The 57,671-nt window shown below is 43.8% G+C and carries 48 protein-coding genes, 1 tRNA gene and 1 pseudogene (1 of these 50 only partly in view); 35 read left to right on the top strand and 15 right to left on the bottom strand.

The features are described 5' to 3' along the window. Positions 1–275 precede the first annotated feature (275 nt). Together AC6RV6_RS09800 and AC6RV6_RS09795 are read right to left on the bottom strand one after the other, a co-directional pair. Positions 276–2,504, bottom strand: a complete 2,229-nt coding sequence (locus AC6RV6_RS09800) for an iron uptake porin (protein WP_500240657.1) — start codon at positions 2,502–2,504, stop codon at positions 276–278. Positions 2,505–2,786: 282 nt separating this feature from the next. Further along, entirely contained in the window at positions 2,787–4,214 is a 1,428-nt protein-coding gene (locus AC6RV6_RS09795) for a sensor histidine kinase (protein ID WP_500240656.1), read from the bottom strand. Positions 4,215–4,293: 79 nt separating this feature from the next. Between AC6RV6_RS09795 and AC6RV6_RS09790 the strand changes: the two genes are divergently transcribed. Next, positions 4,294–4,935, top strand: coding sequence for a hypothetical protein (locus tag AC6RV6_RS09790; RefSeq protein WP_500240655.1), 642 nt, complete (start codon positions 4,294–4,296; stop codon positions 4,933–4,935). Between the two features lie 95 nt (positions 4,936–5,030). Then, a complete protein-coding gene (locus AC6RV6_RS09785; RefSeq protein ID WP_500240654.1) occupies positions 5,031–6,956 on the top strand; it encodes a cation:proton antiporter in 1,926 nt (641 codons plus the stop codon). Positions 6,957–6,985: 29 nt separating this feature from the next. Here the strand turns inward: AC6RV6_RS09785 and AC6RV6_RS09780 are convergent. Both AC6RV6_RS09780 and AC6RV6_RS09775 read right to left on the bottom strand, forming a co-directional pair. Continuing rightward, positions 6,986–7,070: transfer RNA gene (locus AC6RV6_RS09780), tRNA-Ser, on the bottom strand. Positions 7,071–7,174: 104 nt separating this feature from the next. Then, positions 7,175–7,324 (bottom strand): hypothetical protein, encoded by a 150-nt coding sequence (locus tag AC6RV6_RS09775; RefSeq protein WP_500240653.1) that lies wholly within the window; start codon positions 7,322–7,324, stop codon positions 7,175–7,177. A 163-nt stretch (positions 7,325–7,487) separates the two neighbouring features. On the opposite strand from AC6RV6_RS09775, the gene AC6RV6_RS09770 reads away from it, so the two are divergent. The 8 genes from AC6RV6_RS09770 (at position 7,488) to AC6RV6_RS09735 (ending at position 16,439) form a co-directional block, all read left to right on the top strand. Next, a complete protein-coding gene (locus AC6RV6_RS09770; RefSeq protein WP_500240652.1) occupies positions 7,488–8,939 on the top strand; it encodes a class I SAM-dependent DNA methyltransferase in 1,452 nt (483 codons plus the stop codon). Next, the gene (locus tag AC6RV6_RS09765) at positions 8,936–9,649 is read left to right on the top strand and encodes a restriction endonuclease subunit S (protein WP_500240651.1); all 714 of its coding nucleotides are present in this window, start codon (positions 8,936–8,938) and stop codon (positions 9,647–9,649) included. Before AC6RV6_RS09770 ends, AC6RV6_RS09765 begins: the two co-directional genes overlap by 4 nt. A 614-nt stretch (positions 9,650–10,263) precedes the next feature. Continuing rightward, a complete protein-coding gene (iscB, locus tag AC6RV6_RS09760; RefSeq protein ID WP_500240650.1) occupies positions 10,264–11,541 on the top strand; it encodes an RNA-guided endonuclease IscB in 1,278 nt (425 codons plus the stop codon). Continuing rightward, positions 11,522–11,704 (top strand): hypothetical protein, encoded by a 183-nt coding sequence (locus tag AC6RV6_RS09755; protein WP_500240649.1) that lies wholly within the window; start codon positions 11,522–11,524, stop codon positions 11,702–11,704. Before iscB ends, AC6RV6_RS09755 begins: the two co-directional genes overlap by 20 nt. Before the next feature lie 16 nt (positions 11,705–11,720). After that, positions 11,721–12,047, top strand: coding sequence for a hypothetical protein (locus tag AC6RV6_RS09750; protein ID WP_500240648.1), 327 nt, complete (start codon positions 11,721–11,723; stop codon positions 12,045–12,047). Then, positions 12,037–12,387: a type II toxin-antitoxin system RelE family toxin gene (locus AC6RV6_RS09745; protein ID WP_500240647.1), complete on the top strand. Its 351-nt coding sequence runs from the start codon at positions 12,037–12,039 to the stop codon at positions 12,385–12,387. The genes AC6RV6_RS09750 and AC6RV6_RS09745 overlap by 11 nt, the downstream gene beginning before the upstream one ends. A gap of 3 nt (positions 12,388–12,390) precedes the next feature. Beyond that, on the top strand, positions 12,391–14,691 hold the full coding sequence (gene hsdR / locus AC6RV6_RS09740) for an EcoAI/FtnUII family type I restriction enzme subunit R (protein WP_500240646.1): 2,301 nt from the start codon (positions 12,391–12,393) through the stop codon (positions 14,689–14,691). Between the two features lie 74 nt (positions 14,692–14,765). Beyond that, on the top strand, positions 14,766–16,439 hold the full coding sequence (locus tag AC6RV6_RS09735; protein WP_500240645.1) for an alpha-glucosidase: 1,674 nt from the start codon (positions 14,766–14,768) through the stop codon (positions 16,437–16,439). A gap of 24 nt (positions 16,440–16,463) precedes the next feature. Here AC6RV6_RS09735 and AC6RV6_RS09730 read toward each other — a convergent pair whose 3' ends face one another. Continuing rightward, positions 16,464–18,092 (bottom strand): glycoside hydrolase family 13 protein, encoded by a 1,629-nt coding sequence (locus AC6RV6_RS09730; RefSeq protein WP_500240644.1) that lies wholly within the window; start codon positions 18,090–18,092, stop codon positions 16,464–16,466. Between the two features lie 137 nt (positions 18,093–18,229). After that, positions 18,230–18,403, bottom strand: coding sequence for a hypothetical protein (locus AC6RV6_RS09725; RefSeq protein WP_500240643.1), 174 nt, complete (start codon positions 18,401–18,403; stop codon positions 18,230–18,232). A gap of 571 nt (positions 18,404–18,974) precedes the next feature. Between AC6RV6_RS09725 and AC6RV6_RS09720 the strand changes: the two genes are divergently transcribed. From AC6RV6_RS09720 to AC6RV6_RS09705, 4 genes are all read left to right on the top strand, one after another. Next, positions 18,975–19,892, top strand: coding sequence for a vWA domain-containing protein (locus AC6RV6_RS09720; protein ID WP_500240642.1), 918 nt, complete (start codon positions 18,975–18,977; stop codon positions 19,890–19,892). Positions 19,893–19,955: 63 nt separating this feature from the next. After that, positions 19,956–20,981, top strand: a complete 1,026-nt coding sequence (locus AC6RV6_RS09715) for a vWA domain-containing protein (RefSeq protein ID WP_500240641.1) — start codon at positions 19,956–19,958, stop codon at positions 20,979–20,981. 130 nt (positions 20,982–21,111) lie between these two features. Continuing rightward, complete coding sequence (locus AC6RV6_RS09710; protein ID WP_500240640.1) at positions 21,112–21,747, top strand: vWA domain-containing protein; 636 nt, start codon at positions 21,112–21,114, stop codon at positions 21,745–21,747. Between the two features lie 274 nt (positions 21,748–22,021). Next, positions 22,022–22,282: a hypothetical protein gene (locus AC6RV6_RS09705; RefSeq protein WP_500240639.1), complete on the top strand. Its 261-nt coding sequence runs from the start codon at positions 22,022–22,024 to the stop codon at positions 22,280–22,282. 288 nt (positions 22,283–22,570) lie between these two features. Here AC6RV6_RS09705 and mfd read toward each other — a convergent pair whose 3' ends face one another. Next, positions 22,571–26,203, bottom strand: a complete 3,633-nt coding sequence (mfd, locus tag AC6RV6_RS09700; RefSeq protein WP_500240638.1) for a transcription-repair coupling factor — start codon at positions 26,201–26,203, stop codon at positions 22,571–22,573. Between the two features lie 437 nt (positions 26,204–26,640). Further along, positions 26,641–26,919 (bottom strand): TRADD-N-associated membrane domain-containing protein, encoded by a 279-nt coding sequence (locus AC6RV6_RS09695; RefSeq protein WP_500240637.1) that lies wholly within the window; start codon positions 26,917–26,919, stop codon positions 26,641–26,643. Between the two features lie 696 nt (positions 26,920–27,615). On the opposite strand from AC6RV6_RS09695, the gene AC6RV6_RS09690 reads away from it, so the two are divergent. From AC6RV6_RS09690 to coaBC, 8 genes and pseudogenes are all read left to right on the top strand, one after another. After that, a complete protein-coding gene (locus AC6RV6_RS09690; protein ID WP_500240636.1) occupies positions 27,616–28,440 on the top strand; it encodes a hypothetical protein in 825 nt (274 codons plus the stop codon). A gap of 62 nt (positions 28,441–28,502) precedes the next feature. Beyond that, positions 28,503–31,934: a CHAT domain-containing protein gene (locus AC6RV6_RS09685; RefSeq protein WP_500240635.1), complete on the top strand. Its 3,432-nt coding sequence runs from the start codon at positions 28,503–28,505 to the stop codon at positions 31,932–31,934. Positions 31,935–32,284: 350 nt separating this feature from the next. Next, positions 32,285–32,680 (top strand): annotated as a pseudogene (folK, locus tag AC6RV6_RS09680) (2-amino-4-hydroxy-6-hydroxymethyldihydropteridine diphosphokinase); the annotation flags it as partial. Between the two features lie 99 nt (positions 32,681–32,779). Beyond that, positions 32,780–33,331, top strand: coding sequence for an NUDIX hydrolase (locus AC6RV6_RS09675; protein WP_500240689.1), 552 nt, complete (start codon positions 32,780–32,782; stop codon positions 33,329–33,331). A 108-nt stretch (positions 33,332–33,439) separates the two neighbouring features. Then, complete coding sequence (locus AC6RV6_RS09670) at positions 33,440–34,843, top strand: WD40 domain-containing protein (protein ID WP_500240634.1); 1,404 nt, start codon at positions 33,440–33,442, stop codon at positions 34,841–34,843. A 73-nt stretch (positions 34,844–34,916) separates the two neighbouring features. Beyond that, complete coding sequence (locus tag AC6RV6_RS09665) at positions 34,917–36,767, top strand: two-component system response regulator (protein ID WP_500240633.1); 1,851 nt, start codon at positions 34,917–34,919, stop codon at positions 36,765–36,767. Positions 36,768–36,873: 106 nt separating this feature from the next. Next, complete coding sequence (isiD, locus tag AC6RV6_RS09660; RefSeq protein ID WP_500240632.1) at positions 36,874–37,107, top strand: protein IsiD; 234 nt, start codon at positions 36,874–36,876, stop codon at positions 37,105–37,107. Positions 37,108–37,110: 3 nt separating this feature from the next. Then, on the top strand, positions 37,111–38,343 hold the full coding sequence (gene coaBC / locus AC6RV6_RS09655) for a bifunctional phosphopantothenoylcysteine decarboxylase/phosphopantothenate--cysteine ligase CoaBC (protein WP_500240631.1): 1,233 nt from the start codon (positions 37,111–37,113) through the stop codon (positions 38,341–38,343). An 11-nt stretch (positions 38,344–38,354) separates the two neighbouring features. On the opposite strand, the gene AC6RV6_RS09650 is transcribed toward coaBC, so the two are convergent. Next, positions 38,355–38,768 carry a hypothetical protein gene (locus tag AC6RV6_RS09650; RefSeq protein ID WP_500240630.1) on the bottom strand — a complete coding sequence of 138 codons (414 nt, stop codon included), beginning with the start codon at positions 38,766–38,768 and terminating at the stop codon, positions 38,355–38,357. Between the two features lie 201 nt (positions 38,769–38,969). On the opposite strand from AC6RV6_RS09650, the gene AC6RV6_RS09645 reads away from it, so the two are divergent. Both AC6RV6_RS09645 and AC6RV6_RS09640 read left to right on the top strand, forming a co-directional pair. Further along, entirely contained in the window at positions 38,970–39,311 is a 342-nt protein-coding gene (locus AC6RV6_RS09645; protein ID WP_500240629.1) for a hypothetical protein, read from the top strand. 56 nt (positions 39,312–39,367) lie between these two features. Beyond that, positions 39,368–40,186 (top strand): Uma2 family endonuclease, encoded by an 819-nt coding sequence (locus tag AC6RV6_RS09640; protein ID WP_500240628.1) that lies wholly within the window; start codon positions 39,368–39,370, stop codon positions 40,184–40,186. 24 nt (positions 40,187–40,210) lie between these two features. Here the strand turns inward: AC6RV6_RS09640 and AC6RV6_RS09635 are convergent, their stop codons facing one another. Next, positions 40,211–41,260, bottom strand: coding sequence for an anthranilate phosphoribosyltransferase family protein (locus AC6RV6_RS09635; protein WP_500240627.1), 1,050 nt, complete (start codon positions 41,258–41,260; stop codon positions 40,211–40,213). Between the two features lie 213 nt (positions 41,261–41,473). On the opposite strand from AC6RV6_RS09635, the gene AC6RV6_RS09630 reads away from it, so the two are divergent. Continuing rightward, positions 41,474–43,495 (top strand): alpha-amylase family protein, encoded by a 2,022-nt coding sequence (locus AC6RV6_RS09630; RefSeq protein WP_500240626.1) that lies wholly within the window; start codon positions 41,474–41,476, stop codon positions 43,493–43,495. A 113-nt stretch (positions 43,496–43,608) separates the two neighbouring features. Here AC6RV6_RS09630 and AC6RV6_RS09625 read toward each other — a convergent pair whose 3' ends face one another. Continuing rightward, a complete protein-coding gene (locus tag AC6RV6_RS09625) occupies positions 43,609–44,391 on the bottom strand; it encodes a LemA family protein (protein WP_500240625.1) in 783 nt (260 codons plus the stop codon). Between the two features lie 116 nt (positions 44,392–44,507). Between AC6RV6_RS09625 and AC6RV6_RS09620 the strand changes: the two genes are divergently transcribed. The 6 genes from AC6RV6_RS09620 to dxs all read left to right on the top strand — a co-directional run bounded on the left by AC6RV6_RS09620 (position 44,508) and on the right by dxs (position 50,973). After that, positions 44,508–46,250, top strand: coding sequence for a TPM domain-containing protein (locus tag AC6RV6_RS09620; RefSeq protein WP_500240624.1), 1,743 nt, complete (start codon positions 44,508–44,510; stop codon positions 46,248–46,250). A 30-nt stretch (positions 46,251–46,280) separates the two neighbouring features. Next, the gene (locus AC6RV6_RS09615; protein ID WP_500240623.1) at positions 46,281–46,967 is read left to right on the top strand and encodes a uracil-DNA glycosylase; all 687 of its coding nucleotides are present in this window, start codon (positions 46,281–46,283) and stop codon (positions 46,965–46,967) included. A 27-nt stretch (positions 46,968–46,994) separates the two neighbouring features. Continuing rightward, complete coding sequence (locus tag AC6RV6_RS09610) at positions 46,995–47,423, top strand: VOC family protein (RefSeq protein ID WP_500240622.1); 429 nt, start codon at positions 46,995–46,997, stop codon at positions 47,421–47,423. A 44-nt stretch (positions 47,424–47,467) separates the two neighbouring features. Next, positions 47,468–48,790, top strand: a complete 1,323-nt coding sequence (locus tag AC6RV6_RS09605; RefSeq protein WP_500240621.1) for a pentapeptide repeat-containing protein — start codon at positions 47,468–47,470, stop codon at positions 48,788–48,790. Next, positions 48,787–48,975 (top strand): element excision factor XisI family protein, encoded by a 189-nt coding sequence (locus AC6RV6_RS09600; RefSeq protein ID WP_500240620.1) that lies wholly within the window; start codon positions 48,787–48,789, stop codon positions 48,973–48,975. The genes AC6RV6_RS09605 and AC6RV6_RS09600 overlap by 4 nt, the downstream gene beginning before the upstream one ends. A gap of 90 nt (positions 48,976–49,065) precedes the next feature. After that, positions 49,066–50,973, top strand: a complete 1,908-nt coding sequence (gene dxs / locus AC6RV6_RS09595; protein ID WP_500240619.1) for a 1-deoxy-D-xylulose-5-phosphate synthase — start codon at positions 49,066–49,068, stop codon at positions 50,971–50,973. 60 nt (positions 50,974–51,033) lie between these two features. Here dxs and pdxR read toward each other — a convergent pair whose 3' ends face one another. Next, positions 51,034–52,488 carry a MocR-like pyridoxine biosynthesis transcription factor PdxR gene (pdxR, locus tag AC6RV6_RS09590; RefSeq protein ID WP_500240618.1) on the bottom strand — a complete coding sequence of 485 codons (1,455 nt, stop codon included), beginning with the start codon at positions 52,486–52,488 and terminating at the stop codon, positions 51,034–51,036. A gap of 102 nt (positions 52,489–52,590) precedes the next feature. Here pdxR and AC6RV6_RS09585 point away from each other — a divergent pair, with 102 nt between their 5' ends. Together AC6RV6_RS09585 and AC6RV6_RS09580 are read left to right on the top strand one after the other, a co-directional pair. After that, positions 52,591–53,085: a GNAT family N-acetyltransferase gene (locus tag AC6RV6_RS09585; RefSeq protein WP_500240617.1), complete on the top strand. Its 495-nt coding sequence runs from the start codon at positions 52,591–52,593 to the stop codon at positions 53,083–53,085. A gap of 10 nt (positions 53,086–53,095) precedes the next feature. Further along, positions 53,096–53,776, top strand: a complete 681-nt coding sequence (locus AC6RV6_RS09580; RefSeq protein ID WP_500240616.1) for a pyridoxamine 5'-phosphate oxidase family protein — start codon at positions 53,096–53,098, stop codon at positions 53,774–53,776. Positions 53,777–53,836: 60 nt separating this feature from the next. On the opposite strand, the gene AC6RV6_RS09575 is transcribed toward AC6RV6_RS09580, so the two are convergent. Continuing rightward, entirely contained in the window at positions 53,837–53,989 is a 153-nt protein-coding gene (locus AC6RV6_RS09575; RefSeq protein WP_500240615.1) for a hypothetical protein, read from the bottom strand. A 386-nt stretch (positions 53,990–54,375) separates the two neighbouring features. Between AC6RV6_RS09575 and AC6RV6_RS09570 the strand changes: the two genes are divergently transcribed. Beyond that, positions 54,376–55,377, top strand: a complete 1,002-nt coding sequence (locus AC6RV6_RS09570) for a hypothetical protein (protein ID WP_500240614.1) — start codon at positions 54,376–54,378, stop codon at positions 55,375–55,377. An 85-nt stretch (positions 55,378–55,462) separates the two neighbouring features. Here AC6RV6_RS09570 and AC6RV6_RS09565 read toward each other — a convergent pair whose 3' ends face one another. After that, positions 55,463–56,515: a T6SS phospholipase effector Tle1-like catalytic domain-containing protein gene (locus tag AC6RV6_RS09565; protein ID WP_500240613.1), complete on the bottom strand. Its 1,053-nt coding sequence runs from the start codon at positions 56,513–56,515 to the stop codon at positions 55,463–55,465. A gap of 50 nt (positions 56,516–56,565) precedes the next feature. After that, entirely contained in the window at positions 56,566–57,192 is a 627-nt protein-coding gene (locus AC6RV6_RS09560) for a hypothetical protein (RefSeq protein WP_500240612.1), read from the bottom strand. A 94-nt stretch (positions 57,193–57,286) separates the two neighbouring features. On the opposite strand from AC6RV6_RS09560, the gene AC6RV6_RS09555 reads away from it, so the two are divergent. After that, a protein-coding gene (locus AC6RV6_RS09555; RefSeq protein ID WP_500240611.1) for a GPW/gp25 family protein crosses the window boundary here: on the top strand, positions 57,287–57,671 show its 5' portion. 47 nt of this gene lie beyond the right edge of the window; 385 of the gene's 432 nt are visible here — the first part of the coding sequence; its start codon is at positions 57,287–57,289; its stop codon lies beyond the right edge, outside the window.

Here is a 57,671-nt window from a genome sequence, read left to right as displayed (position 1 = left end):
AACGTTGATTTTTCGTTGGCTGTGATGGCGGAAATTCGTTGAAATTCCCCAGAGTGACAAAACAAGGATTGGAGGCGGGGTATTACTAACTCAGCATTGTCAAGGCGATCGCTTGGCTTGGGTTGCGGGGTTGCTCTTAATTGGCTTAGGGATTTATGAAGGTATTTAGATCGATCGCTATTCGTCAAGCATAGCGTTAGAAGTTTTAATGGCAATAGTGGTGAGAATCCCTCGCTTGAGGACAAAGTATCAAGCGAGGGAAGTGGCTTTTGCAATTAGAACGTAAACGTCGTCCGGATCGCGCCAATGGTAATCGTATCGTTGGCTGTATTCTGCAACGGATTCATAATCAAAATAACACCGGGAGTGATACTCAAATAATCCGTCACTTTGATACGATAAAACGCTTCGAGATGATAGGTGCGTCCCGGTTGACCGCCTCCGGGAGCCGTGAGGATCTCCCCATTAGAGAAGAAACTGGGAACGTTACGCGCTTGGATATTATTGGCGTTATCGGCTGCCGCCATCGTACTGCTAATAATACGCGGTGGTTGTCCGAAATAGAGTCCCAATAAATTTCCTTCACCCCCCAGATCGTTAAAGTTGAGGAATGCCATCCAATTAATGGTTTCCACAATACCGTCGGCTGGCACATAATCCGATGCCGTGTAACCAAACCAACTGCCAAAAGTGATTTCGGGAATGATGCGCCATTCCATACCGATACCAAGGGCATTGGTCGTGATGGGCGCTCGCAGGTTGACACTGGTACTGGAGTTATTGCCGATAACTTGGCGATCGTCCCCGAGGGAAGTGTTCAAAAAGCCGAAGGGAGAATAAGCGTTGATGTACTGTAGGGTGACATCCATATCATCGGAGGGAGAAACCACCAATTGAAACCCAAAACTCGTCGAAGCCAGATCGCCGCCAAATAAACTCCCATTGGCCCCATCTGCAAGAAAATCCGCCGCATAGACCCCTTGTAAGCTCAAACTATTATTAATTTGCCAGTCAAACCCGATACCGCTATCGCCGTTACCAATAGCGAGAATGGGGTTGCGTTGAGCAAAACGAGAAATCGGACCGCTTCCCGCACTTTCAACGCGGTTGGTTCCCCGGAAAACGTTAACGGGGGACATTCCTTTTGGCCCCACCATTAGGGCGAGATTATCCGTGACAAGATGGCGATAGTTCAGGTCGCTTAAGCGAAAATCGTTATCGTTGTCCCCTTCAAAGGCCAAGCCGACATAATTAAATAGAGATTGGGTGCTTGCAGTAACAGTACTGCCGTCTCCACTCTGAAAACTGAGGAGCAAGAGGCTGCGAGGGCTGAATTGGGTAAAAAGGCTGAGTTGAACGTTATTAATGAGGGTAGTTTCTGTATCTTGATCGATAAAGGTATTACCCGCCAAAGTATAGTTATTGTTGGCGCTGCGTGCCGTTAGCCCGATTACAGCCTGTCCGAAGAGTTTGGTTGTGGTGGAAAAGGCATGATCTTCGAGAAATTGTACCCGCGCTTCCATCGTATCGACTTCGCTGCCGATTTTTGCGAGTTCTTCTTCAAATTCTCGCATGAGGCGCTCTAGCACGGCCAGATCGTCCTTGGTGGCGAGATCGCTGGTGGCTTCGGCTAGAAGTCGCTCGATTTGTTGCAAACAAGCGTTTAAGCCGGCAGCAAATTCATAGCGGGTCAGGGCGCGATCGCCTCTAAAGGTGCCGTTGGGATATCCTGCCAAACAACCGTAGCGTTGGATGAGGTCGCTCAAGGCTTGAAATGCCCAGTCTCCCGGGGAAATATCTCGCAACTCGAAGACATCGTTAATTTGTGCCATCGGATCGACGAGATCGAGGGTTTCCTCGGGAAGGACGGCGAGGGAGGGTACTTTTTCGGGAGGGGTTGCCGCGATCGCGCTGTCTTCTGGGCTATCTGATGCGATCGCGCTAGCATCCGATTCGGTACTGGCTGCAACGGTTAATTCCTGTACTTGCAGTTGAGAATCGATCGGGAGGGAGTCATCGAAACCCGATTCTAATAGGGCAGATCGAGTCAGAGGGTGTAAGGGAATGCCTTGAGACGTTGCGGCTAAGACCGAGCGATCGGGCAAGTTTTCAGCAGATGAGGGAGCATTGGCCAAAACGATTACGTCGGTCTCTTGGGTTTCCTCGGGCAGCATTGCCATTGAGGTAAGACTGGAGACGGGGACGTTAGACCTAAGTAAGGTTTCTTCGGCGCTCACCTCCGGCTTTTTCTCTTCCAAGTGAGGGAGAGCAAAGGGACTTTGAGAATTAAGAGCTAGAAACAAGGAAGAATCTTGACTCGGATCGAAAGTTGCAACGGTTTTATCAATTGTTTCATCAGTCAATAAAATTTGCTGGGGAGCTTCCAAAGTGGAGTTTTCGGAAGAGACGATCGCTAAAGCTACGGTAGAATCAGCTAAAATACTTAAAGTAGTTAGCAATAATGCCGAAGATAGCGTTTTTTCTAAATTACCTTGGGATTTCACGAGATACTGACTCCTCAAAACACCAGTAAATAGCAGAAGGTTTTCAACTCTTCTGCCTTATCATTCTACGCATTTTCAGCGATCGCGATCGGTTAATTCTTGGAAAAGCATTGGGATATTGCCGCAAAACCCCTTGTTTTCTCGGCTTTCATCCTCGATACGAAGGAAAAATAAAGAATTGTATTTTTTCTTTGTTCAAAATAAATAATAATGCTTGTCAACCTCGCTCTTTTCTATCTCAGAAACAAGAAATCCACAATTTCAAGACCATAAACTCAGTATTTAATTGACATTTTCTTGATGGGAAACTTGCAAGGGAATTGCGATCGTAAATTCCGTTCCTTGACCAAGGGTCGAGACACATTCTAAACGTCCCTGATGTTTCTGGACAATAATTTCATAACTAATAGATAATCCCAATCCCGTTCCTTTACCGAGAGGTTTTGTTGTAAAAAATGATGTAAAGATTTTTTCTTGAATCTCGGCAGGAATTCCACTCGCATTATCGCGAATAGAAATGTTAAGCCAATTTCCATCTCTTCTCGTTTGTAACCAAATTTTGGGCGAGATATTTTCACGATCGGATTGCAGGGAAGAGCCTGTATATTTTTCTTCTAGCGCATCAATGGCATTACTGAGTAAATTCATAAAAACTTGGTTGAGAAGACCGCCGTAACAGAAAATGCGATCGGGTAAATTACCATAGTTTTTCTCAATTTCGATGGTTGGCTTATTGGCTTTTGCTTGCAAGCGACTCTTTAAAATTGTCAAGGTAGAATCCAAGCCTTCATGAAGATTAACCCAATTCATGCAATCATCATCAAGATGAGAAAAATTACTCAAAGATTTAACAATTTTATGGATGCGTTCCGTTCCTAATTTCATTGATGATAAAACTTTGGGGAAATCTTCCTTGAGAAAATCCAAATCGATTTCTTCGATAAAGTCTGCGATCGCGTCAACGGGTTCGGGATAATAGTCTTGATAAAGGTGCAGTAAATGCAGTAAGTCGTCAGCATATTGACGTGCAGGAACGATGTTTCCACAGGTGAAACCCACAGGATTCTTGATTTCATGGGCAATTCCGACGACTAACTCTCCTAAACTGGATAATCTTTCTCTTTGCCTTAATTGGTTTTCTGCTGTTGCCAATTTCAAGTTAATTTGTTGCAGTTTTTCTGACTGTTCTCTATATTTTATCTCTAGTTCTTGTCCGGCAATTTCTATTTGTTTTTGCTGGGTAATATCCGTTAAAAATCCTTCATAATATAGGGAATTTTCTTGCTCATCGCGAACAATGTTCCCTGTTTCAGAAATCCAGATTATTTCGCGATCGCATCGATAAATTTTCGCTTCAAAACGTTCGACAATTCCTCGCGTATTAATTAAGTCTTGTAAATGGCGATACTGTTGTCCTGTCACATAAATCTGTTCTTCTCGTTCTGAAAAAGTCTCTAGAAATGCTGCGGGAGAATCGCAACCATAGATCCTTGCAAAAGTTTGATTGACCCAAAGATAACGACCCGCAATTGTCATTCTAAAAATACCAATTGCGGCACGATCCAATAGATCGAGATCGTCTCGTGCGAGGAATGGGGAATTATCGAGAGAGCGGGCTGATTTTTGTTCGGGCTGTTTGCTGTCTTGATGTAATTGTCCTTCCGACGAGGGAGTTCGTCCGAGGAAGCCAGATTCTTCTGGAATCAACATTTTTCTAATTGCATTGCATTTGTATTATCTACTTCTATTGTTGTGTTACCAACAGAATTTGAGAGTGATACCTATCTCGATGGCAGAATATAGCGCTCACTTCATTGATGCGATCGCGATCGCAGGCTCGGAGCGATCGCTCGGCGATTTAACAACGACGAAAGAATTATGCGTTTACGACAAAATGGAAGATTTTTCTCTCGTCCTGTCCCTTAAAATGAACAGAGGAAGTTTTATTGCAGCTTCAGGAGCGATTATGTCCGAATCCAATGCAAACAACGAAGCCCAAAAATCCGCAACGCCAACCGTAGAGGTGAGCGAGGAAACGAAGGCTCTTGTCGAAAAGAAAATGCCCGATGAGTCTGATGATATTAAATATCATACGATGGCTCTCATCGAAGCAATTAAAAAACAGGCAGAGACAAGCCTCGAGTCGGCGGGGGAGATCGGTCGTGAAAATTACACCAATACCCTGCGTCAAGCTCAAACCACATTAAAAAATACAGGGCTTCTCTTTGATGAACAATGGGAATCCCTCGATCAAACCATTCGAGGTTTGGAAGATACGGCCACCAAAAATTGGGAATCATTGCTGAATGATATGAAAAAATGGGGCGATCGCCTCGATCGCGCGGTGAATGAAGCATGGAAAATTCTCACCGAACCCGAAGAAGCCCCGTCAGACCCTCCATCAGATTCTGATACTCCCCCCGAATCTTAAATCTGAAGCCACGGGACAAGAAAAATCTCCCTCTTTCCCGTTGTGCAATGCTCCATTCGTTTGCCCTAATTCTCCGAATCTGTTCGCGATCGCCTATGGTTGTTTTCTTGGTGTTATCGATCCTCGGTTTGAGTGCGATCGCTCCCAAAATCCCTCCCATTCCTTACATGATGGGATTAGTCGCGATGGGTTTGGGACTGGGAATTCTTTCGCAAAACAGCGAGCAATTTGCTTTCGGGGCAACCTTGATGGCACTTCCTTCAAGAACTTCTCTTTTATTTCTGCCTCTACTGGTTGCTTGTCCGGCCTTTCGTCTGGAAAGTCGCTTATTAATGCAATATCTTTCCCCCGTATTGTTGTTGGGGATTTTGGGGGGATTTGTATCTGCCGCGATCGCGGGGGGCGTTTTTGCTATTTTTGCCCCTTTAACACTATCGGGAGCAATATTACTGGGTATCCTGCTGTCGATGGTGGATTTAACCCCCGCGATCGCCCTCTTGCAGAAAAAAGGATGTTCTCAACGACTGCAAATCCTCTGGGGTGGAGAAAGTCTCTTCAACAATGCAATGACGATCGTTTTGTTTGGACTGCTGGGGGAAATTCTCACTTCGGGGGAATACGGACGCGGAATCGGGCAGTTTTTGGGAGCGTGGCCGATAGGTATTATCCTCGGCAGTATTGCCGGGGGACTAGCTTGTTATCTCTTACAACGATGGCGCGAGAATCTTCTCTTACAAGGCACAATTGCGGCGATCGCGTTGTATGGGGCATTTTTTACGGCGGCTGCCCTGTATCCGGGGTCAGAGGCGATCGCGGTCATCGCAATGGCGATGGTATTGCGGTGGACGTTAAGCACTCGCTTAAAACAGAAGCATTTCCAGAAACTGGAAAGAGTCGTGCAGGGCATGGGAAGTCTTGCTCAAAGCTGGCTCTTTCTCCTGCTGGGATTAACCTTAGCCCAGTTGCCACGACAAGTTTACGGGAGTTCCCGAGCTTGGCTGTGGCTGGGGGGTGCGATCGTCCTCGTTGCGATCGCTCGGGCGATCGTGGTTTTTGCTTTGATGCCCGTTGCTAATTTTTTGCGAGATTCTACCCCCTTCTCTTTTTCAGAACAATTGGTGGGGTTATGGGGAGGAATGCGAGGAATTGTCGCCCTAGCACTGGTATTGAGTTGGGACGCACAGGGAGACGATCGCGATCTGGCTATTTTCTTAACCTTTGGAGTCACCTTAGTTCTCGGTTTGGTTTCCGAGGGAACGATGGCACAATTCTGGTATCGTTTGGGCTTAACACCGCCTCCTTTGGCTGCTCAGTTACAAACAGCAACTGCTTCTCTCGCAGCCAAACGTCACACCCTCGAAGGACTTTTCGATCTCGACGATATTGAATCTCTCTCCCGTGCGGCGATCGAGTGTGTCAAGCAAGAATATCGCGAGGAAGTCTATCATGCAGAAGATACTTTGGCGCAGTTGTGGACTCAGACCCGCATCGATCCGGTTCTATTTCAACAAATTCTCTGGTTGCAAGCACTGGCAATGGAGGAGACAGGGTATTGTCAATTTTATGAGGATGGTTTGCTCTCGGAGTTGGCGTTTATTAAATTAAAGTTGCGAATGGACTTAAAACGAGATGCTGTTCTAGCGGGATTTATTCCCCCTCCTTTTTATCTCGTTCGCAATACCGACACTAAAGTTCAGCGCTGGTTTGCGCGTTTTTTGGGGATAATTTCTTTGAATGCTAAATTTGCCTCGCAACAAGGCGATCGCGTCTCGACAGCGAAATACGAAGCCGATGGCGCGATCGCCTATACTTGCAAACAAGTGGCTTTAAATTTTCATCGCCTTGTGGAAGATAGCGGCTTTGGCTTGATGGCGGCGAAAAGTTGTGCCAAAGTTTACGAAGAAGATAGTTTAGTAGCTTGGCAGAGTTTAGAAGCGATCGCCTCGCGCAACCCCGATTTTACTGCCCGCAAGCAACAAGAAGCCATTCGCCGCACCATTCGCTTGTTAGATGAATATTAGTGATAACTGATAACTGATAACTGAAAAAACGGAGAGGGGGGGATTCGAACCCCCGAAGGCTTGCACCTTAACGGTTTTCGAGACCGTCGCATTCAACCACTCTGCCACCTCTCCAAGGGGATCTTTGGGTTTACCAAAAACTGATTAAGTTGTCGATCGCATTACATTATATCGCATGTAGGGACGTAGCATGCTACGTCCCTACATTAATTATCTGATTACAACAGCGATCGCCGTTCTAAAAAGTACATCTGCTCGATTTGGCGCAGATTTTCGGTGCGATCGGGAGCGATCGCGTTGGGGGATTCATCTGCGATCGCAACCCCTAGCCAAGTCTGCACCTTTCGCCAACCCATTAAAAACAACATGACAGCACCTCCAATTTTTTCTCAATACCCGCGCGAATTTCTTTGTGTAGTATGTTTTGTAGTATAACAGGAAAATTGGCAAAAGACCAACCCTCACGAATTAATCATTGAGAATTGAGGGGCGATCGCGTGTAAAATTCTGGAGAGATTTACTTTACTTTGCATGTTCGAGCAGACGTTCAAGAATATTGATGATGCCCTACGGAAAGAGGCGGGCTGTGCGACGGAGTTGGATTATGCAGAGCAGATTTCATGGCTTCTTTTTCTCAAGTATTTGGACGATCTGGAAAGCGATCGCCAAAATCGAGCATTATTGACGGGTAAGGACTATAAGCCGTTATTGGATGAGGCGTATCGCTGGAAAACTTGGGCGTATCCGAGGGATGAGGATGGGAAGTTAATCAAAGAGGCTCCGGTAGGGGACGATCTGATTGAGTTTGTTAATGATGAGCTATTTCCTTATTTGCAGGCGTTTAAGGGCTATGCGGAACGGGATACTTTCGGCGGTAAGATTGGGGAGATATTTGGGGACTTACAGAATAAGTTTCGCAGTGGGTATAATTTGCGGGAAGTGTTACAGAGTATTGATGAGTTACAGTTTCAGACTCAGCAGCAGAAACACGAGCTTTCGGATTTATATGAGACTCGCATCAAGAATATGGGCAATGCGGGGCGCAATGGTGGGGAATATTATACGCCGCGTCCTCTCATTCGGGCGATGATTCGGGTGGTTAAACCTCGGATCGGGGAGCGGATTTATGATGGTGCCTGCGGTTCGGCGGGTTTTTTGTGTGAGGCGTATGAGTATTTGCGGCACTGTAAACCAGATTTGACGACGACGGAGTTGGAAATGCTACAGAAGCGGACTTTCTATGGGAGGGAAAAGAAGAATTTAGCTTATATTATCGGCATTATGAATATGATTTTGCATGGGGTGGAAGCGCCGAATATTGTGCGGGATAATACGTTAACGGAGGATATGGCGGGGATTCAGGAGAAGGATCGCTTTGAGGTGGTTTTGGCTAATCCGCCCTTTGGGGGGAAGGAAAGGAAGGAGATTAAGCAAAATTTTACGATTTCGACGGGGGAAACGGCGTTTTTGTTTTTGCAGCATTTTATCAAGAAGTTGAAGGCGGGGGGACGGGGTGCGATCGTGATTAAAAATACGTTTTTATCGAATATGGATAATGCGTCTCAGGGGTTACGGCGGGAGTTATTAGAGTCTTGCAATCTACATACGGTTTTGGATTGTCCGGGGGGGACGTTCCTTGGGGCGGGGGTGAAAACGGTGGTACTCTTTTTTGAGAAGGGTGCGCCGACGGAAAGGGTTTGGTTTTATCAACTCGATCCGGGACGGAGTTTGGGGAAGACGAATCCCCTTAATGATGAGGATTTACAGGAGTTTGTGGCGTTTCAGGAGGAGTTTAAGGAGTCGGAAAGGTCTTGGTTTGTGGAACGAGAAAAGATTGACCCGGAAACGTTCGATCTGTCGGTTAAGAATCCGAATGCGCCGGAGAATGAGCCGTTACGAGAACCGGAGGAGATTTTAAAGGAAATTGCACGGCTTGATAAGGAGAGTGCTGAGATTTTGGCAAGTATTGGGGGGATGTTGTGAGAGAAGATTGGGTTAGTAAAAGATTAGGTGATGTTTGCACATTACAAAGAGGATTTGATTTACCTAAAAGGAATCGCGTAAAAGGAAAATACCCGCTAATTAGCTCAAGTGGCTTCATTGATAGTCATGTTGAAGCAAAAATCAAAAGTCCGGGCATAGTAACTGGTCGAAGTGGAAGTATTGGATCTCTATTTTTTATAGAAGAAGATTTTTGGCCATTAAATACAACCTTATTTGTCAAAGACTTTCACGAAAATGATCCTAAATTCATCTTCTATTTACTTAAAAACTTTGATTTAAAACGTTTTGCTAGTGGAACAGGAGTACCGACATTAAATCGAAATCATGTTCATGATGAAATTGTTCAAGTAGCAGGCTCGATCGCAGAACAAAAAAGAATCGTAGAGATATTGGATGAAGTGTTTGAGAAGATAGGGCGCATCGAGGCGAATACGCAACGAAATTTAGCTAATCTAGCAGAATTCAAGCAATCAGTTTTGCAGAGAGCTTTTTCAGGAGAAATTGGATCAAAAACAGATTTGCAGTTGTTGTTTAATTCACCTTTACCCAATGAAGCTAAAAAACAAAAAATTGAACTAGATTTACCAATATGGATAATTGAAAAACTCAAAATTCAAGCTGATGTTAATGGAGTCTCTTTACAAGAGCAAATCGAAAATAGTTTACTGAACCAAATACAAAAGAACTAGAAGCCTTGGCAGAACTCAAACAATCCATCCTGCAAAAAGCCTTTACCGGACAACTCACCCGTTAGATATTGCTAAAATTTACCTAATCATGCAAATATACTATATTCGTGCGCTCTTCCTCTGTCCCTTTCTCGTGGGAGTTAAGGCAATAAATTGGTAATTAAATTATTTTTCTGATTGTCGCTCCGCCAGGGATTAAAAATCCCTGTCTCATACAAAAAATCCATTGAAATGGATTGGGGAATGTGCAAATTTATCTCAAATCGATGATTACAGTCCTCTTGAGAGGACTTCTTGTATGAGACGGGGAATCGAATTCCCCGGCGGATCGAAACGGAGAGAGTTATTGTCATTCTAGAGCAGATGTCAGGAACTCACCGCTAAGTCCTTCGGACTCTAGCGGGAGCTTGAGGGAAGCCTAAAGTTCTAACCTGACCAGTCTAAGCGTTAAATCGCTACGTTATTTGAGTCAAGAAACCCGTAAGTGCGTGCCAGCTTTCGGCTCTTTCGTTAACAATTAAACATCTGTAAGGAGTTAAGGAAGTGTTGTTAACCCAGCAAGCTCAAATAACATTGACGAGGCACACTTTACCCTGTTTTCAGGAGTTTTGCCCATGCGGGTATTTGTATTAGATAAAAACAAGACACCGTTAAATCCAACTCATCCAGCTAGAGCAAGAAAATTGCTCAAATTAGGACGAGCTAAAGTGTTTAAGCGGTTTCCATTTACTATTATTCTGCAAGACGTGGAAGGAGGAGAAATCAACGAATGTCAGTTGAAGATTGACCCCGGTTCAAAGACGACGGGACTTGCAATCGTCCAAAGAAATCGAGTGATTTGGGGTGCGGAACTGACCCATCGCGGACAACAAATCCGTGATACTTTGACTTCAAGACGACAATTAAGGCGTTCCCGAAGAAACCGCAAGACCCGATACAGAAAACCTCGCTTTCTCAATCGGAAACGTCCTGAAGGATGGCTTGCTCCTAGTCTGATGTCGCGGGTTCACAACATTATCACTTGGGTGAATCGGCTCTGTCAAATTTGTCCCATATCCGGTATTTCTCAAGAGTTAGTGCGATTCGATACTCAAGCGCTTCAAAATCCCGAAATCTCCGGTGCTGAATACCAGCAAGGAGAATTATTTGGATATGAAGTCAGAGAATATTTGCTCGAAAAATGGAACAGAAAATGTGCTTACTGCGGTGCAGAAAATGTTCCCTTAGAAGTCGAGCATATTCACCCCAAATCCAAAGGTGGAAGCAATCGAGCCAGTAACTTGACTTTAGCCTGTAGACCTTGTAATCAAAATAAGGAAAGCCAAGAAATCGAACAGTTTTTATCCAGTAAGCCTAATATTCTGAAACAAATATTAGGGCAAGCAAAAGCACCATTAAAAGATGCAGCAGCCGTTAATTCCACCCGTTGGAAACTATACGAAGAGTTGAAGAAAACAGGTTTGACTGTTGAGACTGGAACGGGAGGATTAACTAAGTTTAACCGCACTCATCAAAATCTTCCTAAGACTCATTGGTTAGATGCTGCTTGTGTCGGGAAGTCAACACCAGAGCAGTTAATTATTGAGATCAAGAAACCGCTTTTAATTGCTGCAAAGGGTCACGGGAAGAGACAGCGATGCCGTCCCGATAAATACGGTTTTCCCAAAGCACACGCGCCAAAAGCGAAATTCTTTCAAGGCTTTCAAACTGGTGACATCGTTCGTGCATCTGTTCCAAAAGGAAAGTATGCAGGGAATTATGTCGGTCGTATTGCGATTCGATTTCGTCCTTCTTTTCGACTTTCTGCTACAGGGAATAAACCTTTCGATATTCACCCTAAATACCTACAAACTATTCATCATGCCGACGGTTATGAATACACATTCAAATAATGATTCGCTTCGCTCAATTCTCCCTGTTGGCGGCGATTCCTCTCCCGTTAACCCTGTCGGGTCTAACGGGAGTCCCCACGCCGCTTTTTTGGATGGGAGGGTATTGATGTCAATTAACGAAAATGCGATCGCTATTTATTCTCAACCCGAGCAGAAAGACTAAAATGTAAAAAGGTGAAGTGTTCGATCGAACCCGTCTCGATCGCCAAACCACAACGCCCGAGGGATGCGATCGTTTTTGCCCAAAACTAATCTCAAAAAAAGTAAAAACAATGCTAATCCAAAAAATCATCGACGAAATTAAAGAAATTCCCGAAGCGCGACAAGAAGAGCTTTATCAACTCATCCGAAAATTTCGTCACCAAGCCGAAATCGAGCATTTTGAAGAGTCTTACGACACTCCAGACGAAGAAATCATCGCAGGTATTAGAGAAGGAATGCGCCAAGCCCTAGCGGGAGAAGTTATCCCACTGGAGCAGATGTGGGAGGGTATTGATGTCAATTAACGAAAATGCGATCGCTATTAATTTATCCCCTCGTTTCAAAAAAGATCTGAAAACCCTCGCCAAACGCTATCCCTCCATCAAGAAGGATATACAGCCCCTCATCACATCACTGCAAACAGGTGAAACCCCCGGCGATCGAATAAAAGGGCTAAATCATCCAGTTTTCAAAGTTCGCCTGAAAAATAGTGATATTCAGAAAAGGAAAAGCGGTGGTTATCGAGTCATCTATTATCTCCAAACTCAGACCGGAATAGTTTTTATCACTATTTATTCAAAATCCGATCGCGCCAACGAAAATAACGACATAATTGCAGAAACAATCCGCGAAATAGACTCCTAAATTATGAACGAAGCCGAAACCAGAGCCGAACTCATTGACCCCGCCTTAAAAAACGCCGGCTGGGGAGTCGAACCCGAAAGCAAAATTCGGCGGGAAGTCATTGCCCCCGGTCGCTTACTCGGTGCAGGACAACGCCTACAATCTACATGGGCCGATTACGTCTTGGTGTACCGCAACCAAAAACTCGCTGCAATGGAAGCTAAAAAACGCGATGCACTCCCCACCGAAGGACTCCAACAAGCCAAAGATTACGCCGAAAGACTTGAAACCCGCTTCGCCTTCTGTACCAACGGCGAAAAAATCTATCAAGTCGATCGCCACACCGGAAGCGAAAAATATATCGATCGCTACCCCACTCCCGCCGAACTCTGGCAACTCACCTACCCCACCGTCAACCCTTGGCGCGATCGCTTTGCCGCCATCCCCTTTGAAGACAAAAGCGGCACATGGGAAGCCCGTTACTACCAACATAACGCCATCAACGCCGTCCTAGAAGCCATCTCCACCGGCAAAAAACGCATCCTCCTCACCATGGCCACCGGCACCGGCAAAACCGCGATCGCCTTTCAAATCGCTTGGAAACTCTTTCGGAGTCAATGGAACCTAAGCGGGGAACCCACCTACCGCCCAAAAATTCTCTTCCTCGCCGATCGCAACATTCTCGCCAACCAAGCCTTTACCGCCTTTACCGCCTTTCCCGATGATGCCCTCGTCCGCATCGAACCCACAGAAATCAAAAAACAAGGCAAAGTTCCCACCAATGGCAGCCTATTTTTTACCATTTTTCAAACCTTTATGACCCAAAAAGGGGACGAACTCACCGCCAACTTTTTCGACTACGCCCCCGACTTTTTCGACTTCATCGTCATTGATGAATGTCACCGAGGTGGTGCCAAAGATGAAAGCACATGGCGCAAGATCCTCGAATACTTTGCCCCCGCCGTCCAACTCGGTTTAACCGCAACACCCAAACGGGATATCAACGGCGATACCTACAAATATTTTGGCGAACCCGTTTACGAATATTCCCTCAAAGCCGGCATTAACGACGGCTATCTCACTCCTTTCAAAGTCAAACAATTTACCACCCCCCTCGATGAATATCTCTACGATCCAGACGATGATATCGAAGGGGAAATCGATCGCGATAAAGTTTATACCGAGAAAGATTTTAACCGCATTATCGAAATGAAAGAGCGGGAAAAACACCGCGTCCAACTCTTTATGGAAGCCATTAACCAGAACGAAAAAACCTTAGTTTTCTGCGCCACCCAAGATCATGCCGCCGTCGTGCGAGATTTGATTAATCAAATCAAAATAAGTACCCATCCGAATTATTGCGTGAGAGTCACCGCCAATGATGGCAACCGAGGGGAAACGATGCTGAAAATCTTTCAGGACAACGAAAAAACAATTCCCACCATTCTCACCACCTCCCGAAAACTCTCCACCGGAGTCGATGCCCGGAACATCCGCAATATTGTCTTAATGCGCCCCATCAACTCGATGATCGAGTTTAAACAAATTATCGGTCGCGGTACTCGCCTCTTTGAAAATAAAGACTATTTCACCATTTACGATTTTGTTAAAGCCCACGAAAACTTTAACGATGAAGAATGGGACGGAGAACCCCAAGAACCCGCGATCGTCGATCCGAAGCCTCCCCAAGAACCCAAAGAGAAGCCAGATGATGATGACCCCAAACCCAAAGGTAAAATCAAAGTGAAACTCGCAGAAGGGAAAGAGTTAGACCTCGAACATACTGAAAAAATCAGCTTTTGGGATGCGGAAGGTCAGCCCATCTCCGCCGCCGATTTTATCCAAAAGCTTTTCGGCGATCTGCCCGAACTTTTTCAAGATGAAGCCGAATTGCGATCGATTTGGAGCCTTCCCGATACCCGTAAATCGTTGCTAAGCGGACTCGCAGAAAAAGGCTACGGCGAAGAACAACTGAAAGCGATCGCTAAAATTACGAACACCGAGAAAAGCGATCTTTATGATGTTCTCACTTATATCGCCTATACCGCCAAACCCCTCACCCGACAAGAACGAGTAACTAAACACAAACACTTGATTTTCTCAAAATACACCGGCAAACAACAAGAATTTTTAGATTTTGTCCTCGATCGCTATATTCGCGATGGCATCAAAGAACTCGATCGCGCCAAATTACCCCAATTACTCGAACTGAAATATCACAGCATTAACGATGCGGCTGGAGAACTGGGAGCCTTAGCCAATATTGTAGCCATGTTTACGAGTTTTCAGGCAGATCTATATCTAGATTCAGAGCAGATTGCTTGACCCAAAAAACAAGGTTTCAAGTCTCCAAAACCTATATAATAAAGGGTTGAGAATTAATCATCGAGAAGTAAATAATGTCAAATCAAAAACCCGATCGCGCTTGGTGGTATGGATGCGTCATTTATGAAATTTATATCCGCAGCTTTTACGATAGCAATGGTGATGGGGTAGGAGATCTACAGGGAATTGTTGAAAAGTTAGACTATTTAGCCTCACTACCCATTGATGCGATTTGGATTACCCCCTTCTTTAAATCCCCGATGAAGGATTTTGGCTACGACATTTCCGATTATTATGCCGTCGATCCTTTATTCGGTACGATTGAGGATTTTGAGGCGGTTATCGAGAAGGCACATACTTTAAATTTGAAAGTCATTATCGATCAGGTTTGGAGTCATACCTCTGACGTTCATCCTTGGTTTATTGAAAGTCAATCCCATCGGGATAGTCCCAAAGCAGATTGGTATGTTTGGGCAGATGCCAAAGAAGATGGCAGTCCACCCAATAATTGGCTCTCTATTTTTGGCGGTACGGCGTGGAAATGGAACGAATCGCGGCAACAATACTATTTACATAATTTTCTCGAATGTCAACCCGATCTAAACTGGCACAATCTCGACGTTGTGCGAGAAATGATGAAAATTGCCGAGTTTTGGTTGGATAAAGGGGTTGATGGATTTCGCCTTGATGTCTGCAATTATTATATGCACGATCCCAGTTGGTTAGACAATCCTTCTCGCACCCAAGGAATGCCGATTCAAGATGGTGTTTCTCCTCTCAATCCTTACTCGAAATTCATTAATCTCCATAACATCAATCAGGTCAAAAATATTAAATCCCTGCGACGACTTCGTAGAGTTCTCAATAAGTATCCCGGTACGATCGCCCTCGGGGAAATTGCCGCCGCCGAAGATCCCATGCGACAAACCGTCGAATACATTCGCGGAGAAAAACGACTGCATACCGCTTACAATAGTTCGTTACTCGTCAATGAAAAACTCACGCCGCAATTGGTGGCCTATGCACAGGAAGAGCTATCTTTGCACCTCGAAGATGATGAGGAAGAGATGATTTGTCTGACCATGACAACCCATGATTTTCCCCGAGCGCGATCGCGTTGGCAACCGAAAGATCCCGCGACGATTCCTACTTTTGAAAAATGGCTGGTAACATTATTGGCCTGTTTGCGCGGGATTATCTGTTTCTATCAAGGAGAAGAATTAGGGTTAACAGAAACAGAAATTCCTGAAGAGGAAATGCAAGATCCTTTTGGCATTAATTTTCATCCCTACTTTGCCGGGCGAGATGGCTGTCGGACTCCTATGCCCTGGGAATCCGATAAAGCCAATTGGGGGTTTACCAATGCCGAACAACCTTGGATTCGAGTAGATAAAACCTTTAAATCCTTAGCAGTTTCTGCTCAAGAAGCAAATCCCGATTCTCTACTCCATTATTTTCGTCAGTTTATGCGCTGGCGCAATCGACAACCTGCGATGAAATACGGCGATTTTGACCCTATTGAAGTCGGTCGAGACGTGCTTTCTTTTATTCGCAAAGTTGGCGATCAGCGCTTGCTCTGCGTGTTTAATTTTGCCGAACGAACCAACGCTTATTTAGTCTCCTGTCGCTACGGACACCCGATTATTGGTTCGGGGGTGACGAGTTTTGAGGTGACTAACTTGGGAAATGGCGATCGCACGATTGAAATGAAACCTTTTGGGTTTGCCATCTTCGAGCGAGAATTTTAACAGGGAATGGCGACTAACATTTGCTCATTGTTTTTGGAAAATTGCGCCTTCAAAGGGCATCAATTTGATGTCCTCTTTGACTGTGCCGCGATCGCGATCGGGGTGAGTAGAGAGCAGAAGTTGCCAAGGGAGATCGGGCAATTCAACAAGGCTAAAAAGTTGGCTTTGGGGGGACATATTCAAAAGAATTAACAGTTGCTCTTCCTCGGTTTGCCGCGTGTAGGCTAAAACTTGCTCGTCTTTGCCGATTAATGCGATCGCACCTTTTCTTAAAGGGGCGCGATCGCGGCGCAGTCGAATCAGTTGCTTGTAATAGTTCAAAATGGAATCGGGATCTTGATTCTGAACTTCAACATTGCGAGTGAGATAATCGGGAGCGACTTTATACCAAGGGGTTCCTGTAGTAAATCCGGCTTGGGATTGCCCGTTCCACTGCATGGGGGTGCGACAACCATCCCGACCTTTATATTCCGGCCACCGCAGTCGTCCGCGAGGGTCTTGGACTTCTTCTAAGCGATCGGGGGGCGTATCTACCATGCCCAATTCTTCGCCGTAATAAATAAAGGGAATGCCGCGTAAAGTGAGGAGAAAGGTCGCTAATAATTTGGCAATGCGATCGCTCGTTTCCGGAGTGCCATAACGCACCGTCGATCGCGGAAAATCGTGATTGCTAAGCACTACAGTGGTCGGCAAATTCCCCAAGGTTTCCTCGAAATCGCGAATCGTCTCGCGGAACGTCACTGCACTTAAGTTAGAAACAGCACTTAAAAGAAAATTAAAAGGCAATTGAATTTCATTATTTTGCGGTCCGTAGAGTTCGAGCAGATCTCGCGGCGTGGGAACCCAAACCTCGCCAATTAATAAAGGATCCTGGGGATGATTGCTTTGGATGTGCTGGCGTAATTTTTGCAGAATCAGATGATTTTCAGGATGATTGATAGTATGAATCGGTAATTGATTGAATTGATAAACATTGCGTAAGTATTCCGGCACCGTATCTACGATGGGATTATCCTTTAAATCCGGATCTTCCACCAAATAATTAATTGCATCCAAACGCAAGGCGGCAGCCCCTTGATTTAACCAAAAATCGCAGATGGCAAACATCTCTTTGACCACTTCTGGGTTGTGCCAATTCAGATCCGGTTGCTGGCGATAGTGAAAGTGATAGTAATACTGCTCGGTTTTCTCATCATAAGTCCAGCAGGAACGCTCGAATCCTTCCCAGTTATTGGGAGGACCGCCATCGGGGTTGGGGTCTCGCCAAATATACCAATCTCGCTTGGCTGAGTTGCGCGATCGCCGCGATTCGATAAAGAGAGGGTGTTCTTCGGAAGTGTGATTGAGAATAATATCGACAACAATTTTCAGGTTGCGGCGATCGGCTTCACGCACGAGAGTTTGAAAATCAGCGAGGGTCCCGTAACGGGGATCGACAGCAGTATGGTTGCTGATATCGTAGCCAAAGTCTACGTGAGGGGATTCGTAAAACGGGCAAACCCAAAGGGCATCAACTCCTAAATTTTGTAGATAGTCCAAGCGATCGATTAAACCTCTAAGATCGCCAATTCCATCCCCATCTGAATCTTGAAAACTGCGTAAATAAATTTCATAAAAAACTGCTTCGCGCCACCAATTCAATTCATGCTCCATTACACTTTTTCAATGAACAATTATCAATTATCAATTATCCCAGACAAATTCTCAAGCGTAAAAGCAGGAAGCACTATCGGTATAGGGGCATTACCCCTCAATGATTTTATGAATTAGAAGGCAGCGATCGCAGTCTATTAACAATGTTTCTGACTACTGAATAAGGCAGTCAAACCGAAAGCACCTAACATGGCCAATAAAAGCAAAGGGTCTGGCACGAGGGAATTATCGTCGATCGCGGCAATCGGTTCGCAGGGGCGAGTCGTGCAAGTTACCAAATTAATTTGCAAGCTATTTTCATGGAGTGTCATTTTCTTAAATTAGTGGATTATTATAAGGTGTTAAATTAATCATGCCACTATTCTCTGAGAAGCAAAATATAGAAAACACTGATAAAATAATTGAGTTTATCGCTAAATCGCGTAAATTTAACGACTCTACATGACAATTTGTTATCAAATTGACAATTTTAGGAAAGCGATCGCTTTTATTTTTTCTTAAGAAATGTATCGAAAGCGATCGCTATTCTTGAGGATTATTTCCAACAGAACAGTAACGAGGCCGAGAGTGAGAGCCAAATTCGCGATCGTCGTCAAATATTTTCCCTCGCCCAAGACACCTGCCCTAAACGGCTCTAACCTGTCTGGTGTATTTCCAGCCCTTCAGCAAAGATAGAACTGCGAGGAAAAAAAGTCCGTTTTAACTCGCAACAACCTCCTCTCAGTTGAGACCTAATCGTCTGATGGGGTTAACGTACTCTTTGGAGAGTCTGCCATTGCAGTACGTTGCCTTTTCTTTCGAGAGATGAATAGAGGCGCAATGCTTGCGCCCGATACAAACAGACTTGCTTGAATCGCAAATTTTAAATTTAAGGAGGCAAACATGACAAAAATTGCCCGACCCACTCGCCCCCTCGCCGATGTCAACGTATTACCTCGTACTGATGGTTCTCACGAAATCGTCGCTTGTTTCATGCCCGATCCCGAATTGATCTTCGGGGAAGGCGATACCCGTGCTTACCTCGCTCTCGATGCTTCCCTGTCCTTGAAAAAAATGTATGGTTTTGGCGGCCCCTTTGGCGGCGATCCCAATTACGTTCAAGGGGTAGCACGAAAATTGGGAAGTATGCTGGCCGCGATCGCACTCTCCGGCAAAGCCTCAGCGATTTATTGGGCCGTCAGTCCCGATGGCGGCAAAATTGAAGAAATTGGCGAATACAACGAACAAGAATGGACGAACAACACGATCGCAGGACCCCAAGTTCAGAAATGGGGACGAGGAACCAAACTCCTCCCCGCCATCCAATACGGTTTTGAGAACGTGGCGAAAGGTGCAAGCGGCACCATTGGCGTGATTATTACCGATGGCATTATTCAAGACGAACAAGAATGCGTTAATTATTGTCTGAATATCGGTCAAACTCTGACGGGACAAGATCCAGAACCCTTTAAACTCGTTCTCATTGGCATTGGTGAAGAAGTCGACGAAGGTCAACTCGAACGCCTTGACGATATGTTTGAAGGCACCGGCATCGATTACGATTTGTGGTCGAGCGGTATGGTTGCATCCATGCAAAACGAAGCCGATATTTTAGCGGTCGTCTTTGGGGAACTCGCTTCGGATGTTGTTGCCCCTACAGGTCGCGTTGAATCTTCTTCGGGACAAATTTTAGCAGATTGGTCTGATGGCATGCCCGGTAAGTTCCGCTTTGTTCTCCCCAAAGGAGAGACTCAGTTTGTCGTTCATGCCGCTTCTCGGGATATCGTCCAAGACATTTCTGAAGTGTTGGTTAATCCGTAGATGTTGGGGTGCGTTACGTTTCACTAACGCACCTTACTGAAGCGCAATAAGGAGAGTTTGAATATGTTAAAAACAGATTTCACCATTCCTAGCGATCGCACGGCCAAGGAACTCGGTAAGGTCAGCATTCACAACATGGGACAAGAATTGCAAGTCAATTTTACGATTCTCATGGAACCTCAAGGACAAAATGCCGAAGGTTGGCAAACTGGGGTTGCTTTAGATGCGAGTGCATCGATGAAGGATTGGTATGGGAGAATGTTGCAAGGTTCGATTCCAGCCCCGATTGTTACCGCTTACGAGCAAAAAGGCTGGGTCAATATTCGCAATGAAGACGGTCGCAAAGTACAATCCTTCCAACGTCCTGCTTATGAGGATGCCATCAAAAAAGGCTTTCTCCAATCGACGGTTAATATTGTCGAACCGCTAGCACAAAAATTTATTCGCTATCTCGCTGAAAATTTAGATGCGAGAGGGGGAACAACGGCGATCTATTGGGCTGGTGGGGATGGCAAAGAAATCGAAGAACTCGGCGATCTCAGCGAACGGCAATGCCGTCAATTAAAAATTAACGGGGTTGAAAAAATTGCCTTTGGTTTGGGAACGCATTTAACCCCAGCCGTGCGTTATTTCTGCGATCGCTTTCCCAATGCCAAACGCGGGATGTATATTTTCATCACCGATGGCAAATTAGACGATTTAATCGCCGTCAAACAATATAGCCTACAACTCGCCCGCCAGATCGCCACAGGGCAGAGAAACGCCGTCAAATGCGTTCTGATTGGGGTAGGCGATGCGATCGACGAACGCCAATTTAGAGAATTAGATGACTTGGAAACAGGTACAAATATCGATATTTGGGATAGCAAAATTGCCAAAACGATGCGCGATATCGTTGAAATTTTTGCTGAAGTCGTCGATGAAAATCAAATCGTTGCTCCAACAGGAACGATCTACGATTCTCAAGGCACAATCGTTAAAAAATATACCGACGGTTTGCCCGCAAAAGCCTCTTTTTCCCTACCCGTTCATTCTCAATGGTTTGAACTCGAAGTCATGGGTCAAAAAATCCGTCAAACTCTTAAGTAGGTTGGGTTGAGGTACGAAACCCAACATTTCTCTAGTAGAAGTGCATTGGGTTTTGCTGGCATGCGCTGCACAGTTTACGCCAACACCAACCAACAGCTACAGTTTTCATTACTCATTTAAGAGGTTTATTATGTCTCGTCGCTTGCCTGTTTATTTGTTGTTAGATTGTTCCGGTTCGATGGCTGGAGAACCTATCGAAGCCGTGCGCCAAGGATTGAAAGCATTACTGTCAGAATTGCAAAGCGATCCGATGGCATTAGAAACGGCTTATCTTTCGGTGATTACGTTCGATAGTACTGCTCATCAAGTTTCGCCTTTAACGGATTTAATCTTGTTTCAAGAACCCAAAATTCAAGCCAGTGGTTCGACTGCAATGGGTGCTGCTTTAAATTTATTAGAACAATGTATGGAACGAGAGGTGCGTAAATCTACTGATACTCAAAAAGGGGATTGGAAACCCTTGATTTTCTTAATGACCGATGGAATGCCGACCGATCGCTGGGAAAATGCTGCCGATCGCATCAAACAAAAACGCCCCGGTAATATTATTGCCTGTGCTGCAGGTTCTAATTCCGATGAAAATACGTTAAAGCGTATTACTGAAATTGTGGTCAAGTTGAATAACTTGCAACCAGATACCTTAAAAGCCTTCTTTCAATGGGTTTCTAGTTCGATTAAAACCACCTCTCAGAGTGTTGTCCAAGTCATGGCAGATGCACCGATAAACTTACCACCGCCGCCGCCTCAGATTGCGATTGTGCCTTAGCTTGAATATTTTTTGGGTGCGTTAATATAAGGTAATGCACCCATTTTCTTGTGATTGTAGGGAAGTTAAAAAATAGCGCAATAACCCGGAGAAAATACCTCGATCGCATCTTTCTTGCGATCTAGATCAATGTCTGAGGATATTCGCGATCGCATCACAATGCGTTTTAGTTCACAAAAATTTACGAGGGCGATCGCTGTATTCGTTAAAAGAATAAAGCATACTAATAATCAATCAAGCGGGTTCAACACAATTGACTTTAGAGGTTTCTCTCATGTACTCCAATCTCTTTCAAACCGAACATCAAGATGTAAATCGTCAGAATAAAAACCTTGTTTACCTCGTTAGTACTCCCCAGAGATCTCATGTTTTTCATACAATCGAACAAGTTCTTACAGAAATTGAACCTTTTGTTTTAGAAGAATCTCTCTATATTGGCGAACCAGATCTCTTATATGAAATCCCTTATCTTCTGGATTGCCAAGGCTATGCAAAAGGAAAGGCTTGGGAAGTTAGTTCAGCACCATGCCTCTAAATTGTTAGAAAAATAAATGAGTTAGATCGACAAAAGCATTCGAAAATCACGATCGCATTATCAAAACACGAAAATAAAAGAAAGTTAAAATAATTCATACAGCCGTCGATCGCAAAATAGATCGGCGTGTTGTTGTTTGAGAGATAAGACGAGATTTATACCAATCGAATTTTTTGAAATTCTGCTTTAATCTGCTTTGACCTATATTGAATTTCATCGCGAATATTCAGCATAATGCAAGTATCGATTTAGTTAACTTGTATTCAGACAATTTTTGAAATTTAATCATTATTCATTGACTAAACTTTGTTGCATTCTTCCCAACCAGTCAATTAAACTTTCTAACTGTTTCTCGGGTTTCATTACTCCTAACCCTCGTACCGTGACTTTTTTCGGAGAATATACAAAGCGAGAAATTAAATGTTTGGGAACATTTTCTCGCAATAATCGCCATGCAGGTTCTTCCATTGGTGTTTCTAGGACGACGTGCTGTTTTCCGTCGGGTTTAATGCGGGAAAAACCCAGAGATTTAGCAATTTGTTTGAGGCGAATGACTTGAATTAGTTGTAATGCAGGACCGGGGATTTTTCCATAGCGATCGCACCAATCATCTTCAATATATTTTAACTCTTTTGCAGAACTCGCCGTCGCGACTGCGCGATAAGCAGACATCTTTTGTTCTATGTCGGGAATATAATCATTGGGAATAAATGCCGTTAATCTTAAATCGACGCTTGTATCGTCAACTTTAGGAATTTCTTGCCCTTGAACTTCTTGAATCGCTTCCTGTAACATAGACATATAAAGATCGAAGCCGATCGCAGTCATTTGTCCCGATTGTTCCACGCCCAAAAGATTTCCGACTCCGCGTATTTCCATATCTCGCGTCGCTAATTGATAGCCGGATCCTAACTGGGTAAATTCTTGAATAGCTCGCAATCTTTTCCGTGCCGTATCTGAGAGTTCGCGCTTATGGGGATATAATAACCATGCGTGAGCTTGGATGCCCGATCGCCCGACTCGTCCTCGCAATTGATAGAGTTGCGATAAGCCAAATTTCTGCGAATCTTCGACAACAATTGTATTGACACGAGGGATATCTAAACCCGATTCAATAATTGTCGTACAAACCAAAATATCTGCCTCACCATTATTAAAAGAAAGCATGGTTGCTTCTAATTCATTGGCCTCCATTTGTCCGTGAGCGATCGCAATTCTGGCACTGGGAATCATCAATCGTAACTGTCCGCCGACTTCTTCAATTCCTTCGACTCGGGGAACAACATAAAAGATTTGTCCGCCGCGATCTAATTCATTGCGAATTGCCGTGCGAATGACTTCAGGATTATAAGGAGAAAGATGAGTTTGAATAGGACGACGGGAAGGGGGTGGCGTGGTAATTAAACTCATCTCGCGAACGCCAGAAAGAGACATATAAAGAGTGCGAGGAATTGGTGTTGCGCTTAATGTTAAAACATCAACTTGTGTTTTAAAAGATTTGATTTTTTCCTTTTGATTGACTCCAAATCGTTGTTCTTCATCGACGACCAAAAGACCGAGATTTTTAAAGTCTATTCCTTTCCCTAAAAGTTGTTGTGTCCCGACCACAATATCCAGTTCTCCAGTTTTTAAACGCTGTAAAATCTCTTTGCGTTCCGATGCTGTCCGAAACCGATTTAATAAACCAATATTAATGGGATAAGGTGCAAAACGTTCTTTTAAAGTATGATAGTGTTGCTGAGTTAAAATCGTTGTCGGTGCTAAAAAAGCGACCTGTTTGTGTGCGGTTGTGACAACTTTAAAAATTGAACGAATTGCAACTTCTGTTTTCCCAAAACCCACATCTCCACAAATCAACCGATCCATCGGGCGATCGCTTTCTAAATCTCGCTTAACATCCTGTACGGCTTTGAGTTGATCTGGGGTCGGTTGATAGGGAAAAGAATCCTCAAACTCTTCTTGCCACGGGGCATCGGCAGGATAGGCAAAACCTTCCTGTTTTGAGCGTTGGGCATAGAGTTTTAAGAGATCGACTGCAACTTTCTTAATTGCTTTTTTGACCTTGTTTTTCGTTTTCGTCCACATTTTCCCGGTCATCTTATTGAGTTCCGGTTTTCCTTTTCCAGTTTGGCGAAAACGAGATAAATTGTCTAAAGTATCGGCGGGAATTCGCAAAATACCATCGGCATATTTAATGGTAATATATTCTCGTAACTCTAAGGTTTCTAAGCCAACAAATTGACCGACTCCGTGATGTTTGTGAACGACATAATCTCCCGGGGTGAGTTTGTTGACATCGACTTTTTTAGAAGCGGCGCGGCGACGTTTGCGAATGTAAGTTGGGCTGGCGAGGGTATGCTGGCCAAAAAACTCGCGATCGCCCACGACAACGATACGAAATGTGGGTAAAATAAAGCCTTCTAATTCTGCTAAACCGGAGTATTTTACCGCAACGGCAGTATTTTGAATATGCAAGCGATCGATCGCGGGATAATCTTTAGGGTTGGGAACAAATTGCGCCGCACAATCGTGTTCTTGGAGAAGGGCAACAGAGCGAGAAGGTTGAGCGGAAATCAGCCAAGTTGTATAATGATTTAAGGTCATGCCGTGATAAATTTCTCGCTTCCCCCGCAGAATTTCTGCTAACTTCGCAAATTGATGCGGCATTGTCGGAATGGGGCGACTGGCTAAGTTAACCGTAGGAATTGAAGATTGTGTCTTTTCCTCTGCTAATTCTGATAATAATAAGCGAGAGAATTGAGTTGCGATCGCATCTAAACAATCGTCAAAAGCCGCATGAACTTTTGGGAATTCTTGGCGATCGATAATTGCCCCTTTCCACTGTTCTTCCGCATGTTTGACCCAGAGATCGCTATGGGCGCGACATTGTTCGCTTTCATCGATCGCAATCAGGGTATTTTCCGGTAAATAATCCAATAAAGAAGCGGGTTTATCAAATGCCAGCCCCAAAAAGCGGCGCATTCCTTCGGGATAGTTTCCTTGGGAAAATAATTCTTGTTCTTCTGGGGTAAAAAACTCAGTAAAGCGATCGCTTAATTTCCCAGTTTCTTTATCTTTTAAAGCATCAGCAATAATCGGAGAAAAACTCGTCGGCGTGAGAGATAGAGTCTCAATTTTATCAAGCGATCGCTGAGTTGACGGGTCAAATTCCCGTATCTTTTCCAACTCATCCCCAAACCATTCCAAACGCACGGGAAGTTCCGCAGAAACGGGAAAAATATCAACGAGATCCCCTCTTCTACTCCATTGTCCTTCCATCTCCACCAGCGAAACTCGTTTGTAACCCAACTTAGCCAACTGGCGATCGCACGCTTTTGCCTTCATCGCCATCCCCACTTCCAAAGCCAAACAATAAGGCGCAAACGCTTCGGGAGGCGGTAAATGAGGCTGCAAAGCCCGCTCCGTCGTCACAATAACGAATTGAGGTTTGTTATTTGTTATTGGTTGCTTGTTATTTGATTCCGTTCCCTCTTCACTGGTGACTGGTTTCGATGCGCGTTCCCTTGGCGAATTCGATTCGCCGGGGTCGCATCGCTGGTGACTGGTGACTGATTCACTGGTGACTGGTGACTGGTGACTGGTGACTGATAACTGTCCCCAAATCATCTCGGATTCGGGGTCAAATGGCTCGTAGGGGGACGCTTCCGAGGTGGGATAGAAAAAAAAGTCTTGCCAGCCCATCGCCTCTAATTGAGCCGCCCATCGCCCGGCTTCTTCCAAGGTGGCACAGACGACAAAAAGATTCTTGCCCTCGGCGCGGGCGAGGGTTGACGCGACTAAGCCTTTCGGTAAGCGCGAGATGCCATTCAGGTGCAAACTATTCTGCTGTTGGAGTTTGGCACAGAGTTCGCGGGTGAGGGGCGATCGCGTTAGGGTGCGAATGATGGAAGATAAGGCCATCTGAAATATTGAGGGCGATGGGTCTACAACAAGCTAGGATAGCGCGTTTGACTCTCTTTCGGGTTGCGATCGCAAATGTAACGAAATATTACGGTTTTATGAAATTCCAGAAAAAGGGGTGACACCCCTCACCCCAAATGTTATATTAATTCTTGTAGATGCACCCTGATGATTGGGGGAGTCGCCTAGACGGGGACTCTCTTTTTTTTTGCTTGCTCGAGTAAAGGGGATTTGCTCGTATTTTTCGTTAAGCGATCGCACACCCTTTTGCTCTCAATTCAACTTTTCTGGCGCGATCGCAGTGTAACGAAATATTACGGTTTTATGAAATTCCATAAAAAGGGGTTACACCCCTCACCCCAAATGCTATATTAATTCTTGTAGATGCACCCTGATGATTGGGGGAGTCGCCTAGACGGGGACTCTCTTTTTTTTGTTTATTTTTCTGTCCATTCGCCAAGAAGTGCGATCGCATTTTGGGTTTCTCGTAGCAATTGAATTCCGCGCAATTTGCTGAAGACTCCCATCGTTGCAATGAGGGTTCCGGCGGTGAGTTGTCCGGAAAAGAGGAGGATTGCACCGAGTAGAATGGTAGCGGTAGAAAGTGCGATCGCACTCCAAGCGAGATTAAAACTGGCTTTATATTGGCGTAATGCTTCTTGGAGGATGGCTAATTTGAGGCGATCGCGATCGGGGTTGGGTTTTCTAAAAAACATGGTAATTTTTTGGGTTTATTTTGTTGCTTTGTTTTTAATTCTAAGCAGTCAGACTTTGATTTGACATGGGAATAACTGGCGCTATCTTTGTAGGGTGCGTTAGCGTAATGAAATAGAGCGTAACGCACCAATTTTGCTAATTTTGAGAAAAATAGCATTATTAAATCTTCTTTCTCGCTGTCGATCCACCAGGGATTGAAAATCCCTCATACAAAAAATCCATTGAAATGGATTGGAGAATTCTGCGATCGCATCGACTTTTATTAATCTAATTCTCTGATGGGTTAAGGAAATAAATCGTTAATTACATTGTCTTGCTCATTGTCGCTCCGCTAGGGATTGAAAATCCCTGTCTCATAGGAAAAATCCATTAAAATGGATTGGGGATTTTATTGCGATCGCGTTATTACCGAAATAAAACTTTAATCTTCATCAATGGATTGGGGATTTCACTGCGATCGCATTGACTTTTATCAACCTAGTCCTCTTCAGAGGACTTCTCGTATGAGACAGGGAATTTGATTCCCTGTCGGATCCATCGGATTACTGCCAGATCGTTGAAATTTTTTATCATTATAAATAGATTGAATTATTACAGAATCTGGGAATAACTGGGAATAACTGGGAATAACTGGAAAGGGGTTGCAGGTGAAATTTTACTTTTCTAGAATAGCGATAGAGTTGGAAAAATAAACCATGAGTTACGAACAAGACGAACAACAATTTTTAGAAGCACAAGCGACACGCTTTGGTTTTGTGAAAAAACGGCGCTTGATTTTTATTCAACGTCTTTTAGAAGCCAATGCCGATTTAAGCGATACGAATTTAGCAGATATTTTAGATGTCAATCCTGTAAGACCAGGTATCGTTACAGAGAATTTAGGAGTAATCTATAAAGTATTAGAGAAGATAGGTTGTGATTATGGCAACGTGCAGCGCAAGCGATGGAAAGTTGTTAAAACATGGTTGCGTTTTGAGGTTTATCCAAAGTGGAAAAAACAGCGTCAACCTGTTATCCTGTCTCTAGATGAACTATGGCGAAACTTGCGAGGAGAGGCAAAACGGGATATGAATTGGATTCGGTTTATCCCCTCGGAAGAATATCAAAGAGGAATTAAGGAATTGAGACGTAATGATGCTAAAATTCCTTTGAATGTGCCTTCGATTATCGGTTTAGATTTGCCTTATCCCGGACAGTCTTTATTATTGTTTAATCGGGGACGAGATACGCGCTATTGTTTGTGTCCTTCTCGGGCGTTTGCACCGCAGAATGAATTGCAAAATGGGTTGGTTTGGTTGCCGCAGGAGGGGGCAGATTTTGGGCAGATTACGTTTGATAGCGCTGGGAAAGAGGAGTTTTTAGCGATCGTTTTACAGAAACCTTTATCATTATCTTGGTTGGATATGAAGGGGGAAAATATTGCGCCGATTTGGGATGCGGTAAAGTTAAATGAAGTTTGGGAGCATTTACAGCAACAAGAAAATTGGTTGGCATTTTATCAAGAATTTGAAGTGAGTTAATTCAGTTATCAGTCACCAGTTAAAACCAAAGTACGCAAACTAAATATGTGAGGGAATTAAAAATGGACGAACAACGGATGCAAGAATATGTCAATCTCATTCACCAATTGCTGCAATGTGAATCTGGCGAAGAAGCGGCAATTTTGCAAGCAAATACTCATCTGGTGGATGAGGGATTATTGTTAACCATGCAGGCATTTGCAACAAAACTAAATGAAGATGGGCAAGAAAACGCTGAACAGAGATTGTTGAGTTTGATAGAAAAAACTTTATTTAATATAGGATTAACTTGTAAAAGTCTAGATAATAAAAATAGATTAATATCGCAAGATTATCTAGGATTTGTTTTTGACTTAATGGAAGCAGAAGATGAAGAAAACAGGCAAAAAACACAGATTCTTTTGAGAAAAAATTCAAATCTTCTCAATCCAAAGTTTATAGAAGTTTTAAAAAATATAGTAACTGGAGTAATAGAAGAAAATCCAGAAATCAAAGATTTTATGATTGCTTTTGTTGGCAATCTCAGTATTCAGATTAGCGAGATTTCTGTGGGTAATATTTCCAACTATCAAGAAATAGCAATTTCTGGTTATAAATTTATTCTGCATTATCATAATTTAAAAAGTGAAACTGAAGGAACAATAAAAGTTTGTCTCGGTAATTCGTATTCAGATCGTATAAAAGGAGACAAGGCTAAGAACTTAGAAAAAGCGATCATTTTTTATAAACAGGTTTTAACTATCTACACTCAAGAGAATTTTCCTGTAGATTGGGCAATGACTCAAAATAATCTCGCAAATGCCTATAGTAATCGTATAGAAGGAAACAAAACAGAGAACTTAGAGAAGGCAATTTCTACTTATAAAAAGGCTTTAACTATCCACACTCAAGAAGATTTTCCTATAGATTGGGCAAGGATTCAAAATAATCTTGGTAATACATATAGAAGTCGGATAAAAAAAGATAGAGCTAAGAATTTAGAGAAAGCAATCTCTGCTTATCAGCAGGCTTTAACTATCCACACTCAAGAGGACTTTCCCATAGATTGGGCAAATGTACAAAATGGTCTTGGTAATACCTATTTTTGTCGAATTCAGGGTAATCATTCAGAAAACTTAGAGCAAGCCATCTTTGCTTATCAAAGAGCTTTAACTATCTTTACGCGAGAGAATTTTCCTTTAAAATATGCAATGACTCAAAATAATCTCGCAAATGCTTATACTAATCGAATAAAAGGATACAAGGCAGAGAACTTGGAGAAAGCGATCTCTACTTATAAAAAGGCTTTATCTATTTACACAAAAAAAGATTTTTCTGTAGAATGGGCAAATGCTCAACATAATCTTGCAAATGCTTATTCAGAGAGAATAAGAGGAAACAAAGAAGATAATTTAGAAAAAGCAATTGCTTTATACAAAAACGCTTTAGCGATCCGCACTAAACAAAAAAATCCTGTGGATTGGGCAAGCACACAACTCAATCTTGGTAATACTTATTCAGATCGAACTAAAGAAAATAAAATTGAAAATCAAAAAAGAGCTATAACTTCTTACCAATTTGCTTTAACTATTTTTACCTTGGAAAATTTCCCATTAGGGTATCTAGGGACAGAGCGAAATTTAGGCAATTTATACTTTAGCCAAGAAAACTGGAAACTCGCGATTAAATCATACTCTAACGCCATCCAAGCCGTCGAACAAATTCGCCTCTGGGCAACTACAGACCAACGCCGAAAAGAGATTGTTAAAGAAGCCATTAACATTTATAAAAACCTCGTGCAATCTTACATTAACATCGGAGAAATTGCCAAAGCGATAGAAACTGCAGAGCGATCGCGCTGCAAACAATTAATCGACTTAATGGCAAGCAAAGAACTGTACGGCGATGCCAATATTTCCCCCGAAGTCCAAGACTATTTGCAACAGTACGATCGCATAGAACTGCAAATTTACACCTATCATTCTGCCCTACAGTCTACCAGTCACAAAGAACCCGCCCTCACCCGCCAACTGCGATCCGAAACCCTGCAAGAAAACGCCCGCGAAATCCAACAATTACAACAAGAAAAACAACACCTTTGGGAAGAAATTCGCCGCCGCGATCCCATTATCGCCGGACAAATTCAAATCGATCCCTTGAACTTCTCCCAAATGCAGGCACTCATTGAAGACAAAACAACCGCTATTCTCATTTTCTACACTACCGACAACGATACTCATATTTTCATCCTCCACCCAACCGGAAAACCGGAACATTTCACCTGCGAAGGACAAGGACTGGAAACATTCCAAAATTGGTTATTCCAAAATTGGTTCATTCCCTACAAAACCCAATTCAGTCAATGGAAAGCCAATATGAGAACAGTCTTATCAGAAATCTCCCAACGCTTGCAACTCAACGAACTCATTGACCAACATTTACAAGGCATAGAAGAACTCATTATCATCCCCCATTTAGCCCTGCATCAAATCCCCTTTGCAGCCTTAGAAATTAACCCGAAAAGCCAAATTACGCCCCCAAATCTGAGGGAAGAATCCGGAAAGACCCCCGAAATCGGAGGATTGAGGGAGCAAACACCAGCCGATCGCACGCGCGGAATTGCCGAACTCAGCGCCAAACCCGCCCCTCAACCCCCTCAAAACACTTATTACTTAAGCGATCGCTTTCGCCTGCGAACCGTCCCCAGTTGCCAAATTCTCAACTACTGTCACCAACGGGAACAACTGTCCCAAACCCCTCACCTCGGTATCGTCGAAGATGCTAACGAAAATCTCCCCTTTACCCGCTACGAATGCGATACCCTCGCCCAACGCTACCAAGTCCCCGATCGCCATCACCTGCGCGGAAAACAAGCCACCCTCGACAACTATAAAACCCTCCTACAGCAAATCCACCGCCTCCACACCAGCCACCACGCCGCCTCCAATCTCAACGATCCCCTTGCTTCCACCCTGCAACTCAGCGATCGCAATCTCACCCTCAGCCAACTCCTCACCTGGCGCGTTCCCCAACTCGCCGAAGTCTTCGCATCTGCCTGCGAAACTCACTTCACCGCCACCGAACTCACCGACGATCTCCTCACTATCTCCACCGGATTTCTCTGTGCTGGAGTCCGTAACGTTATCAGCACCCAATGGTCAGTAGAAGACCTTGCCAGCGCCCTCTTAGCAATTTTTTACTACAAAAATCGCGACGCAGGCCGCAGCCGTTCTCGCGCCTTACAGCAAGCACGACAGCAATTGCGAACTCTCACCGGAGAAGAACTTAAAACCCACTATTACGAGCGATTAAAAGTACATTTAGAAAAATTATACCAACACGCCCAAACCCGATCCTTGCACAGCCAAAGCGATCGCACCGAAGCCGAAAAATGGTCAAAAGAACGAGATAAAATCGCCAATCAACAACAACGCTTACCCCGCCTGTGCCAAGAAGCCTCACCCTTTGCCAGTCCCTACTATTGGGCGGGTTTTATCTCCCAAGGCAGAGCGTAAAAGCAAACGGAAATCGCGCGATCGCCTTTTCTTGTAAACTATTAACCTAAGTTGCTATGCGATCGGGAATTCCCCAATCCATTTATGAAGATTTAAAAATCAAATCGGTAATTACGATAACTCTCTCAGTTCCGATCCGCCGGGGATTCAAAATCCCCGTCTCATATAAGAAGTCCTCTCAAGAGGACTGAATTCCTCAATTTCAGGACAAATTGCACGGTCGCAATCCATTTCAATGGATTTTTCGTATGAGACAGGGATTTTCAATCCCTGGCGGATCTGGCGGATCGACAATGAGAAGGACAATCTAATTACCGATTTATTTTCTTACCGCATCATTTCAAGGAAAAATGCCCCAACCTTCTCATCTCTGCGCGATCGCCCTCGGTAGCAATATCGGCAACTCCAGACAAATTTTAAACACCGCGATCGCCCTCCTTTCCCAAACCCCCAAAATTACCCTAGAGAAGCATTCCCAATGGTATCGCACCGAAGCGATCGGACCGCCACAACCCCAATATCTCAACGGTTGCGCCCTACTCAAAGTCGAATTAACCCCCGCAGAACTATTAAAAATCCTCTTAGAAATCGAACGACGATGCGGACGAATGCGACGAGAAAAATGGGGACCGCGATCGCTGGACCTCGATATTCTTTTCTTTAGCGATCGTATCCTGCAAACCTCCCCCTTAACCATCCCTCACCCTCACTTACGAGAACGCGCTTTCGTCCTCATTCCCCTCGCAGAAATTGCCCCCCATTGGGTCGATCCCGTGACGGGAAAGACCGTCAAAGACCTTCAACAAAGGGTAAACTGTTCGGATGTCACTTTATTACCCATCCCCATGCCCCCCGGTCAAGAACCCCCTCAACTCCTCCAACAACGCCTTGCCTATCAGGGACGAAAATTCAACTTTGAAGTCAACCGCCTGCGCCTCCCCAATAAAGCAGAAGGAGACTGGGAGTGCATTCGCCATCCCGGAGGCTCCCTCGCCGTCCCCGTGACTCCAGACGGCAAACTCGTTTTAGTACGACAATATCGCTTTGCCGTCTGCGGACGACTATTAGAATTTCCCGCCGGCACCGTCGAACCCCACGAAGACCCAGCCGAAACCATTAAACGAGAAATTGAAGAAGAAACCGGATATCGTGCCAAAACATGGGATTCTCTCGGTCAATTTCCCCTCGCCCCGGGCTATTCCGACGAGTATATTTACGCCTTTCTCGCCCGAGATTTGGAAAAGTTGGACAATCCCCCCAACCAAGACGAAGATGAAGATATCGAAGTGGTCTTAATGACCCCTCAAGAGTTAGAAAAAACCATTTTGAACGCCAGTGCATCCATTGATGCGAAAACCATCGCCAGTTTTGTTCTCGCCCGTCCTTGGCTCAAATAATGTAGGGTGCGTAACGCGATCGCGCAACGCACCTATTGGTAAAATCAAGAAAAGTTGGTGCGTTACGCTCCATTTGATGCCGCTAACGCACCCTACATCTCTAAACTCATGAACCAATATTATGAAAGATTAGAACTCCAGCCCGGTGCATCCCCAGAAGAGATCAAACAGGCTTATCGGAAACTGGTGAAAGAATGGCATCCCGATCGCTTTCCCGACGAACCGCAACGCCAACAACAAGCAGAAGAAAAAATCAAAGAAATTAATGAGGCTTACGAATATTTAAAGGTTCATCCCGTCAAAGTCTCTAAAACCAAACAACGCGATCGCGATAACAAAACTGTCGAAGCTGAATATCATTACCACCGAGGAGTCAAAAAAGCCAAGCAAGAATCTTATAAAGAAGCCTTAGAACATTTTTCCCAAGCGATTTTTTATCGACCTGATTATGTTGATGCCTACAAATATCGCGGTTTTGTTTACTCGATCCTCGGAAAAGATCGCAAAGCGAACGCCGATCTACGTCGCGTTGGCGAATTAAGACGCAAATGGGGACAACCTTCAACCTATTCCCCCCCCGATCGCCATACTTCTACCCAAAATGCCAACACCCCTTGGAGTTGTGCGGGAACCTTAAGAAGCCATACGAATATTGTTAGTGCGATCGCCATCGATCCCCAAGGGAAAATTTTTGCCAGTAGTAGTTACGATGGCACCGTCAGACTTTGGCAACTGAGTACAGGGCAACAATTGCGGGTTTTCCAACATGGAGAACCCGTTTATTGCGTCGCTATTTCTCCCGACAGTCGCACCATTGCAACAGGAGGCAAAGATCGAACAATTAAACTGTGGAACGCCCAAACCGGACAGCATATTCGCACCCTCGGCGGCTGGTTTGGCGGTCATGCCGATACGGTTTTAACCGTCGCCTTTCATCCCGATCGCAAGCGTTTAGCCAGTGGTAGCGCCGATCGCACGGTGCGTTTGTGGAAGCTCAATTCCGGCAAAGAATTGCGACAAATCTCCGGTTATTCTAACGCCATCACTTCCCTCGCCATCAGTCCAGATGGGACAATTTTAGTGACGGGGAGTTTGGAAAAAGCAATTAAAATTCGCCAATTCGGAAGCGGTCAATTAGTGCGATCGCTGCGAGAATCTTATAAAATCTTAACAGTAGCTTTTAGTCCCGACGGCGAAACCTTTGCCAGTGGCGGCAGCGACGGCATGGCGCGGCTTTGGGATTTAAAAAGCGGACGAGTTTTACAAACTTTTGCCGAACATAGCGATTTTGTCAGTGCCGTTTCCTTTAGCAAAGATGGGAAAATCTTATTAAGTGGCGATGGGGATGGGAATATTAAATTGTGGCAAGTGGAAACGGGGGAAGAAATTTGCACTTTAAGCGAACATGGCGATCGCATCATGTCCGTGGCTTTAAGTCCGGGGGGAAATAGTTTGGTTAGTTGCAGTGCCGATCGCACTATTAAAATTTGGTGGCGATCGGATACGGGATAATTACATCAAATTGCTAATTAAAATCATCCCTTAAAATTAAGTTGGGAAAGCGGAAAATAAACAACCGATAACAATGGAGCGAACCACCGCAACCACAGCAGATATCTTACTGGTTGACGATACCCCGGACAACCTGCGCTTGTTAAGTACAGCGTTATCGCAACGCGGCTACAAAGTTCGAGGAGCAATTGACGGCAACATGGCACTGATGGGAGCAAATGCGGCTCCTCCCGACCTCATTTTATTGGATATTTGTATGCCGGGGATGAGTGGCTATGAAGTTTGCGAACGGCTCAAATCCGAGGCAAAAACCTCCCAAATCCCAGTTATTTTTGTTAGTGCGTTAGATGAAACGATCGATAAAGTTAGAGCTTTTGGTCTTGGAGGTGTTGACTATATTACGAAACCTTTTCAATTTGAAGAGGTGATTGCTCGTATTGAAAATCAACTCACCATCCGACGGCTACAAATTTCGTTACAGACTTTAAACAACCAATTAGAAAAACGAGTGCGCGAGAGAACTTTTGAATTAGAGCGCGAAGTTCTACAACGCAAAAAAGCACAGGAACAATTACTGCATTTGGCCTTACACGATCCTTTAACTCAACTGCCCAATCGCTCTCTATTTATAGAACGTTTAGAAGATGCAATTCTCAAAAGTCAGACCAATGCAAATTATAGTTTTGTTGTCATGTTTCTCGACTGCGATCGCTTTAAACGAGTGAATGATTCCCTCGGTCACAATATTGGCGATCGCTTATTAGTTGCTGTCGCCGATCGCTTGCAAACCTGTTTGCGTCCGAGAGATACTCTCGCTCGTTTGGGGGGAGATGAATTTGCCATTTTACTCGATGCGATCGAGCACAAAAAAGAGATTATACAAATTGCCGAACGTCTTAACTATCGACTGGCGGATCCTTTCCATCTCTACGAATACGAAGTCTTTATTAATGTCAGTATTGGCATTGTCTTAAGTCAAGAAAGTTTATATCAACAATTTTATGGACTTGAAACCGAGGAAATTTGCTATGAAAAACCAGAACATCTCCTGCGGGATGCAGATACGGCAATGTATCGAGCCAAAGCATTAGGAAAAGCGCGTTACGAAATCTTTAATCCTAAAATGTACCATCAGGCCTTGAATTTGTTGCATTTAGAAAACGATCTCAGGCGAGCTTTCGAGCGCCAAGAATTTGTAATTTATTACCAACCTATTGTTTCTTTAAAACAAGGTCAAATCATTGGCTTTGAAGCCCTCGTGCGCTGGAATCATCCTCAACGAGGCCTTGTTCCTCCCGATGATTTTATCCCGATCGCAGAAGAAATGGGGCTTATTATTCCTCTTGGCGATTGGATTCTCAAAGAATCCTGCCAGCAATTAAAAAAATGGCACGATCGCAACTTCGGAGGCGAGTTGCCGATCGTGAGCGTTAATTTATCAGTCTGTCAGTTTTCGCAAATCGACCCGATTGAAAAAATAGAAAATATCTTGCAAGAAGTTCAATTAGAAAACCATTATTTGAAACTGGAAATCACAGAAAGTGTTCTGATCGATCGTCCCGAATCCATCGTATATCTCTTAGAACAAATCAAATCTCGAAACATTCAAATTAGTCTCGATGATTTTGGCACCGGCTATTCCTCTTTAAGTTATTTGCATCGTTTTCCCATCGATACCGTAAAAATCGATCGCTCTTTTATTAATCGCCTAGATGAAAATGGCAAGAATTTAGGCATCGTACAAGCCATTATTTCCCTCGCCCATAATTTGAAAATGGAAACCATTGCCGAAGGAATTGAAACGGCGACTCAACTCACTTACTTGCGGAATTTGGGTTGCGGATACGGTCAAGGCTATTTTTTTGCTAAACCCTTGAATAGCCAGCAAGCAGAAGAACTCCTCGTCCGTAACCCTCGATGGTAATCGTATAGTTTTATGGCTCGAGAGGCGATTGATTCGATTTTGATATACCATTTGAGATGAGACTAAATCGAGGCAGTAAAACTTCGCTTCTCTTGGAGGTGCAGCGATGACGGGCATAGCAGCAACAACAAATCCAAAACAAAACTTAAACTTGGATGTTAGCCAAATTGCCGCAGAAGATGTGGCACAACTGGCGGAACGACTGGATCGAGACGACTATGCCAATCCTTTTGAAGCTTTGGAAGATTGGCATTTACTCCGAGCGATCGCATTTCACAATGCCGATCTCGTTGAATCCTATCTCTATCTACTCGATATCGAAGCCTATGACGAAGCCTGAACAATGCTTCTAGATAAACGAGTTCTTATTGGTATTACGGGAGGAATTGCTGCCTATAAGATTTGTGAAGTTATTTCCACTCTTTTTAAGGCAGGGGCAAAAGTTCGCGTGATTTTAAGCGATCGCGCAACTCAGTTTGTTACGCCTCTCACCGTTTCTACTCTCAGTCGCCATCCTGCTTATACGGATGGCGATTTTTGGCATGGTGATTTTCGGCAATCTACCCATTCTCGCCCTTTACACATTGAATTGGGGGAATGGGCAGAATTATTGGTCTTAGCGCCTCTGACGGCCAATACCTTGGGGAAATTAGCCTGCGGTTTGGCGGATAATCTTCTCACCAATACTGTTTTGGCTTCTTCTTGTCCTATCCTCCTCGCCCCAGCGATGAATACGGAAATGTGGGAACAACTTGCCGTACAAGAGAATTGGCAAAAACTGCAGCAATCTCCCCGCTATCACAGTCTCGATCCGGGAAGGGGCTTGCTGGCTTGCGATCGCGTTGGGACGGGCAGAATGGCAGAACCCGCAGAAATTCTTCCCGCGATTCAATCTCTCCTCTATCGCAGCCAGCCGGATCTCGTGGGAAAACGGATTTTAATCAATGGAGGTGGAACGCGAGAACATCTCGATCCGGTTCGTTTTTTGGGTAATCCTTCCACGGGTAAAATGGGCATCGCCTTAGCCCAAGCGGCTGTCTATCGCGGCGCTGCGGTGACTTTCATTCATGCCCCGATCGCAGAACATTTACTGGCATCTTTCCCCAAAACCATTCGCAAAATTGCCGTCACCACTGCCGCGCAACTTCATGAGGAAATGCTAGACTATTTTCCTGAGGCAGACTGGGCAATTTTATCGGCAGCCGTTGCCGATAGGAAACCAGCCCATTATTGCAATCGCAAGCTCCCCAAAAACGAGATTCCTGCGTCTCTTCCCCTGTCTTCAGTTGCCGATATTGCTGCAGAGTTAGGCAAACACAAACAACCCAACCAAAAAACGATCGGGTTTGCAGCACAAACAGGGGATATTGTCAAGCCAGCTTTAGAAAAATTGCAGCGTAAAAATTTAGATGCGATCGCAGCGAACCCAATCGATATCCTTGATGCCGGATTTAACAGCGAGACCAACCAAGGGATATTTATTGACAAAACCGGAAGACAAGAAGCGATCGCCAAGTGCAGTAAATTAGAATTAGCTCATCGCCTGCTGGATTTTATTGCACAAATTCCGCCATAAAGTAACTCAATTTACTGGCGAATCGACAAAGTATAGCTATATTGATTATTCGCCCCCGAGCTATCGCCCACGTGAATTTTATAAGCGCCTGCCGGCCAGAGTCCGTTAATATCGGCTTGACCGTCAATTGCACGAGTGCAAAAGCGCCCATCGGGACCGTCAATTAAAAGAGTGGGTTCGCCGCCTTCCACTTCGATTTTAATTTCCATTGCGTCGATATCGGTATCGAGAGTAATGACATGATTGGGATTATTGGCAACAAAACCGCAATCGTTTGTTGCAATACTCCCCCCCGATCGCCCACTTAAAATTTTGTTATAGTTCGGTTCGGGTCTAATCGCAATGGTTTCAGCAAGAGCAATTCCCGCATTGAGAAAACCAATCGCGATCGCCATTGAAAACAGTGATTTGATTCGGAACATCATTTTTTCTCCAGATTTGAGTTCGCCTTCGTCTTTATTATTACGTCTGGCAGTTCAGTCATCAGGCAGAATGTTACTGTTTACCAACTGTCCGGATTCACGAAAAAGCCAGCCCAACTTTAAATTTTTTATTTGATAATAGAGTTAAGTATAGTCGCTAATTTTTTCTTTGGCGATCGCTAAATTTGCCAACCCGATATTCCTATGACTTCTCCCAGCAATCGAGATTTAGAACAAAAACTTCAAGAGCTAGAAACAGAGCTACATCAAGCCACTAGCACGACGCAAACTCCTCAAACCTCAGAACCCAAAATTCAGCCAAATGACTCAACCTCAAGCGCATTAGACTTCAATCGTGTTGTAACAACTCTTAAAATCATCTTCGATGCTTTGCCTCCCGTCGGCAAAATATTGGTTGTGCTTTTGGGTGCGGGTCTGGTTCTCTCCGTTGTCAGTGGTCTTTTGCGTTTGCTGACCTCTTTAATCGTCCTCGCGATCGTCGGCATCCTCGGCTACTGTGCCTACCAATTGTTTTTTAAAGATTAAAGAAAAAGCCTCCAACCTAAACCGGAAGCATTGTTCATTGCTCATTGTTTATTGAAATGACCTCAACCTTTAAGCGTCCCATCCAAACCAATCCCCCCCTATCACCCCGGCAAACCCTGCCAACAATGTATGATTTACCCAGCGAAGATCCGGAGGACTCTGGTTTGCCCGATGAATTTCATATTTGGCAGCCGCAAATGCTGCTTTTAACCTTTAAACCTCCCAATTGGGATGCCAATCGCATTTTTTCAGCGACAGACCTGTATGTTTATTACGATTCTTCTCATCTACGCTGGTATAAGCGCCCGGATTGGTTTGGAGTCGTTAATGTTCCCAGACTCTACGAAGAACGAGACTTGCGCCTGAGTTACGTTTGTTGGCAAGAAGAAGCTAATCCCTTTGTTGCGGTTGAACTCCTTTCTCCCGGTACAGAAAATGAGGACTTGGGGCGTACAACGAGGCAACCGGGAGAACCGCCGACAAAATGGCAGGTATACGAACAAATTTTACGCATTCCCTATTATTTCATTTTTAGTCGTTATACCAGCGAGTTACAAGCATTTCACTTAGTTGGCGGTCATTACGAACCCGCATCCCTCACTGACGGACGCTTAGCGATTCCAGAATTAGAATTGAGTTTTGGCTTGTGGCAAGGCTTTTATCAAGGTCTCGATCGCCTTTGGCTGCGTTGGATGACTTGGGAGGGAGAACTAATTCTCTTGCCCGAAGAAATAGCCGCACTTGCAGAAGAACGAGCAACTTCCGCAGAAGAACGAGTAACTTCCGCAGAAGAACGAGCAACTTCCGCAGAACGACGTGCCGAACAATTGGCAGCGAAATTGCGGGAATTAGGAATCGATCCGACGGATTTGTAATGACGATCGTTCGAGGCTAAATGTTTATTGCTTCGCGATCGCCTTTTGAATCTCCCCTAATTTCCGGGCAACTGCTCCCGACACTAACAAAGATTCTGCCGTACCCAGTCCCGTAGCTAAATCGTCGCAAACTCCACAGCGCCAGAGATAAAACCCGCCATTCCACAGGGCGGTTTTCCCGAGATCGGAGGTTTTCCCTTGTAAAATCTCCTGCATTTGTGCAAAGAGTTGCGTTTTCGATTCTAACGGCACTTCTTTACCCCCGAGATTGTAATCTTTAGAATTGAGCTTTAAACGTTGAATTTCCGGATTTTCCGCTCGGTAAACAGAAATAATCGCTGTGCGATCGCGAGGCAGATCGCAACTTCCTTCCAAACCTTTAATTAAGGTATAGTCTTTAACCCGCCGCAAAGCTAATGCTCCTTGCATAAACTGTTCTGTGGGAGGATGAACGAATCCAGCCGCAAGATGAAAATCTCCTTCATAGGGCGGCCAGATCAGTTCTACCGTTGCCAAAGGAGGGCGCTTGCCAAGTTGATCGCGATAGGTAACTAATTCGTGAGCGAGAGGGAAATGTTGAGGAAGATAAATAAACCCAATCCCCGTTTTTTCCAAAAGAGTCTGTACGCGATCGCTCGGAAGTTGGGTAAAATCAACCCCTAACCCCTGCCAAATTTCCACAAGCGGAATGCCGTATTTGGTTGGCATGACAGTGCCTCCATGTTGGATGACGGGAACTTCGGCTGTTGCCAAAATGAGAGCAGTGAGAACCGTAACAGGAGCAAGACGCGATCGCCCATCGTAAGGCGTTCCCATAATCGTCACCCTCGGAGCATTCGGCCAAGATTTTAACCGCATTCCCAATTGGTCGTAAGTGTCAAGCATTCCCGCTAACTCTTCGCTGGTGGGGCGCTTGATGCGATGAGCAATTAAAAATGCACCAATTTGAGCGGGGGTTGCCTCCTGATGCAAAATCTCCCACATGGCGCAGGCTGCCTCTTCTCGGGTTAAATTTTTACCGGTATGGGGTCCACTACCAATTTTTTTCAGCAGTTCTCGAAAAGCATTACTCATAGAAATAGGGAACGAGGAATTTTTGCTTATTTTCTCTTTTTTTAGAAGAATGATTCTGAGAAAGCAAGAAAAAATTTAAGGATAACTCAAACCCGGTCAAGGAAACGGGTAAAATCGTAAAACTCAGAAAATAGGCAATGGGCAATAGGGAAATATATCTTTTCTTCTTTTACCGATTACCGATTACCGATTGATTACCCATTCCCCATCATTATGATTCCTAACCTTTTAATCCGTAGAACAACTCACTTTGTACTGTGGCGACCGGGAAAGATCGTACCCCCTCCCCAACTTTGGATCGGTCGGTTTAAAGAAGGAGCCAGCGATCGCTACGCTGATTTTCGCGAAATTCCCCTCACTCCTAACCTCGCGTTTCGAGAATTGTGGGAAGTTGCGGCCAAAGATTGCCATCTGATTGAAGGAGAGGTTTATTTTTATTGGTACAAAATTTACAATACTAATCCCTATCCTTTCACAGGAGAAAATGAGATTCTCTATTGTACCGATCCCTTCGCCACGACCATCGATCGCCGAGAAGAGAGGCTAGCTCCCCAACCCCCCGATGCAGGTGGAGTCGTCAGTCAAGATCCAGCCAGTGTCATTCTCTACAAAAATGGCAGCTTAATTCCCTGCGATCCCGACGGTCAAACTCCAGTCCAAATGATGCCACATCCCAGCGACAAACTCGCTCCTAACAATAGCCTTGTCATTTACGAACTGCCCACTCGCTGGACGAAAAAAGCCGAGGAAACAATGGAAATGGGAACGGGAACGTTTCGTGATGCAGTGGCCCTATTGGATATTGAGGCAACACCACCAGATTTTCCTAATATAGAGGCTTTAAAATCGGGAATTGCCCATTTACAAAAATTGGGCGTGAATGCCCTAGAATTGCTTCCTCCCGCCGATAGCGAAGATATTTGGGAATGGGGTTATGGCACCGCGAATTTTTTAGCGGCTGATTTCCATTTAGGATTTCCCGACGGTCAAAAGAATCCGACTCCTTTAACAGACTTAGCTCAATTAGTGGATCTGTGTCATCAAAATGGTTTGCGCTTCTTTATTGATATTGTCATGGCCTTCGCTCGAGGTAATCCCTATGGCAATATTAATTTTCTCGACTTCTTTATTAAATGGAATAGTGGCGACCCGGAACAAGACGATCGCGACGGTTTTGGCGGCGATCTGCTCAAATATAATTACTGGGTCGAAGGCTATCATCCCGTGACAGGCAATCACGGTCGCTTCGTCCCCAGTCGGGAGTACATGAAAATTTATATTGCCCACTGGTTGGAACAGTATCGCGTGGATGGCTTGCGGTTGGATAGCATCAATAATATTAATAATTATGACTTCTTGCAGGAATTTAAAGATTTTGCGCGGCAGTATTGGCGCGATCGCGGTGGAGAGAGCGATCGCTTTCTCGTGGTCGGAGAAGATTTGAGCGTTCCCATTCCCATCGTCCATCAAAAACGGTTGGATGGATTGTGGAATGAAAAATTCAAGCATATTCTGCGACGGGTCATTTTAGGAGAAAATGGCCGCGGCGATTCGAGTTTTGAATGGAGTATTCGCAAGCTCATTGACTGTCGCTATTTAGGTTTTAGTCATGGCACGCAAGTTATTAACTATATTACCTCTCACGATGTTGGTGGAAAGGGCAACGAACGACTTTTCGATTACCTCGTCAATTGTGGCATTTACGATACGGAAAAACGTATTGAACTTGCCTTTGTTTGTTTGCTAACAGCAGTGGGAATTCCCTTGATTTTAGCCGGGGAAGAATTTGCCGACAAACACGATCTTAATATTGAAGACGAACACGAAAACCACAAACAAATCGATCCGGTTAATTACGATCGCCTGCAAGAAGATTGGCGACAGCGAATTTTTACTTACGTTTCTCGTTTGGTCAAATTTCGTACAACTTCTAATGCTCTCGCTTCCGACGATGCCGATTTTATTCACGTCGATTATGCAGAAGGAAAAAAAGTGGTTGTGTGGCAGCGAGGGCGGGGTGACGATATGGTGTTAGTCTTGGCGAACTTTTCCGATTATGGAACCCCCGATCCCTTTGCTAAAGATAGCGAATATGTCGTTCCTAATTGGCCGTCCACCCCATCGGGGAAATATTGGCAAGAAATTACTCGCGATCGCGTGGTTTTGCCTCAATGGGTCGGGCGAGAACCGATTTTTCCTTGGGAAGCAAAGGTTTACACTTTAGTTGATGGATAAATTAAATTTATACCCAGTTAAATATCAATTTGCATGATGTTTAATTGGGTATGAATTTACAAATATTGAATGATATAACGTCAAGAACAAGAATGAATTGTCATCTACAAAACTCATTCATTGATTAAGCGATCGACATCCGGATTTTCTGGATTTTCACTTTTAAAAAAGGGTTGGATTTCAACACCAACTATTCCAGCAATAATCGAATTGGGGAATGCCTGCACTTTGCGATTAAATGCTTCAACAGATTGATTATAACGTCGGCGTTCGGTAGCGATGCGGTTTTCCGTTCCTGCGATTTCGTATTGTAGGGTTCTAAATGCTTCTGAGGATTGCAATTCAGCATTGCCTAACGCATATTCATTAAATTTTGCGATCGCGCGATCGATTTGCGCGATCGCGATCGTTTTTTCTTCCGGATTATTGGCGTTTAAATAAGCCGCGCGAGATTGATTTAATTGTTCGATAATCCCTTGCTCTTGTCGTGCGCTGGCTCTAGCGACACTAACTAAATTAGGAATAAGATCGGCTCTTCGTTGCAACTGATTTTCCACTTGCGCCCATTTTCCTTCTACTCCTCGGGCAGCACCCGAAAGAGAGTTATAGGTCAATATGCCCCATAGTAAAATTATACTTCCAAACCCGACAAGACCGGTAAAAATAATGGTACATTGTGTTTTTTGCTGTTGTTGTTGCAGTTTTTCTTGCTGGTGTTTCGCTTTGACTTCTGCGAGAGCTTGTTCGATTAAGACTGGAGGAAGTTGAACATCTTGCCCTAATTCTTTTAAACTTTCAAGAGAGTAATTTTGTTGAGTTTTGGCATATAAACGAGAAGCCACGGCAATCACTTCTTCCGCCATTTCTTCGGGAATTTCATTATTTTTCTGATTCATGGGATTGATTGTATTCTCGATTACAATACGGCGATCGTTATTAATTTTTCTTACGAGAGATGGACTCTCTCGTATTATTCGTTAGAATAGCGCACAATATCTCGTGCCTAAACCTCATGCTATATCTTAACCTCCTTTTTCAAGGAAAGGGGTTTAAAATCCATCCTTTACGCTGGTTGGGATTAAGTTTATTAACCTTAGCTTTAACCGTTTCGACTGTATTTCTCGTTCCTAGTTATGCTGTCAATGTGCAAGATATTCCCAATCCCCGCGTAGTTAATGGTGGATGGGTCAGCGACAGAGCCAATTTATTAAGCGATACGACAGCCAATCAGTTAAATGAATGGCTCGTCCAATTAGAGGCAAAAAATGGTACGGAAATGATGGTGGTGACGGTTCCAGAAACTCAACCCGCAGCCTCTCCAAAAGAGTTTACTACCGAGTTATTCAATACTTGGAAAATTGGCAAAGCAGAAGCAGATAATGGGGTATTATTTTTAATTTCAGTTGGCGATCGCCGGGTGGAAATAGAAACGGGATACGGAATGGAAGGCATATTACCCGATGGGAAAGTCGGTCAAATCATTGACGAACAAATTATTCCTCAATTTAAGCAAGGAAACTTTGAGGGTGGTATTGTTGCCGGGACGAGACAATTAGTTAATATTGCTTCTGAAGGGACATTACCTATTATATCAGAAAACATTCCTATTCCTGCCCCAATCAATCCTACTCCTACACCAATCAGTCCTACTCCTACACCAATCAATCCTACTCCTACACCAATCAGTCCTACTCCTACACCAATCACTTCTGCTCCCTCAAAAGATACAATATCTATTATCGATCGGCTCGTTCCTTTTCAATCTTGTTTCTTAACTTCTGTACTTGGAATAGGATTGGCAGGGTTTAATATCTGGCAGTTAAAGAGACTTTTAAAAAATAAAGTATTTATTCCTTCAACAGATTACAAGCGTTTTGGAAAAATAGATGAGAGCGATCGCATTCCTCATAACATTTTACGTTTGGGGATATTTTGTAGTTTATTTGCTGCATTTCTCTTGATTTTAGGAGCGATCGCCGCTTTAGCTCCCTCCACATTTGTCACGATCGCTTCGGGTTTGCTTTGGGTTACAGTGCTCATCTTTGTCTGCACGCAATGGTCTTGTAATGCTCTGAGTATCACGCTGGCTATAATAATTGCATTTATCGTCTGGTTTGGTTGGATTGTCGTTCAAGATTCTCTGATTATAACTGATTGGTCTGTTTTCCAAGCGAGTGCGATCGCTGCTGTTTTGGCAACTTTTCCTGTGGCACTATGGACTTGGCGAGGAATTATATTACCGGAAACAGATAGCGAAGAAGAGCGCAAAATTCGTCCTTTTTATTGTGCAACTTGTCTGGAGAAAATGACAAGAGTTTCGAACTCAGAACTCTTGCCACTACTGACCAAAATCGAACGGGCAACCCGCGAATTAATTGAGATTAAATATGAAGGATGGAGATGTCAAACTTGCCATCCCGAATTAAATCGCGAGAATATTAACCTGCGAGTTTATTTATCTCGAATTCCCAACGGAGTTGAAACCTGTCCGACTTGCAAAGATTATACTGTCAAACGCACTTCTAAAGTTTTAAGAGAAGCGACATATTCCCATAGCGGCGAACGTTTAGTTGAAAAAACTTGTCATAGTTGCGACTATCACAAGCAATGGACGGAAACTATTCCTCAAAAAACAGAATCGAGTAGTTCTTCTAGTAGTGATGGTGGTTATAGTGGTGGTGGTTCTAGCGGTGGTGGTGGCTCTAGTGGTGGTGGCGGTTCTAGCGGTGGTGGCGGTGCTGGAGGAAGCTGGTAGTATACTGATATCAAAAAAGGAGAAAAGCCTATGAAATTGCAAGAGAGAATGCCCGCAGGTTGGGCGGAAATTCTAGCAGAAGAGTTTGAGAAATCTTATTTTGAGGAGTTAGAAACGTTTGTTTTGCAGGAATATAAAACAAAAACGATTTATCCTCCTCTCGAACAAATTTTTGCGGCTTTTGAATATACTAATTTTGAAGATGTTAAAGTTTTGCTTTTAGGTCAGGATCCCTATCATGGAGAAGGTCAAGCACACGGATTATGTTTTTCTGTACGGGAAGGGATAAAAACTCCTCCTTCTTTGCGGAATGTTTTTAAAGAATTAAATACCGATCTCGGTTGCGATATTCCGAAAGAAGGCTGCTTGACAGATTGGGCAAAACAAGGAATTTTATTACTGAATGCCGTTTTGACCGTGCGGAAAAAAGAAGCGACATCTCATGCTAACCGAGGCTGGGAAACTTTTACTGATGCTGTCATTGGTAAATTAAGCGATCGCTCCGATCCTGTTGTTTTCTTATTATGGGGAGGATATGCTCGCAAAAAAGCAAAGTTAATTGACCAACAACGTCATATGATTATTGAGTCAGCACATCCTTCTCCTTTATCGGCAAAAAAATTCTTCGGGACTCACCCATTTTCTCGGGTGAATGAAGCCTTAGAACAATTTGGCTATTCTCCAATTGATTGGCAGCTTTTAGGGAAAGACCAATAACTAATAAACGAATACCCAATAACCAAAATGAATAATTTACTTTTTCACCTTGCAATTCCCATTAATGACGTTACTCTGGCCAAATCTTTCTATATTGAAGGATTAGGCTGTGAAGTTGGTCGAGAATCTGCTGGGGCTATTATTTTGAACTTCTATGGGCATCAAGTTGTCCTGCACTCAACAAAAGAGCCTCTGACTCAACAAAATGGGATTTATCCCCGACATTTCGGCTTGATTTTTCTAGAAGAAAAAGACTGGGAGAGTTTAGTTGCCAAAGCAAAAGACAATCACTTGAATTTTTATCAAGAACCGAGAACTCGTTTTGTAGGTCAATTAACCGAACATCGTACCGTCTTTTTAGAAGATCCATTTCACAATTTATTAGAATTCAAATTCTATCGTTATTATGAGGCGATTTTTGGTGGGCGTGAAGTGGCAGCAGTGGGCGATCGTTAAATTCAATCTATCCCAAAATAACGATCGGGAAGCGATCGCTCTTTATGGAATTGATGGCTATATCAATCCCTATCTCTGTAATATCTACTATATCGCTAAACCGAGATGTGATAATAATGAATCAGCAATTAGAGAATCTTTCTCCTAGTGAAAAACGCCATTGGTTATTACAACAATTAAAGCAGAATGAACAAGGTCATTTTCATAATATTAGAGCGATCGAAGGACAGAATTTACATGATATTGACTTAAGCAATATTGATTTTGAATCCTTAAAAATTGGTTCTTGCTTATCCTTTCGTAACTGTCAACTTCAACAAGCCAATTTTGCTGGTTGTACTCTCAAAGATGTTTCTTTTGAAAGGGCTAATCTCAAAGCAGCAAATTTTAGTCAATCTAATCTGATTCGATGTCAGTTTTCAGGGAATTTGCGTCATATAATTTTTACTAAAAGCAGCTTAATTGATGTTACAATAGAATATTGCGATCTGAGTCATTCTGATTGGAAAAAAACTCAAATTAATGGAAGTTTTGCAGGTTCTAATTTAGAGTGTGCTAATTTCACCGAAGCCATTTTTTTCGGCGTTAATTTTAGTCATGTAAATTTGACAAATTCTTGTTTTTGTAATGCAATATTCAAAAGTCCAGAAGTCGATCGCCAACATAAACTTTACCAATACTCTTTTACACAGTCGAGTCTCAACTATTCTGATTTTAGAAAAGTAACATTTCGAGTTCCAGTTAGTTTTGCCACAGCCAAACTCAACAATACTAACTTTTCTGAAGTTGATTTTACTCAAAACTATTTATCTTTTTATGCTACCGATTTAACAGATGCTTTGATGCCGTTAGGCTGGTTTGAGCAAATTTCTAAAGATAAAATCAATTTGGCAAATTTACCGGATGGTACACTTTATCAAAAAAATAATGCTCAGACAATATCTCCATTCAAGAAACTCCCTCTCTTTCTACAAAAATTGTTCAATTGGGTGTTATGGTTGGTTTTATTATCCGCTTGTCTGGTAATACTGGCCGGAATTTTAAGGTTAGTCTATCAAGGTAGAATGATAAGTTTTTGGGTTGCACCCATTGTTTTGCTAGTTTTCGCTATATTCGGCTATACAAAAGCTCAAGCTAAAGCCAAAACAGCAACGAATTCTTGGGATTATAGCTTTCTTTTGTTTGGATTTCCCCTCATTGTCTTTTTGCTGGAACTTCCCTTTATTTTGCTAGGGATAGTTTTAGAAAATATCCCTTTACTCGCAGTTATTTTTTATGGTCTCTTGTTAGGAATACCGATGATTATCATATTTGCCCAACGTGGATATCGATCGCTCTTGTTTTGCTGGACAGGAATCATTTCATGATTAAAGATGAAGAAATTTGGATGCAATGGGATTTTACCGAACCCGGTATTGCCAGAGCATTAATTGCTCTTAGTGTTCCTCAAAATAAGATTGTTTCCGCTTATCGATCGCCCTTTGTCCGTCAATTAATCAATTCTACCGTTGCCAAGGCCAGTCAGGAAGGGTACTGGGAAACTCGGCTTTAAGGATTGTAGCAAAAGGGACAGCCTTCTCGACAAATCGACTATCCTGTGGATTAGGCAAAAAATCTACAAAAAATTAAACAAATACGTTGTATGCACCTAAGCGAACTCACTCATCCCAATCAGTTGCACGGCCTGTCCCTCCGGCAACTGGAGAATGTTGCTACGCAAATTCGAGAGAAGCATCTGCAAACCATCGCCGCAACTGGAGGACACCTCGGCCCCGGACTGGGGGTGGTGGAATTAACCATCGCCCTCTACCAAACCCTCGACCTCGATCGCGATAAAGTTATTTGGGATGTCGGCCATCAGGCCTATCCCCACAAAATGCTCACGGGACGCTACAACCATTTTCACACCCTGCGGCAAAAGAACGGCATTGCCGGCTATCTCAAACGCTGCGAGAACAAATTTGACTGTTTTGGTGCCGGACACGCTTCTACCAGCATTTCGGCAGGGTTGGGGATGGCTTTGGCACGGGATCTCAAAGGGGAAGATTTTAAGGTCGTTGCGGTGATCGGCGATGGGGCCTTGACGGGAGGCATGGCCCTCGAAGCCATCAACCACGCGGGACATATGCCCAATACTAATATTATGGTCGTCCTCAACGACAACGAAATGTCAATTTCCCCTAATGTGGGGGCAATTTCCCGCTATCTCAATAAAGTGCGTCTCTCAGATCCCGTACAGTTTCTTAGTGACACCCTCGAAGAACAATTTAAACACCTTCCTTTTGTGGGAGAAAAACTTTCCCCGGATATGGAACGCCTTAAAGACGGCATGAAACGCTTAGCCGTCTCGAAAGTAGGGGCTGTTATTGAAGAATTGGGCTTTAAGTATTTTGGACCCATTGACGGTCACAACTTAGAAGAATTGATTGCGACCTTTAAACAAGGGCATCATATGCAGGGACCCGTCCTCGTTCACGTCGCTACGGTGAAAGGAAAAGGTTATGCGATCGCAGAACAAGATCAGGTGGGCTATCACGCGCAAAAACCCTTCGATCTGACCACCGGTAAGGCGCATCCGTCCAACAAGCCCACGCCTCCGGGTTACTCGAAAGTTTTTACTCATACCCTGACCAAATTAGCAGAACGCAACCCGAAAATTGTCGGTATTACTGCCGCAATGGCCACGGGAACGGGGTTAGACAAGTTCCAACAAAAACTCCCCAAACAATATATCGATGTCGGTATTGCCGAACAACACGCAGTGACATTGGCGGCGGGTTTGGCTTGTGAGGGAATGCGCCCGGTAGCGGCAATCTATTCCACATTCTTACAACGGGGTTACGATCAGATCGTTCACGATGTCTGCATTCAAAATCTCCCGGTATTCTTCTGTTTGGATCGGGCGGGAATTGTCGGGGCGGATGGTCCGACGCACCAAGGGATGTACGATATCTCTTATCTGCGCTGCTTGCCCAATATGACGATTATGGCACCGAAAGACGAGGCCGAATTACAGCGAATGGTGGTCACGGGGATCGAACATACAAGCGGTCCCATTGCCATGCGCTATCCTCGGGGTAGCGGGGTTGGCGTACCGTTGATGGAGGATGGCTGGGAGGCAATTCCGATTGGTAAAGGGGAGATTCTCCGCAGTGGAGATGACCTGTTACTGTTGGGTTACGGCACAATGGTACAGACATCGATGCAAGTAGCGGAAATTTTGAGCGAACACAGTATCTCTGCAACAGTGATAAACGCCCGTTTTGTCAAGCCTTTGGATACGGAGTTAATTTTACCTTTAGCGCAGCGCATCGGTAAGGTTGTGACATTGGAAGAAGGCTGTTTGATGGGGGGTTTCGGTTCTGCGGTGGCGGAATCTCTGTTAGATAATGATATTCTCGTGCCATTGAAGCGGTTCGGAGTGCCGGATATTTTGGTGGATCACGCTTCTCCCAATGAGTCTAAGGCAGATTTGGGGCTGACGGGTTCGCAGATTGCCGAGAAGGTTCTGCAAATGTTCTTTAGCAAACAGCCTTCTGTGGTGGGTTAGTTATGATAGAGGGTGGGCGATCGCTCACCCTTTTTTGAATGGCATATCATTTTTTGCGTTTTATCTTTTTAAAACTATTGCCAGCTTCTCAATTCCTGCCCAAATTTGTTCCTCTGTCAGTTCTCCATAACCGAAAATAAACTCGCCTTGATGGGGTAAATATAAATAATGAACTCGAGCAGACATTAAGCCTATACCTGCATTTTCTGCTCTCGAAATAACTTCCTCGTCACTCAAGGAAAAATGTAGCTTAGCCAGCAAATGAATTCCTGCCTTTTCTCCAAAAATTGTCACCCGATCGCCAAAATACTTCCCCAATGCTTGGACTAAAGTTTGGCGCAAGCGATCGTAATGCGATCGCATTTTTCTAATATGGCTTTCTAAATATCCTTCCTCGATAAAATCTGTTAAAACATACTGATCTAACGTCGATAATTGACGATCGCACAACCATTTTGCTCGCGCAAATACCTCTACTAGATGTTTGGGTAAAACTAAATAGCCGATTCTCAAAGAAGGAAATAATACTTTAGAAAATGTGCCGATATAAAGTACCGAATTTCCCAAACTCAAGCCTTGTAAAGCAGGGATGGGACGCTCTCCATAACGAAACTCGCTATCATAATCATCCTCAATAATCAATCCTGCTGTTTGTTGCGCCCACTGTAATAGCGCCAAGCGTCGAGATAGCGATAAAATAGCGCCTGTGGGGAATTGGTGAGAGGGAGTCACATACACTAATTTTGCCCGGAGATCGCGGAGTTTTTCCACAACTAACCCCGACATATCTACAGGAATGGGGACGATATCAGCATCATAACTGGCAAAGATACGTCGAGCGCTAAGATAGCCCGGATCCTCCATCGCGATCGCATCTCCTCGGGCAAAAGTTACCCGCAAAATCAAATCTAAAGCCTGTTGCGTCCCATTCGTGAGTAAAATCTGTTCTACATCGCATTTTACTGCCCGCGATCGCGCTAAATAACGAGCGATCGCCTCTCGTAAAGGTGCATATCCTTGAAAATCCTGCGTATAATCTAACCATTCCCTCCCCTCGCAACAATGACGAGAAAGTAGTTTTCGCCACAGTTTCACGGGGAAGCGATCGAGGTTGGGGGTACCATAGCGAAAACTAATTGCGACAGAGGGTTCCGGTTGTAACATTAACTCGGTTTTTGCCAATCTTTCCCCATATTCCGAGAGAGAAAGCGGCGATCGCGAAGAAGAGGAAGGAGAATGAATTGCTTTTGCTTGCAGAAATTCCTCGGGCAAGCGATCGCAGACATAGGTTCCCGATCCGGTAATGGTTTCCAAATAACCTTCACTGAGGAGGCGATCGTAACTCTGCGTGACTGTATTGCGAGAAATGCCGAGAGATTTTGCTAGCGATCGCGTGGAAGGGAGACGCTGTTTAGGTGCTAAAACCCCTTCTAAAATCGCGCTTTGTAGGGCTTCGTAGAGTTGTTGGTGCAGAGAAATCTGAGAGTGAAAATCAAGCGTGAGAGCAAGTTCCATCTTGTTAGTAAAATTGGCTCTAGAGAAAAGTTTAAAATTGGCTCTTGTCGAAGTCCAATTCTCTTCATAAGCTAAACAATAACACCTTGAGAAAACGAGACAATGCTTGGAAATTCAGCAATTCAGGTGCGAGAAGCAACCATTCGCGATGATTCTCTCATTGCCGAATTTTTTCGGGAAATGTGGCTGGATCTGGAAATTCCAGAAAATGCGATCGCGTCTGATTATCTTGCCCTCGTCCAACAGTATATCGAATCCGCTCGCCGAGATCTCGACTATCGAGCCTTTATTGCTGAAGAAGAGAGTAAAGCGATCGGCTGTGTTAGCTGTCAGCGTTTTGCAGGATTATACCCCAACATTCTCCTCGAACATTACCAATATGGCTACATCTGGGGAGTTTACGTCATTCCGTCCCATCGCAAGCGAGGTATTGCCACTCAGCTTACTCAATGTGCGGTTGAATATCTCCAATCTCTAAATTGCACCCATGCTGTTTTAAATGCGTCTCCAATGGGGCAATCGGTTTACGAAGGCATCGGTTTTACGAAGAGTAATTCAATGCGTCTTATTTTGTCAAAAAGCAACAATCAACCCTAAATTATTAGTTATGAATCATCAACAACTAACAACCAATAACATTCCCATAACTTCAAGAACAAAAGTTCGTCGCGTCCCCAAAAGAGGAAACTACGATCGCGATATCATTTACCAAATTTTAGATGAAGGTTTGATTTGTCATGTCGGTTTTATGGCTAATTATCAGCCTTTTGTGATTCCCACTGCTTACGGAAGAGTAGGCGATCGCTTATACATTCACGGCTCTCCTGCCAGTCGTCTGATCAAAACCCTCCAAGAAGGTGTAGAAGTCTGCGTGACGGTGACTTTATTGGATGGGTTGGTGTTAGCGCGATCGGCATATCATCACTCTATGAATTATCGCTCTGTCGTTGCTTTTGGCACGGCAACAGTCGTTGATAATGAAACCGAAAAATTAGCCGCACTGCGAGCCTTTACCGACCATATTATCCGCGATCGCTGGGAGGAAGTTCGCCCTCCCAACCCGAAAGAATTAGCAGGAACTTTGGTATTAGCATTACCTTTAGATGAAGCCTCGGCAAAAATGCGATCGGGTCCCCCCATTGACGATGAAGCAGATTATAACTTACCGGTTTGGGCAGGGGAATTACCGTTATCTTTGCAAACAGATTCTCCTATTGCCGATCCTCGTTTACCTGAAAATATTGCTATCCCTTCTCCTGTTACAAACTACCGCCGAGGGAGTGATTAAAATCGCAAATAAAAGGTACAGACAGTGTACCTTTTATTTTAAACTTTGTCTGAATAATAATCATTCATCAAGATTTGTCAATACTTTATTCAATCGTGATTCTATTTTAGCTTCTTCTCGTCCTTCAGCGATCGCTTTAAAAATTTGAATCCAATATTTTTTTTTAATTCCTAGCCAAACTATATTTCTGATTTCATTTAAGTAGGAATCCATTAAATTTCCTTGACCGCTAAGACAATATGAAGATTTCCTGTTGTCACAGAAGTTTGCGTTCAATACACGCGCAAAGTTACCTTAAAAACAGGAGATAATCTTGCTACAAACCGTTTAAGTGAAGAAAAATATTTTACTCTATCTTTATTTTAAAAAGAGAGATCGCCTTTTTTCTTAATTATCAATAAATGAGTAATGCGCTCGCTTTCCCAAAAATTTGATAGACTATAAAATTACAGTGATTTTTATTTCCACAGAGTTATTTTACAAAAATTTTCAACTCATTCGATGACTTTTAGCGAATTCCGGAATAAAATAAAAAGGTCGTTATATTAAATCAATAAATGAAATATAGACAAAATCGCATCTATTTTTGGGGATTCATAATGCTTATCGCCATTATCGCCAGCTATTTTACTAAAAATAACCGAGGAAAGACTCCCAGTGTTGCTCGCCAAGAGATAGTAGAAGACCTCGCGCAGATTTATGAAACCCAACCAGACTTTGAGACCTGCCAAGAAGGAATTATTGCAAAGTCTGAGAAACAAAAAGTTTTAGAACGAGTTAATTTTATTCGCAGTTTACACGAATTACCTCCAGTACGGTATTCGAGAAATGATAGTAATGCAGCTAAAGCGGCATTAATTAGTGCCGTTAATGATGAGCTAGATCCTAGCCGCGTCGCGATCGATGTTCCTAAATGCTGGTCGGATGAAGGAGAAGATGGGTTAATTGGCAGTATTGGTTTTTTTGTTTTTGCCACTAAACCTCGTTTGACTTCTGCTTGGGTGAAATCGGAATATTTCGTGGATGCGATCGTCCAAGATCCGCGCAGAGGAGGTTTAGGGAGACGCGAATTATTACTGAGTCCTGCTCTAAGTTCGATTAGTTTTGGTCGTGCCGATGGTTCTCCAGAGTATTCCGATACAAGTATATCGACTTATGATGAAGGAGAAGAAGTGAAGACTTCAGTTAAACAAGTTAGCTCGGCAATCTTTCAAGTGTTTTCTGACGGAGAAACAAATCAAAGTAAGACGTTAGATTTTATTGCTTATCCTTATCAGAATTATCCCGCCGAACTTTTTAAAAAAGATGGATATGCGAAAGGATATCCTTCTATGTCATTTTCTGCGATCGCCGATCCTGAGAATGCCAACGATGAGCAAAAAGTAGACTTTTCTAATGCAACTATTGAAATTATAGACGAAGGCAAACAAATAATTTCAGTGCATTCAATGAAAACGGAACAATCCAATATTAGTGCTGGAGAAGTTTTAGCATGGAAAGTGGATAAATTGAAACGCAATCGACTCTACGACGTTAAAATTCAGAACGTTAAGGTCGGCGATCGCGAGAGAAATTATGTCTATTGGTTTAAATTAAAATAATAGCGATCGCTTTTTTTTACCCAACCATTATTAATCAAAAAACAAAAGCGATCGCACTGAATAAAATCCCCAAAATTATTAAAACCTACTCAAACCGTGCTTGAAAAGGTTTAAGATTATCGGGACGGTAATCCGATCGCCCTTGCCAGCGTTTTTTCACGCTCTCGTGAAAGATAGGATTGGGATCGATTTTGGCAATATTACGAGATTTCATGCCCGTTAATTGCCAAATAAATTTTCTGATTCCGGTGGCATCTCGAGCCGTTGAAAAATTCACAAGGGGATCGATCGCACGACTATCTTCCATCTGAGTCAGATCGAATTCAAGCCCTAATTTAAAGTCATTTTGAATAATATCGATCGCCCACAATAAAGCCCCATTGGATAACCCGCGATAAGCTCGAGCGCCGCCACCCAAACAGCTATGATCCCCCGGAAACCAAGCCTGTCGCAATTGTTGTTCCGTATTTTCCGGTTGTTGCTGCATGAATGTCGGTTGAAAAACTTGGCGATTTTCATCGATTGCCATAGCATGTAGAGCATACTCGATAATAGAACTTAAAGTTGTATCGTGAAAGCCGTATTTTTTGTTAATATTGCGATCGAGAGACCAAAAAGGAACGATATCAGGAATCCCCACAGAACCTACCGTATCCCAACATCCTAATAAAGTGATTTTAGCCGGTTCGGAATAACTATATTTTTCTTGAAATTCTCGCCCTTTTCTGCTTCTCGTGGCGTTATCTAACTCGCGATAAATATCGTAGGCTTCCGAAACTCTGCGAATATGCGATCGCGCCATCAAACCGCAGCAAGATATTAACCCGCCTAAACTCCTCACTGTATAAGCACCGCGACTAAACCCAAACAAATAAATTTCATCCCCCGGATCGTAATTGAAACAGAGAAAGCGATAGGCATCCTGAACATTTTTACTAAGTCCAACTGCAAAAGATCCCCCTAAAAAGGCATCGATTTTATTGTTCGTTCCCAGTCCTTCATCGTAATATATCAGTTGAGGCGTTCCTTGGGTATCAGAAGTTTTAATCCCTTGAGCGATTTTAACAACATTTGTCGGGTAAGGACTCTTTAATGTTTGCCAAGTACCATCACAGCAAATAACTAAGCGCTTTTGCATTTTATCTCTTCCTCTGAAAACAAGTATTTTTTATCCAACTTAACATATAACTAACTTTGCTGGTGTTGTAATACTGCGGCGATCGTTGTTAATTTCTCCTCAATTTCATTAAATCGATCGTCTAATAATTTCCACTCGATTTCTTTTGTTTCCAATTGTTTTTCTAAAGATTGAAGACTGGACTCCAAACCCATCAATTGCTTTAACGAGGTTAACTTCAATTCATTGTCACAAGAACTATTAAAGATATCATTTTGTAAGGTTTGCAAGCGCAATAATAAAACGGCTGGTTTTGCTTTGATTCGCCTCTGTTGCTCCGATCGCGCGATCGCTGCCACTAACTCCTGAAAATCTCGTTTCCACGTCCAAATCAACGCTTGCAAATCCTTCACCGCATAGGAAGATTTTCCTTGACAAGCAGCGATCAGGCGATCGAGTTGCCCTTGTACTTTTTTTAACTCTAAAGAGCGATCGCATAACTTCGCTTTCTCGCTTAATCCTTGTTGCTGCATCAACGCGCGGAATTTCGTGCCGCGATCGCCCATCTCTGCAATCTTTTGTGTTAGGACAAAAATAGCTTGAATGGAGCGCTCCTCTAAATTTTTGCCCTGTAATTCCGCAAGCGTGCGAGAAAATACTTCAAAAGACTCGAGCAAAGGCTCTAAACAATCATTCATTTAGGACTCAAAAAAGACTATAATCGCTATTGTAGCTAAACTGCGATCGCTCTCACCCCTTCTCCATATTGTTCATTGAAATTATCCCTCGATTATGGAACTCGACTATATCGGCTCTGGATTTGGCGATCCCTTAAATGTGAGTCCTCAAGGCGGATTGCAACTCTCTTCTAGCGAGCGCAATCTCGAAGAATCGATTTATATTATTTTGCGGACAAACATAGGAGAGCGAGTCTATCGTCCCGATTTTGGCTCTCGTCTAGCAGAACTGGTTTTTGAACCCCTCAATATTGAGACGCTACTCAAAATTCGGCTCTATGTCGAAGAAGCGATCGAGCGCTGGGAACCCCGCATTATCCTCAAAACCGTTAGCGCAGACCCCGATCCCAGCCGAGGCATGATAGAAATTAAGATCGTTTATCAAGCTAAAAATAGCCTCGAACCCCGTAGTTTAGTTTATCCTTTTTATTTGCAGGGCG

The sequence above is a fragment of the Spirulina sp. LEGE 11439 genome (genome assembly GCF_059821285.1).
This window is presented reverse-complemented; position numbering and strand designations above follow the sequence as displayed.

What these genes read in the sequence shown, in the direction of transcription:
- AC6RV6_RS09795 (WP_500240656.1), bottom strand. Translation starts at nt 4,214, where the DNA reads ATGTTGATTCCAGAAGAATCTGGCTTCCTCGGACGAACTCCCTCGTCG.
- AC6RV6_RS09790 (WP_500240655.1), top strand. Translation starts at nt 4,294, where the DNA reads ATGGCAGAATATAGCGCTCACTTCATTGATGCGATCGCGATCGCAGGC.
- AC6RV6_RS09785 (WP_500240654.1), top strand. Translation starts at nt 5,031, where the DNA reads ATGGTTGTTTTCTTGGTGTTATCGATCCTCGGTTTGAGTGCGATCGCT.
- AC6RV6_RS09775 (WP_500240653.1), bottom strand. Translation starts at nt 7,324, where the DNA reads ATGTTGTTTTTAATGGGTTGGCGAAAGGTGCAGACTTGGCTAGGGGTT.
- AC6RV6_RS09770 (WP_500240652.1), top strand. Translation starts at nt 7,488, where the DNA reads ATGTTCGAGCAGACGTTCAAGAATATTGATGATGCCCTACGGAAAGAG.
- iscB (WP_500240650.1), top strand. Translation starts at nt 10,264, where the DNA reads ATGCGGGTATTTGTATTAGATAAAAACAAGACACCGTTAAATCCAACT.
- AC6RV6_RS09755 (WP_500240649.1), top strand. Translation starts at nt 11,522, where the DNA reads ATGAATACACATTCAAATAATGATTCGCTTCGCTCAATTCTCCCTGTT.
- AC6RV6_RS09745 (WP_500240647.1), top strand. Translation starts at nt 12,037, where the DNA reads ATGTCAATTAACGAAAATGCGATCGCTATTAATTTATCCCCTCGTTTC.
- hsdR (WP_500240646.1), top strand. Translation starts at nt 12,391, where the DNA reads ATGAACGAAGCCGAAACCAGAGCCGAACTCATTGACCCCGCCTTAAAA.
- AC6RV6_RS09735 (WP_500240645.1), top strand. Translation starts at nt 14,766, where the DNA reads ATGTCAAATCAAAAACCCGATCGCGCTTGGTGGTATGGATGCGTCATT.
- AC6RV6_RS09730 (WP_500240644.1), bottom strand. Translation starts at nt 18,092, where the DNA reads ATGGAGCATGAATTGAATTGGTGGCGCGAAGCAGTTTTTTATGAAATT.
- AC6RV6_RS09725 (WP_500240643.1), bottom strand. Translation starts at nt 18,403, where the DNA reads ATGACACTCCATGAAAATAGCTTGCAAATTAATTTGGTAACTTGCACG.
- AC6RV6_RS09720 (WP_500240642.1), top strand. Translation starts at nt 18,975, where the DNA reads ATGACAAAAATTGCCCGACCCACTCGCCCCCTCGCCGATGTCAACGTA.
- AC6RV6_RS09715 (WP_500240641.1), top strand. Translation starts at nt 19,956, where the DNA reads ATGTTAAAAACAGATTTCACCATTCCTAGCGATCGCACGGCCAAGGAA.
- AC6RV6_RS09710 (WP_500240640.1), top strand. Translation starts at nt 21,112, where the DNA reads ATGTCTCGTCGCTTGCCTGTTTATTTGTTGTTAGATTGTTCCGGTTCG.
- AC6RV6_RS09705 (WP_500240639.1), top strand. Translation starts at nt 22,022, where the DNA reads ATGTACTCCAATCTCTTTCAAACCGAACATCAAGATGTAAATCGTCAG.
- mfd (WP_500240638.1), bottom strand. Translation starts at nt 26,203, where the DNA reads ATGGCCTTATCTTCCATCATTCGCACCCTAACGCGATCGCCCCTCACC.
- AC6RV6_RS09695 (WP_500240637.1), bottom strand. Translation starts at nt 26,919, where the DNA reads ATGTTTTTTAGAAAACCCAACCCCGATCGCGATCGCCTCAAATTAGCC.
- AC6RV6_RS09690 (WP_500240636.1), top strand. Translation starts at nt 27,616, where the DNA reads ATGAGTTACGAACAAGACGAACAACAATTTTTAGAAGCACAAGCGACA.
- AC6RV6_RS09685 (WP_500240635.1), top strand. Translation starts at nt 28,503, where the DNA reads ATGGACGAACAACGGATGCAAGAATATGTCAATCTCATTCACCAATTG.
- AC6RV6_RS09675 (WP_500240689.1), top strand. Translation starts at nt 32,780, where the DNA reads ATGCCCCCCGGTCAAGAACCCCCTCAACTCCTCCAACAACGCCTTGCC.
- AC6RV6_RS09670 (WP_500240634.1), top strand. Translation starts at nt 33,440, where the DNA reads ATGAACCAATATTATGAAAGATTAGAACTCCAGCCCGGTGCATCCCCA.
- AC6RV6_RS09665 (WP_500240633.1), top strand. Translation starts at nt 34,917, where the DNA reads ATGGAGCGAACCACCGCAACCACAGCAGATATCTTACTGGTTGACGAT.
- isiD (WP_500240632.1), top strand. Translation starts at nt 36,874, where the DNA reads ATGACGGGCATAGCAGCAACAACAAATCCAAAACAAAACTTAAACTTG.
- coaBC (WP_500240631.1), top strand. Translation starts at nt 37,111, where the DNA reads ATGCTTCTAGATAAACGAGTTCTTATTGGTATTACGGGAGGAATTGCT.
- AC6RV6_RS09650 (WP_500240630.1), bottom strand. Translation starts at nt 38,768, where the DNA reads ATGATGTTCCGAATCAAATCACTGTTTTCAATGGCGATCGCGATTGGT.
- AC6RV6_RS09645 (WP_500240629.1), top strand. Translation starts at nt 38,970, where the DNA reads ATGACTTCTCCCAGCAATCGAGATTTAGAACAAAAACTTCAAGAGCTA.
- AC6RV6_RS09640 (WP_500240628.1), top strand. Translation starts at nt 39,368, where the DNA reads ATGACCTCAACCTTTAAGCGTCCCATCCAAACCAATCCCCCCCTATCA.
- AC6RV6_RS09635 (WP_500240627.1), bottom strand. Translation starts at nt 41,260, where the DNA reads ATGAGTAATGCTTTTCGAGAACTGCTGAAAAAAATTGGTAGTGGACCC.
- AC6RV6_RS09630 (WP_500240626.1), top strand. Translation starts at nt 41,474, where the DNA reads ATGATTCCTAACCTTTTAATCCGTAGAACAACTCACTTTGTACTGTGG.
- AC6RV6_RS09625 (WP_500240625.1), bottom strand. Translation starts at nt 44,391, where the DNA reads ATGAATCAGAAAAATAATGAAATTCCCGAAGAAATGGCGGAAGAAGTG.
- AC6RV6_RS09620 (WP_500240624.1), top strand. Translation starts at nt 44,508, where the DNA reads ATGCTATATCTTAACCTCCTTTTTCAAGGAAAGGGGTTTAAAATCCAT.
- AC6RV6_RS09615 (WP_500240623.1), top strand. Translation starts at nt 46,281, where the DNA reads ATGAAATTGCAAGAGAGAATGCCCGCAGGTTGGGCGGAAATTCTAGCA.
- AC6RV6_RS09610 (WP_500240622.1), top strand. Translation starts at nt 46,995, where the DNA reads ATGAATAATTTACTTTTTCACCTTGCAATTCCCATTAATGACGTTACT.
- AC6RV6_RS09605 (WP_500240621.1), top strand. Translation starts at nt 47,468, where the DNA reads ATGGAATTGATGGCTATATCAATCCCTATCTCTGTAATATCTACTATA.
- AC6RV6_RS09600 (WP_500240620.1), top strand. Translation starts at nt 48,787, where the DNA reads ATGATTAAAGATGAAGAAATTTGGATGCAATGGGATTTTACCGAACCC.
- dxs (WP_500240619.1), top strand. Translation starts at nt 49,066, where the DNA reads ATGCACCTAAGCGAACTCACTCATCCCAATCAGTTGCACGGCCTGTCC.
- pdxR (WP_500240618.1), bottom strand. Translation starts at nt 52,488, where the DNA reads ATGGAACTTGCTCTCACGCTTGATTTTCACTCTCAGATTTCTCTGCAC.
- AC6RV6_RS09585 (WP_500240617.1), top strand. Translation starts at nt 52,591, where the DNA reads ATGCTTGGAAATTCAGCAATTCAGGTGCGAGAAGCAACCATTCGCGAT.
- AC6RV6_RS09580 (WP_500240616.1), top strand. Translation starts at nt 53,096, where the DNA reads ATGAATCATCAACAACTAACAACCAATAACATTCCCATAACTTCAAGA.
- AC6RV6_RS09575 (WP_500240615.1), bottom strand. Translation starts at nt 53,989, where the DNA reads ATGGATTCCTACTTAAATGAAATCAGAAATATAGTTTGGCTAGGAATT.
- AC6RV6_RS09570 (WP_500240614.1), top strand. Translation starts at nt 54,376, where the DNA reads ATGCTTATCGCCATTATCGCCAGCTATTTTACTAAAAATAACCGAGGA.
- AC6RV6_RS09565 (WP_500240613.1), bottom strand. Translation starts at nt 56,515, where the DNA reads ATGCAAAAGCGCTTAGTTATTTGCTGTGATGGTACTTGGCAAACATTA.
- AC6RV6_RS09560 (WP_500240612.1), bottom strand. Translation starts at nt 57,192, where the DNA reads ATGAATGATTGTTTAGAGCCTTTGCTCGAGTCTTTTGAAGTATTTTCT.